We start from the raw sequence: 57671 nt of genomic DNA, 5'->3' as shown, positions 1-57671 counted from the left end.
AAAGAATTTGATGCTAACCTGTTGGCACCATGTAATCCAGTTCGAGTACATTCTCCACAGGCAAATAAATTATTAACCGAAGTTTTTCCATCCATATTTACCTCAATACCACCACATAAATAATGTGATGCTGGTACTACAGGAATCCAGTCGGTCTCAATAGCGATATGGTTTTCTTTACATTTTTGGTATATGTTTGGGAAATGCTTTTTAAAGGTATTAATATCTAAATGTGTACAATCTAAAAAAACATGTGTATCACCTGTTTTTTTAAGTTCATTATCAATACTTTGAGACACAATATCTCTTGATGCTAATTCGGCTCTGTCATCATAATCTAACATAAACCGATTTCCTTTTTTATTACGCAAATAAGCACCAAAACCTCTTACTGCTTCCGATATTAGAAATGATGATTCGCCTTCGGGCTCATATAATGCCGTGGGATGAAATTGAATAAATTCCATATCCTTAATTTTAGCTTTGGCTCTATATGCCATAGCAACTCCATCGCCTGTAGCAATAACTGGATTTGTAGTATGGCCATATACTCTGCCAATGCCTCCTGAAGCTAACAATGTACTATCAGCTTTTATAGTAAAGATTGTTTCTGTTTTTTGATTAAAAATATATGCCCCGTAGCATACATTTTCTTTAGGGTTTTTGTCTATTAAATGATGATTAGTAACTAAGTCTATTGCAAAATGATGAGGTAAAATGGTAATGTTTTTCAACTTATGTGCTCGAGCTAGTAAAGCGCGTTCAATTTCTGCTCCAGTAACATCTTTATGATGGGCTACACGGTATTCTGAATGCCCTCCTTCTTTACCTAAATCAAAGTTTCCGCTTGTGTCCAAATCAAAGTTTGCACCCCAAACTATTAATTCTTTAAAACGTTTTGGACCTTCCTTTATAACCATTTCAACAACTTCCTTATTACATAATCCATCGCCTGCAATTAAGGTGTCTTGAATGTGTTTTTTAAACGAATCCTTTTCATCGTTTAAAACAATTGCAACTCCACCTTGGGCATATTTAGTATTAGATTCGTCTTCACTAGTCTTAGTAATTATTACAATTTTTTTATTGGAGAATTTTTCGGCCATTTTTACCGAGAATGTTAATCCAGCAATTCCAGAGCCAATAACCAAATAATTTGTAGTAATCATTTTTATTTAGAAAGTTCTAACATTCGCTTAATTGGTAATAAAGCACGTTCTCTAATAGCTTCTGGAACATCAATTTGTGGAGCTTCAGTTAGCATACAATCATGAAGCTTTTGAAGTGTGTTCATTTTCATGAAATGACACTCGCTACAAGCACAAGTATTATTTTCTTTAGCAGGGGCTGGAATTAATTTTGTATTAGGCATTTCTTGCTGCATTTTATGAAGTATTCCTGCTTCAGTCGCCACTATAAATTTTTGATTCTGATGTTCCTTTACATAGTTTATCATTCCAGAAGTAGAGCCTATGTATGTTGCGGTATTTAAAATATGTGTTTCAGATTCTGGGTGTGCTATAATTTTATAATCAGGATGTTTTTTGTGCAGTTCTATTAACTTGTCCATAGAAAAAGCTTCGTGTACAATACAGCTACCATCCCATAATAACATGTTTCTTCCTGTTTTACTGATGATATATTTACCTAAATTTTTATCTGGAGCAAAAATAATTGGTGTTTCTTTTGGAACGGAATCAACAATTTTTAGTGCATTAGATGATGTGCATACAATATCACTTAACGCCTTAATTTCTGCAGAACAGTTTACATAAGTAATAGCCACATGGTCTGGATGAGCTTTGGTAAATTTCTCGAAATCTTCTGGCAGACAAGAATCAGCTAACGAACATCCTGCTTCTAAATCAGGTAACACAACTGTTTTATCTGGGCTTAAAATTTTAGCTGTTTCGGCCATAAAATGTACGCCTGCAAATACAATCATATCAGCATCTGTTTCGGCCGCTTTTTGTGATAACCCTAAGCTATCTCCAACATAATCTGCAATATCTTGTATTTCTGGAACTTGGTAATAATGTGCCAGAATAACAGCATTCTTTTCTTTTTTAAGTTGAGCTATTTTTTCTTTTAAATTCATTTTAAATATCTTGAAGAAATTAAAAAATGGAAAAGATTATTCCTTTAAAAGATGTTTGTATTGTAACAAAGCAATCTTAAAAATTATGATTTAACAGGAACTAAAATTAGACTTTCTATATCGGCATTTATTTGCTGTAAAATCTTAGCATTAATGGCTAATTCATTTAAAAGAGTTGTTTTTGTTCCTTCAAAACCATGTTTTAAATTACTAAACAAATGATGATAATATAAAATACCTTCTTTCATGTTTTTAGCAAATGTTAGTAAATATTTTTCATCTTTTTTAGTCATTGATACTTTAGCTTCTTCTAATTTGTTTTTAAGAAAATTGAGGTAAATCTGTAATTCTTTAATAAATAAATTAGGTCTATCTGATCGTGTTATTACATTGGTTCTCCCATAAATATGATCTGTTATGTTTTTTAAACTCATTACTTTGGAGTAGTACGCCATATTAGGTCCTGGGCAAATTGAAACACCTTTGCCTTCTGTTTTAGTATCTAAATTATAAGTTAATAATGCCGAAGTACCTAAGCCAACACAGGTACAAGATTTCTCTGTAATTTTATTAAACTCAGCTTGATATTGCTTTACTGGTAGCTCTTGATTTTTTAATTCTTTTATCTTTAAATGTTGGTATTCTCTTGAAGCGGTGCAAATTCCTTGTTCTTTGAATTCTTTATTTAAAGCTACAAACTTTTTTGGGCAAGAACTACCTGGTTTTCCTTTGTTAATTCGTGTTTCTTTTTCGACATCTTTAGTATTGTCTTTAAGGTTATTAAAAGGAATGCCTAATGGAGAAATATTGCTTAAATATAAATCGTCCTCTTTAGCTAATGCCAATTTATCTAAGGTTTTTTTGTCTACTGTAGTAGCTTCTGGCACTAATAAAAAAGGTGTCCCCCAGCCTACAGAATCTAGATTATAATGATTCATTAAAAACGCATGCTCTTCTTCTGTTCCAACACCTCCTTGAGCTGTAATCTCTATTTTTAATGCTATTTTTGGTACTGTTCTCTTTTGGCCTATAAGAGCATTATTTAATAAATCATAGATTACTGTTTCCAACTCATTACGCTTTTCTTTAAATTCTGCTAAAACAGGTCCTAAAAGATATCCGTCTGTAGCAAAAGCATGACCACCACAATTAAGTCCAGATTCTATTCTATATTCCGATACCCAAAGCCCCTTTTTTGCTAAAAACTTACCTTGAATTAGTGCCGATCTGTAATCGCTTACTTTTAAAATAATTTTCTTTTTTATTATGCCTTTTTCATTTGGATAAAAATCGTTAAACTGAGACATATATGCATATAACCTAGGGTTCATTCCTGCCGATAGAATTACCGATGAATTTAATTTACTGTTTGCAAAACCTCTAAGAGCAGCATGTGCATCGTTATATTCTACAGGAAGTTTTTCTTTTTTAACATAATTATCTTTATCAACTTTCGTCATAATATTAACATCAATACTTCCCATACTAAGATTTTTTGATGCCCAATTTTTAATTTCAGTAAAATTTAATCCATTATTAGTAAGTTTATTAAATTCTGCTTTTAATGACGACCCATTTGGAAGCATGCTAACGTATGTTTTAATTTCATCGCTTTTTTCGGCTGTGACATTTTTTAGAGTTTCAAATTTCTTGTCTGCCAAATCGCTAATCAAGTTTAAATAAGATGTAATTCTTTTTGCTCTAAAATCATCAATTTTTTCTGTGATTTCTTGATAGGGTATTTCAAATTTTTCGCTGTACATTTTTCGGAGTTTCTCCAATAAAATATCATCTACTAAAGATATTACTGAATCTATACCATACTGTGCAACTTTTAAAGGTGTATCTATTGTAAATCCAATACCCATAACAGGAATGTGAAATGAATGTATATTTTTCATCTACTAATATTTTCTATAATTAGAATAAAATTAATTGACCAAGATATTGGTTTTACAAAACATCTATTATGACTTTTATCATATCTATTATTAAATATGATAGTTTAAAAGGCTATATTAGAATTATTAAGATTTCTATTTAGGTTACATTTTTTTTAATTATTCACAATAAGATTTCGTCAAAGGCAAAAATTCAATAAAACTTTGGCTACTCTGCCATCATTAATTATAGCTTCACTATTTTTATGCTTAATTTTCAATAGAACTACACCATGTCAGTAGAGCCAAAGTTAACTAGATTTAATCAGAGTGTTTTATCAAAATATCAGATATACAATAGTATATTCATGACCCTGCCTTTTGATGCCGTCACCAAAACGGGAGTTTTATTGCCGCTTTTTCATGAAACTTGTGAAAAAGGATTTAAGAAAGGTGATGATCCTACTACCATAGTTGATACATTCTTTAAAAAATACCAAGCTAGACGAAATAAGCAAAGCCAAATAAACTTATTGTTTAGGTTTATTCAGTATATAGAACGACAAGTTGTTTTGTTTGATGCTATCGAGGATGCTGCTTTTCCAGTTGTTAATAACATGGATGGTGTTGGTACTCTTAGAAATTTAAAAGGGTCTGCAATTTCTGAGGGCAAACTAGAAGAATTGAAAAATTATCTAGATGAGTTTAAGGTTCGTATTGTATTAACAGCGCACCCAACACAATTTTATCCTGGATCGGTACTCGGGATTATAACAAATTTAACCGAGGCTATAAAACAAAATGATTTGTCTGAAATTAACAATTTGTTCGGACAATTAGGAAAGACACCTTTTTTTAAGCACAAAAAACCAACACCATATGACGAGGCAAAAAGTTTAATATGGTATTTGGAGAATGTGTTTTATAAGACGTTTGGAGAAATATACAATTACATTCAGACGAATATTTACGATGACGGGAAAAAACACAACGAGATTATAAATATTGGTTTTTGGCCTGGGGGCGACCGAGATGGAAACCCTTTTGTTAAGCCAGACACAACATTGAAAGTTGCTAGAAAATTAAAGCAAGCTATTCATAAAAAATACTATCAAGATTTAAAAGATTTAAGGAAGAAACTTACTTTTAGAGGGGTTGAAGAACGCATTATACGTTTAGAAACCATGTTCTATAATTATAGTACTAATCAAAAAAGTGTCGAGGAAGACACAATGTCTTCTAAAGAATTTATAAAAGAATTATTAAGTATTAGAAATATTATTGTTGACCAGCATCAATCATTATATGTAAGTGAAGTTAATAATTTAATAAACAGAGTGCACTTGTTTGGGTATAATTTTGCAACACTGGATATTCGACAAGACAGTAGAATCCATCATTCTGTTTTTACTACAGTAATAGATCATTTAATAGCGTCTGGAAGTTCTTCTTTCCCAAATAATTATCACGATTTATCTGAAGCTGAACAAATTAAAATCTTAGCTAAAGCCGAAGCAGATATTACTGATTTAGATGTATTTGAAGATGAAATGGTTTCCAATACATTGAAAACAATAGCTATAATTAAAGACATCCAAAAAAGTAATGGAGAAAGTGGTGCTAATAGATATATTATTAGCAATAACCAAACAGCATTAAATGTAATGCAGTTATTTGCTATGCTAAAAATAGTTGCTTTTAAAGATGAATTAACAGTTGATATAGCACCATTATTTGAAACCATTCCTGATTTAGAAAATGCGCCAGGAGTTATGGAGCAGTTGTATACCAATCCAGAATATATGGCTCATTTACGATCTAGAGGGAGTAAGCAAACTATTATGCTAGGTTTTTCAGATGGTACAAAAGATGGCGGCTATTTAATGGCAAATTGGGGTATTTATAAAGCTAAAGAATTACTTACCGAAATGTCCAGAAAATATGATGTTACCGCTATATTTTTTGATGGTCGTGGTGGACCACCAGCGCGTGGCGGAGGGAAAACACATCAGTTTTATTCATCGCTTGGGCCAGCTATTGAAGACAAGGAAGTTCAATTAACCATACAAGGGCAGACAATTAGTTCCAACTTTGGAACACCAGATTCTTCTCAATATAATTTAGAACAACTTATAAGCTCTGGGATAAAAAATAGAATTGATGGTGATAAAAACATCATGTCTAGTGAAGATAGATTAGTCATGACCGATTTAGCTGAAACCAGTTATCAAACATATAAAGACTTTAAGAGTCATACAATGTTTATTCCGTATTTGGAACGTATGAGTACTTTAAAATACTATGCTAAAACAAATATAGGAAGTAGACCATCTAAGCGTTCTAAATCTGATAAACTCATATTTTCAGACTTGAGAGCGATTCCTTTTGTTGGATCTTGGAGTCAGTTAAAACAAAATGTCCCTGGGTTTTATGGAGTAGGAACTGCACTAAAAAAATATGAAGATAGAGATGAGTTTGATAAGGTAGAACAGCTCTACCATAATTCTAAATTTTTTAGAACATTGTTAGAAAACAGTATGATGTCTTTAACAAAATCTTTTTTCGATTTAACAAAGTATATGTCGAAAGATGAAGAGTTTGGTGATTTTTGGAATATTATTTATGAAGAATACCTTACCACCAAGCGCCTTCTTTTAAAGCTTACGGGTTATGATGAATTGATGGAGAATGAACCATCTGGAAAAGCATCTATTGAAGTTAGAGAATCAATTGTATTGCCTTTGCTTACAATTCAGCAATACGCTCTTAAAAAGATTCAAGAATTTGATAAAGCGGGTATTTTAGCTGATGATGAAGATAGAATGATATTTGAAAAAATTGTTACACGTTCGTTGTTTGGTAATATTAATGCGAGCAGGAATTCTGCATAGTTAAAACCTAGGAAGATATACTATATTCAGCGCTTATTCCAAATTTGGAATAAGCGTTTTTTTATACCCTAAATCTAAATGATTAGTTAATTCAAAGTATCAGCACCTTTTTCTCCTGTTCTAATTCTGTAGGATTCTTTTATATCGGAAACAAAAATTTTACCATCGCCTACATTTCCTGTACCAGCAGAATTTATAATAGCCTTAATTGTAGCTTCTTCAAAACTATCGTTAACAACAATTGAGAGGTGTCTGCGCTGTATATCGCTAGTACTATAAGAAACACCTCTATACACATGACCTTCCTTTTCGTTTCCTATTCCAGTGACATCCCAATAGGAAAAAAAATTAACTCCAATCTCATGAAGCGCTTCTTTAACTACACGATATTTAGACTTTCTTATAATAGCTTCAATTTTCTTCATGATTTTTTTAATTGTTTATTGCTCTTTATAAAAGTAAAAAATATAAGGAACATATTAAAGCCTTTTTATCGATCAAGTGAATTAAATTCATAAAAAAAGGATGCCTTTACAGACATCCTTTTTTTTAAAAATTTATTTTTCTTAATTATTAGTGCTCATTCAATCTAAAGTCTGGATAAGCATCCATACCATGCTCATGTGCATCTAACCCTTCTAATTCTTCTTTTTCAGAAACTCTAATACCAATTGTTTTCTTAAGCGTGAAAATTATAAGGAAAGATGTTACAATACAGAATCCTGCATAACAAGCTACACCTATTAATTGAGCAACAAAAGTATGCTCTGGATTGGTAGAAAAGATACCAACTGCAAGTGTTCCCCATATACCACAAATTAAGTGAACGGCAATGGCACCAACAGGATCATCTAATTTAATAGCATCAACAAAGGCAACAGCAAATACAATTAAAGCTCCTGCAATAGCACCAATAATAATAGCGCTTTCAGGCGTCATTACATCAGCTCCAGCAGTAATACCTACTAAACCACCTAAAATACCATTTAAAAACATGGTTAGATCTAAATTCTTATATTTTACAAAAGAAACAAAAGCAGCAACTACACCACCTGATGCGGCAGCTAAACATGTTGTAACTAAAGTTAAAGACGTTAATTCTGGATCTGCCGAAAGTACAGAACCACCATTAAATCCAAACCATCCTAACCAAAGTATTAAAACACCAGCAGTTGCTAGAGGGATACTATGTCCTGGAATCGCTTGTGGCTTACCATCTTTAAATTTTCCAATTCTAGACCCTAATAACCAAACAGCTATTAAAGCAGCCCATCCACCTACAGAGTGTACTAATGTAGAACCTGCGAAATCATAAAAACCTAATTCGTCTAAGAATCCACCACCCCATTTCCATGAACCTGCAATTGGGTATACTAATCCTACATATATTACTGTAAAAATCATAAAAGCGCCTATCTTCATACGCTCTGCAACAGCTCCAGAAACAATAGTTGCTGCTGTAGCTGCAAACATACCTTGAAACAAGAAATCTGTCCACCAAGTATAACCACCATCTGCATATTCTGGAGTCATACCATTTTCAGGTGCACCTATACCAGGTACTATTGATCCCAAATAGCCATTAAATTCTCCTGGGTACATTAAGTTAAAACCAATTAAATAGTATAATAATAATCCAACGGTTATAATGAAAATATTTTTAAATAAAATATTAATTGTATTTTTTTGTCTTGTCAACCCAATTTCTAAAAATGCAAAACCTGTGTGCATGAAGAAAACGAGTGCTGTACAGACCATCATCCATACATTATTAGCTGTAAATAATCCTTCCATAATTAAATTATTTTAAATGTTATTATTTTAAAGTGTCTCCACCCTTTTCTCCTGTTCGTATTCTGTAGCATTCGTTTATATCTGAAACAAATATTTTTCCGTCTCCTACTTCTCCTGTTGCTGCAGATTTTAAAATTGCATCGATTGTTTTTTCTTCAAAATCATCATTAACGACAATAGACAAATGTCTTCGTTGAATATCACTTGTACTGTATGATACACCTCTGTATACATGTCCTTCTTTTTCATTCCCTAAACCAGTTACATCCCAGTATGAGAAAAAATTAACACCAACTTCATGCAATGCATCTCTAACGGTGCTGTATTTTGACTTTCTAATAATTGCTTCAATTTTCTTCATTATGTGCCTTATTTTGATTAGTAAGATTTCAAAAATAGAAAAATATTTAGGTGACTAAGAATATTATACCATTAATGAAAAACTATTATTACTTTTTTAAAAAACGTGTAAAAAGGATGCTTTTTTTATATTAAAAACATCCTTTTTTACTAAACTAACTAAACTAGAATTTTAAAAAAATCTATACATTCAAGTTTATTTATGTGAAATAGAAGTTATTATACTTCTCTTTGTCTCTTACCGGGATAAGCTAAAGCACCATGCTCTGAAAGGTCTAATCCTTCTATCTCTACTTTTTCGCTAACTCTTAATCCAAGAGTTTTCTTAAGTATTGTTAAGAATATAAAAGATGTTGCTACGGCCCATATAGCATAAGCTAAAGTACCTATTAATTGTGCTAAGAATTGATCTGCTCCACCGCCATTGAATAAACCAATACCAGCATCACCATCAATTCCCCAAAGACCTATAACTAAAGTACCCCAAGCACCTGCTACACCGTGTACTGAAAATGCACCAACTGCATCATCAATTTTAAGCTTTTGCTCTACAAACTCCATAGAGAATACTACAATAATACCTCCAATAAAACCAGCAGCAATAGCACCAAACTCAGTCATATTACCACAACCAGCAGTAATACTAACTAAACCAGCTAATGCGCCATTAAGCGTCATGTCTAAGTTAGGTTTTTTGTATTTTAACCAAGATAGGAATAAAGCACCTAATGCACCTGCAGAAGCAGCAAGGTTAGTAACAAGTACAACCATAGAAGCTCCAACGGCGTCATCGCCACCCCAAGCTAATTGAGAACCACCATTAAATCCGAACCATCCAAACCAAAGGATGAACACACCCAAAGTAGCTAATAATTTGTTATGACCAGGAATATTAACAGCTTTACCATCAATATATTTTCCTATTCTTGGACCTACTAGCATTGCAGCGATTAAAGCAGCCCAGCCACCAACAGCGTGTACAACAGAAGAACCTGCAAAATCGATAAACTCAGCTGGCATAATACCATCTGTATCGTTTAACCATCCACCATTCCATTCCCAACCACCTGCGATTGGATAAATAAATGCAGTTAAAACAACTGAAAATATGATATAAGTTGAATATTTAGTTCTACCAGCAATAGCTCCAGAAACTATAGTTGCAGCTGTAGCACAAAATACTGTTTGGAAGAATAAATCTGCTGGACCTTGGTTAAACATAAAACCACTCCATCCTATCCATCCACTAGCTGATTCACCATACATTAAAGAGTATCCAATAAACCAGAATACTAAAGAGCCTACTGCTATATCTAATACGTTTTTCATTGCAATGTTTACCACGTTTTTAGAACGTGTCATACCAGACTCCACTAAGGTGAATCCTGCTTGCATTAGGAATACTAGAATACCTGAAATAAGCATCCATAACATTCCCATATCGCCTTCAATTGCGGCGGTGTCTTGCATTATAAGGGGCATGTTTAATAATGACATAATTATTTATTTTTAATGGTTAGTAATTAATTTTAAGGAGAATAAAGCAAGTACTTATTTAGTAAAAAGGCACTTGCTTTTATTCTTTTTATAATATTATTTTAACAGTATTACTGTTTTTAGAATGCTAATATTGCAGCTAATGTGAAAGCTGCTAGGTTATCAGCAGGCATACCATCAGTATCAAGAACGTTTCCATAAAGACCACCATCAGCATCTGTTAAAGAATCCAATCTAATTTCTGGCTTAATAATTAAGTTATCAACTGTAAAACTACCTGTTAGTGTTAGTGCTAATACGCTTGGTTCAACATACATAGGTGCATCTGAATGTAAAGCAAAATATTCACCTCTTAGTCCTAAATCAAAAGAATCAGATAGACCTAATTGAGGATATAATGCAGCTCCGTAGAAACCAGAACCATCATTATCATTGTAAGCAGCATTGATACCTAAGAAAAAAGAATCAGATACATCGAAACCACCTGTATAGTCAATTTCAAAACCTAGACCACCAGCATTACCACTATCATAGTATAAGTTAAGATATTGGCCATGGAAACCTAGTTGAGCACCAAGTGCATATTCACCAGTCATAGAAATGTTGTTGGTGTCCCAAGGATTTGTAATTGCTAGCATTAAGCTAACATCATCAGATAAAGTAAAATCTGCCTTTAAACCAACATGAGAAAAAGGTCCGCTTGAGAATAAATAAGATGTACTGTAGTTAAAATTTGCTGCTGGAGAAATAACTTCATAGCCTAAAAAAGTATTAAATCTACCCATTGTTAAAGTAGTTCCTTCAGACACGTTCCAGTACACATATGCTTGATTTACGATACCATCAACAATATCATTGCTAAAAGTAGCTCCAGCACCTCTTGGTCCAGTAACTAAATCAAGAACAGCACCTACTTTTTCACCTTCGTAGCTAGCTATAATGTTTGCCATACCTACAGCAAAACCAGATTGGTCTGCAAAAGCAGTTCCAAAAGATGGAGCATCATTATCAGAAGCTGTTAAGTAAGTTTGATAATAAGCATCAACGCTACCACTAATAGTAAGTTTCTTTTCTGTTGTTTCTTCCTGAGCAAATAAAGCCGTTGCTACAAAAAGCATTGAAAGTGTAATAATTTTTTTCATAATTGTTTTCATTTTAAGTTGTTAATTTTATTTAGATCCGAAAAATTGATTAGTTTTTAGTTTTTAAGTTATTTTAAATCAGATCTAATTTTCTTAATGAATGAGACAAAACTATGTTAAAAAGAGTTAACCCCCATAAAAAGTAGGGTAGATTGAATAATTTTTATCAATATTTTAATATTTACCCCATTTTTTTAAAGGTATGTGTCAATTAGCTTAATATTTTGCTATTTCAACAAATAAGAAAATTGAATTATTGTCAGTATTTTCTAGTTATTAGTGTTATTTATTTCAATAAATTCAGATTTCATTAATATAAATTCAGATTTCTGTATTTACTAGTGTTTTTTAATCATTGAATATTTATTAATAAATCTTATTATTATTGATATATAATTACTTTAATAGATGCTTAGCTTCTAAAATCGAAATAATGAAATAGGCATTATTGTATTTTAAACCTTAGTGCATATCTTAGCTTTTCAACTCAAGTTTTTAAACCAAATTTTGTTGATTATGCTGAAGAAACAAGGACTGTATTTGCCTGAATTTGAACACGAAAATTGTGGGGCTGGATTTATTTGTAATCTCAAAGGAGAAAAAACAAATCAAATCATCCACGACGCATTAGAAATTTTAGTAAAATTAGAACATCGTGGCGGTGTTAGTGCCGATGGTAAAACTGGTGACGGTGCTGGATTATTAATTGATATTCCTCATGATTATTTTAAACGAGTAAGCGGTTTACCTATTCCTGCACCAAGAGAGTATGCTGTTGGTATGGTGTTTTTGCCTAAAGTAAGAAATCAATATAAATTTTGTAAAGATACTTTTGAGAGAGAAGTTAATGCGCAAGGACTATCTGTGATTGGCTGGAGAAAAGTTCCAGTAGATTCAACACAATTAGGTGAAATTGCAAAAGCTTCAGAACCAAATATCGAACAACTTTTTATTGGTAAAACAGAAGCTATTTCTGAAGCTAATTTTAAGGCTAAATTGTATGCAGCTCGTAAAATTACAGAGCATGAGATTAGCAATTCTAAAATTTCTGAAAGCAACTATTTTTATGTACCTAGTTTATCGACTACTACAATAATATATAAAGGTATTATTATGCCTGAAGATATTGGTCCTTATTACACCGATTTACAAGAAATAGATTTAGTAACTAGGTTAGCCTTAGTGCATCAGCGTTTTTCCACAAATACAATGCCTACATGGGAATTGGCGCAACCATTCCGTTTTATGTGTCAAAATGGTGAGATAAATACACTTCGTGGGAATGTAAGTAGAATGCGTGTGCGCGAAGAAATTATGAAAAGTGAAGTTTTTGGGCCACAAATAGAAAAGTTATTCCCAATTATTTTACCAGGAAAGTCAGATTCTGCATCTATGGATATGGTGGTTGAGCTATTAACACATTCTGGGCGATCACTACCAGAAATTATGATGATGATGATTCCTGAAGCATGGGAAAAGCATAAAACCATGTCTGAAGAGCGTAAAGCCTTTTATGAGTACAATGCTTGTATCATGGAACCATGGGATGGTCCTGCTTCAGTGCCGTTTACAGATGGCGATTATATAGGAGCGTTATTAGACAGAAATGGTTTAAGACCTTCAAGATATACAGTTACCAAAAGCGGTAAACTTATTATGTCTTCAGAAATTGGTGTAGTTGATATAGAACCAGAAGATGTTGAAAGTCATGGTCGTTTAGAACCAGGAAAGATGTTCTTGGTAGACATGAATGAAGGACGCATAATTGAGGATGAAGAAATTAAAAGTAAAATCGTTTCAGAAAGACCATATAAAGAGTGGTTAGACAAAACGCGTTTACATCTTAGGGATGTGCCTTATACCAATGAGACCTGCCCAATTGAAACTATAGATATAAAAACAAGACAACGTTTATTTAACTATACGTTTGAGGATATCCAAGAGGTTATCACGCCAATGGCAATTGTAGGTAAAGAAGCCTTAGGCTCTATGGGTATTGATACACCATTAGCGGTATTATCTGATAGGCCACAACTTATTTCGAATTATTTCAAACAATTATTCGCCCAAGTAACTAATCCCCCATTGGATGGTATTCGCGAAAAAATTGTTACCGATATTAGTTTAAATCTAGGTAAGGATAGAAACATCTTTAGCATTACAGAAAGACAGTGTAGAAAATTAAGAATTCAAAACCCTGTTATATCCAATGCCGATTTAGAAAAAATCAGATCTATTTCAATTGAAAGCTTTAAAGCTGAAACCATAGAAATATTATATCCTAAAGCAAAAGGACTTAACGGTCTTGAAGATGCATTAGATGATATTATAAAGCAAGTAGAGAAAGCTTTAGAAAGAAAAACAAATATTATTATTCTTTCAGATAGAGGGGTTAATCAAGATTTTGCTCCAATTCCAGCGCTATTAGCATGCTCTTATGTAAATCATCAATTAAACCGCTTACGTAAGCGTTCTTATTTCGATATTATTATTGAATCTGCTGAACCTCGCGAACCACATCATTTTGCAACACTATTTGGTTATGGTGCTAGTGCCATTAATCCATATATGGTTAACGAAATTATTAGAATGCAGGTGAAGGAAGGCTTCATTACAGGAATGGATGAACAAGAAGCAGTAGATAATTTCAATCAAGCCATAGGCAAGGGAATATTAAAAATTATGAATAAAATAGGAATCTCTACCTTGCATTCATACAGAGGTTCTCAAATTTTCGAAATAGTTGGTTTCAACTCACAGTTTGTTGAAAAATACTTCCCATATACAGCCTCAAGAATTGAAGGTATAGGGCTGTATGAAATTGAAAAAGAAATTAACGAACGTTACAAATATGCCTACCCAGATAATTTAATCGATAAGCGATTAGGTTTAAATATTGGAGGTGATTACAGATGGAGACGTAATGGAGAGCGCCACTTATTTAACCCAACAACGGTTGCAAAATTACAACAAGCGGTTAGGTTGAGTGATCAAGCGAGTTACGATGTTTATTCAAAAACTATTAACGAGCAGTCTGAAAATTTAATGACTATTCGTGGGTTGTTTGAATTTGATAATTTAGATCCAATTCCATTAGATGAAGTTGAGCCTTGGACAGAAATTGTTAAACGATTTAAAACAGGTGCGATGTCTTACGGATCTATTTCTCGCGAAGCGCATGAGAATTTAGCCATTGCCATGAACCGAATAGGGGGCAAATCTAATTCTGGTGAAGGAGGAGAAGATAGAAATCGTTTTCATCCAGACGTAAATGGAGATAGCAGAAATTCTGCAATTAAGCAAGTAGCTTCTGGTCGTTTTGGTGTTACCTCACATTATTTAACCAACGCCAAGGAGATACAAATTAAAATGGCTCAAGGAGCAAAACCTGGAGAAGGGGGGCAGTTGCCAGGTGAAAAAGTTTTACCATGGATTGCAGCGGCACGTAACTCAACACCATTTGTTGGATTAATTTCACCACCACCACATCACGATATTTATTCAATTGAAGATTTAGCACAGTTAATTTTCGATTTAAAAAATGCAAATCGAGATGCACGAGTTAATGTGAAACTAGTATCTGAAGTTGGTGTAGGAACTATTGCTGCGGGTGTTGCAAAAGCAAAAGCAGACGTCGTACTTATTTCTGGATACGATGGAGGAACAGGTGCATCACCTTTAACATCTTTAAAACATGCTGGATTACCATGGGAGCTTGGTCTTTCAGAAGCTCAACAAACCTTAGTCTTAAATAATTTAAGAAGTAGAATTGTTGTAGAATGCGATGGCCAATTAAAAACAGGGCGAGATGTTGCTATTGCGGCATTGTTAGGGGCAGAAGAATTTGGCTTTGCAACAGCACCACTTGTAGCTTCAGGATGTATCATGATGCGTAAATGTCACTTAAATACTTGTCCAGTTGGAGTAGCAACTCAAGACAAAGAGTTGCGTAAAAACTTTAAAGGAACACCAGAGCACGTTATTAATTTCTTCTTTTATATAGCAGAAGAGTTAAGAGGTATCATGGCACAATTAGGGTTTAGAACGCTTGGTGAAATGGTTGGTCAAACACATAAAATAAATGCTAATAAAGCTATAACACATTATAAAGCAAAAGGATTAGACTTATCAAGTATATTACATAGACCAAGTGCTTATAATAACTTAATAGTTAAGAATACCGAAAAGCAAGACCATAACTTAGAAAATGTTATTGACTTTACAATTTTAAAGGACTCGCATAGAGCTTTGTATAGAAAAGAAAAAATGACTTTAGAGTATCCTATAAAGAATGTAAATAGAACAGTAGGAGCTATAGTTAGTAATGAAATTTCCAAAATTTATGGGCATTTAGGCCTGCCAGAGGACACTTTAAATATAAACTTTAATGGGTCTGCAGGTCAAAGTTTTGGTGCATTTGGAGCACATGGGTTAACATTCACATTGGAAGGAAATACGAATGACTATTTGGGTAAAGGACTTTCTGGAGCAAAACTAATTGTTAAAAAACCAGTTAAAGCAGATTTTGTTGCTGAAGAAAATATTATAGTTGGTAACGTTTGCCTATTTGGAGCAGTTCAAGGTGAAGCTTATATTAATGGAATTGCGGGAGAACGGTTTGCCGTTCGTAATTCTGGAGCAACCGCTGTTGTAGAAGGTGTTGGAGATCATTGTTGTGAGTATATGACAGGCGGACGTATAGTAGTTCTTGGGAAAACAGGAAGAAATTTTGCGGCAGGCATGAGTGGTGGTATTGCTTATGTTTATGATCCAGCAAATAAATTTGTAAACGGATTATGTAATACAGAAACTATAGAGTTTGAAGATATTTTACCAGAAGATGCTGCCGATTTAAAAAACTTGATTGAGAAGCATAAGCTTTACACAGACAGTAAACTTGCAACTAGATTATTAGATAATTGGGATACCAGCATAAGCAACTTTGTAAGAGTAATGCCAATTGAATATAAGCGAGCTTTAAAGCGTATAGAGACTGAAGAACCAATGGTAGAAGAATTAACAACAACATAATGTCATGGGAAAAGTAACAGGATTTAAAGAGTTTGAAAGACAGGATGAAACATATGCACCTGTAGAAGAACGCGTAAAACATTATAAAGAGTTTACGGTTCCTTTAAGCGAAGAAGATTCAAAAAAACAAGGGTCACGTTGTATGGACTGTGGAATTCCCTTTTGCCATAGTGGGTGTCCACTTGGTAATTTAATACCAGATTTTAATCATATGGTACACCAAGGCGAATGGAAAAAAGCCTCTTGGATATTACACTCAACAAATAATTTTCCAGAATTCACAGGACGTTTATGTCCAGCACCTTGTGAACAATCCTGCGTTTTAGGTATTATAGAGGATCCTGTTTCGATTGAAAATATTGAAAAAAATATTGTTGAACGCGCTTTTAAAGAAGGATGGATTAAGCCACAACCTCCAAAAACCCGTACAGGTAAAACAATTGCCATTGTTGGTTCTGGACCTGCTGGTTTAGCAGCAGCGCAACAGTTAAATAGAGCAGGACATACGGTTACTGTTTTTGAACGCGATGACGAAATTGGAGGCTTATTACGTTACGGGATTCCAAATTTTAAAATGGAAAAAGAAATTATAGACCGTCGTTTAGCAATTTTAGAAGCAGAAGGTATTACTTTTAAAACCAATGTTAATGTTGGTGTTAATTACGATGTTGAAGAACTAAAAGCTTTTGATTCAGTTGTACTTTGTGGAGGTGCAACCGAAAGACGTAGTTTGCCAACCCCAGGAATTGATGCCGATGGTGTTGTACAAGCTATGGATTTTTTAACTCAACAAACAAAAGTGTTGTTTGGAAAAGAGGTTAAGAATCAAGTGATGGCTACCGATAAAAATGTGATTGTTATTGGTGGTGGAGACACTGGCTCAGATTGTATAGGAACATCTAACCGTCACGGCGCAAAATCAGTAGTGAATTTTGAAATTATGCCGAAACCTCCTGGGCATCGTTCGCCTACTACTCCATGGCCTTTTTGGCCTTTAAAGTTAAAAACATCAACTTCTCATCAAGAAGGGGTTGAAAGAAACTGGTTGATTAACACTAAAGAGTTTGTTAAAGATAAAAATGGAAAGTTAACAGCATTAAAAACTGTTAATGTTGAATGGAAAATGGTTCCAGGTGAACGACCACAACTTATAGAAATTGAAGGCACAGAAAAAACTTGGCCATGTGATTTAGCGTTATTAGCTCTCGGTTTTACTGGTCCAGAAAGCACATTAGCAGATAAGCTAGGAATTAAAAAGGACGCTCGCTCTAATTATAAAGCAGAGTATGGAAAATACCAGACCAATATCCCTAATATATTTGCAGCTGGAGATATGCGTCGTGGTCAATCTTTAATTGTTTGGGCAATATCTGAAGGTAGAGAAGCAGCAAGACAAGTCGATCTTTATTTAATGGGTAAATCTAATTTACCTTCTAAAGATATTTCTGGCGATTTGGTAGCTATGTAAAAATTGTTTTTACTTTAAGAAAACAAAATTTTGTTGAATATTTTTTAAAAATAATAAAACACTATTTAATTAAAACACTATATTTGTGTTCACTCATTTAAAAAAATAAATGACAAGAAACTTTATATCATTACTTTTATCAACAATATTTTTGGTGTTTTTAGTAGCGCCAACAGTTTTAGTTGCTGTTGATGATTCGATTGATGTTTCTATATTTTATGCTTCTTCAGAAGAAGAAGAAAAAGGAAGTGAAAAAAATAAAGATAAAGAAATTTTATTTTTTGAATTTAATATAAGTGAGCCAGATTTTGATTTAAACGAAACCAATAATAGCTTAGGGTATTACTTCAAAAATTATCCTAAACCGCACCTAAATTTAATTTCACCACCTCCGGAATTAAGCATATTATCATAATGTTTTTCAGGCTTCATTGTTAAGCCACTCAAGTATTAATTTAGTTTAGGTTTTTTAAACTTAGACTATAAATTCATTTTTTAATATGTTTAAAACTTTAAAAAACGACTTGCCTGCAAGTATCGTTGTATTTTTTGTTGCACTACCTTTATGTTTAGGTATTGCATTAGCCAGCGGCGCACCACTATTTTCTGGTTTAATTGCTGGTATTGTTGGAGGAATTGTGGTAGGGAGTCTTAGTGGCTCTAATATTGGTGTTAGTGGTCCTGCGGCTGGTTTGGCTGCGATCGTTTTATCTGCTATAGGTGCGTTAGGGGGGTATCAAAACTTCTTAGTTGCCGTAGTTTTAGGCGGTGTAATTCAACTTCTTTTTGGTGTTCTTAAGGCTGGTGTAATTGGTTATTACTTTCCGTCGTCTGTTATTAAAGGGATGTTAACCGGAATAGGAATTATTATTATACTAAAACAAATACCACATTTTTTCGGTTACGATGCCGAACCAGAAGGAGCAGATAGCTTTTTTAGCTCATCAAGCGAAAATACGCTTACAAATATCTTTAATGTTTTTGACAATATCATACTAGGATCTATGATTGTTGGCTTTGCTGGTTTAGGTATACTAATACTTTGGGAAAAAGTATTGTCCAAAAAACACAAGATATTCAAACTTGTTCAAGGGCCTTTGGTAGCTGTGGTTGTTGGCATCATATTCTTTGCCGTTACAAGATCCCATGAAACGTTATCTATTTCTCAATCTCATTTGGTAAGTGTTCCTGTACCAGAGGATACAGCTTCTTTCTTAGCGCAATTTAGTTTTCCTAATTTTAGTATGATTACAAACTCCGAAGTTTGGATTGTTGCTTTCACGATAGCTTTAGTGGCGAGTTTAGAAACTTTACTTTGTGTAGAGGCAACGGATAGATTAGATCCTCACAAGAATGTAACACCTACCAATAGAGAATTATTAGCTCAAGGGACGGGTAATATCCTTTCAGGACTTATTGGAGGTTTACCTATTACACAAGTAATTGTTAGAAGTTCTGCTAATATACAGTCAGGGGGTGTTTCGAAAATGTCTGCCATAATCCACGGATTTTTCTTATTGATTTCAATTATTATAATTCCAACCTTACTTAATATGATTCCTTTATCTGTTTTAGCGGCTATTTTATTAGTAGTTGGATACAAATTGGCGAAACCTCAATTATTTAAAAAAATGTATGAATTGGGATGGAAACAGTTTATTCCCTTTGTTGTTACTGTATTAGGGATTGTATTCATTGATCTGCTCTATGGTATTGGACTCGGGTTAGCCGTTGGAATAGTTGTTATCTTACTTAAAAGCTATCAGAACTCTCATTTCTTGCATATCGAAGATAAGAGTAATGGAAAACACAGGATAAAAATGTCTTTAGCAGAAGAAGTAACCTTCTTTAATAAAGGAGCTATTTTAAAAGAATTGGACAACTTACCAAGAGACACCTATTTGGAAATAGACCTTATGAAAACCCGTTATCTCGATAACGACATTATAGAAATATTAGAAGACTTTTTATTTAAGGCTAAAGAGAGAGATATAGACATAAAACTTGTTTCAAAGCGAGGAACTATAGAAAACCCCGAGAGTTTTATCAATTTTTTCAACGAAAGACCACAATCGAATTTAAGTTTAAATTAAAAAAAATTATGAAGACCAATAAATATAAAATATTAGTGCTTTCAGATAATAATAACGCAACAAGCACGACGTTAGAAAACACAATAAGTTTAGCCAAAATGATTGATGGAGAAATAATGCTTTTTGGGGTTAAGGATCCTTTGAAAGTTGTTAAAGAAACCAATCAACTTTCGGCAATGAGAGAAATAAATCATCAATTCACTTTTACAAATAATAGCCTAAAAAGATTGGCAAAATCTGCATCGGAAAAGTTTGGTGTAAATATTAACTCTACATTTGTAATCGGACGAGTAAATGATGAAATAAGTACTTACATTAAAGATTATCAACCAGACGTTATTGTTGTTAAAAGAAGAAAACAAAGAATATTAAACTTAGTTGGTGATACACTTACCGATTTTGTTTTAAATACCTTTTCTGGTCCTATTTTAGTTACAGATGAGGAAAGCACATTCAAGCATGATAAATCATTAACACTTGGGGTTCTAAATGGTATTGATAAAACCTCTTCCAGAAGTATTTTTGGAGACTTATTACCACACACCAATAATCCTATTAAAATGTTTAAAATAATAGACTCGAAAAATAGTGAAGAAGATAATACTCAATCTGATATTAAGGACGCTGTAGAATTTGTTTTCGAACAGAATGATTCTTCAGTAAAGAACCTTTCTAAATACTTAGAAAAGAATGGTATTAATTTATTGTACCTTAATAGGGGTAATTTCAAAAGTAAAAAGAGAAGAAAATTAAATAGTTATATTAGTAAACTGAAAGTTCCTATGCTTTTATCTGCTCAACAAGCAATATAATTCCTAAAATCATTAATTAAAATATCATAATATATGAAAGCACATACTAAAGAAACGCAAGCTGCAATGACGCCTAATTCTGCATTAGATGAATTGAAAGCTGGTAATAAGAGATTTCAAAAAAGCCTTAAAGTAGATAGAAATCTTCTTGGGCAGGTTACAGATACAAGCACAGGGCAATATCCTTTTGCGACAATTTTAAGTTGTATAGATTCTAGAGTGTCTTCTGAGTTAATTTTTGATCAGGGTATAGGTGACATTTTCAGTGTACGTATAGCTGGAAATTTTGTTAACCAGGACATTTTAGGCAGTATGGAATTCGCGTGTAAACTGGCAGGAACAAAATTGATAGTTGTTTTAGGTCATACCAGTTGTGGTGCTGTTAAAGGAGCATGTGATAATGCCGAACTTGGTAACTTAACTTCAATGTTGTCTAAAATTAAACCAGCAGTTAAAGCAATAAAGGAACCCGAAGATGTTAGTCTTAGAAATTCTTCTAATATTGAATTTGTTAATAATGTTGCAGAGAAAAATGTAAACTTAACTATTCAAAAAATCTTGGAAGATAGTAGTGTGCTAGCAGAAATGCACAAAAATGGTGAGATTGACATAATTGGTGGCATGTACGATATCAAAACTGGTGCTGTAACATTTTATGAATAAGGTATGACGAACCTTAAAATAATATTTTCACTTTTTCTACTTGTTCTGTTAACACCTTATAAGGGTACTTCACAGGATAGTAATTTTGGTAATTGGTTGATTTACATAGGAAATGTAAAGCTAAAGAATAATTGGGATTTTCATAATGAAGTTCAATATAGAAACTATGATGCTGCAGGCGATTTAGAACAGCTATTACTACGTACTGGTTTGGGATATAGTTTTAATGAAGGTAGAAATAATATTTTATTTGGCTACGGCTATATTCTTTCTGAAAACTATGTTGATGACAGCGATGATAAAATATCTGTTAATGAACACAGAATATTCCAACAATTTATTTCAAAGCAAAAAATTGGTCGCATTAAATTGACGCATAGGTATCGATTTGAACAACGGTTTGTAGAAGAAGATTTTAAAATGCGTTTCAGGTATTTTTTGGCAATCAATATCCCTTTTTTCAAATCGAAAAAATTGTATTTTTCGGTCTATGATGAGGTTTTTTTAAACACAGAAAGTGCTGTGTTTGATAGAAATAGACTTTATACAGGCTTAGGTTATCATCTAACTAGTAAAATACGTTTAGAAGCAGGTTATATGAATCAATTTTTTGAAACCTCTGGTAGAGATCAATTAAATATTATTGCTTTTGTGAATCTTTGAAAACACAAGAAAATGTTAAATTGAAAAGTCTATTAGTTATAATAGGCTTTTTTATTTGATATTTATCGACTAAATTAGACTCATAAATAAGAATCTCGATGAAAAATTTGTTTGTAAACATAAAAGGAGATGCTTTTGGAGGTATCACAGCAGGAATTGTAGCATTACCATTAGCACTTGCTTTTGGGGTGTCTTCTGGCTTAGGCCCAACAGCCGGATTGTACGGAGCAATATTTATTAGTTTTTTTGCAGCACTTTTTGGAGGGACAAGCACTCAAATTTCTGGTCCTACGGCACCAATGACGGCTGTAAGTATGGTAATAATCGCAGGAATTATTGCCACTAATGATGGCGATATTGAAAAGGCACTTCCAGTTATTCTTACAGTTTTTTTGTTGGCAGGTCTCATGCAAATTGGCTTAGGTATTTTAGGGTTAGGAAAGTATATAAGATACATACCCTATCCTGTGGTATCAGGTTTTATGACTGCAATTGGGGTTATTATTCTATTAACTCAAATATTACCGTCTTTAGGATATTATCCAAAGGAAGATGAGGCTTTTGTTGAACAGTTTAAACCTCAAGCCGAAGAAGTAATTCTTGATAATATTTTAAAAGATGAAGCTGGCGAAGGGATATTAGTACTCGAGGATTTTAAAGAAACAATACGACGCGCAGAGGCGATTTCGCAAGAAGATATTTTAAAAGAGTCACAGACATTAGCAGCAAAAGATGCATCTGGGGCTTATGGCGCAATTAAAGTACTACCAAGAGCGTTGAAACATATTAATTGGTTAGAGTTAATTTTAGCATTAGGAACAATTTTTATTATTTATGGGTTCAAAAGAATTACAAAAGCAGTTCCTAGTACATTGGTCGCGCTTATTGTTATGTCTGGTATTGCAGTTGGTTTCGGATTAAATTATAGGCCAATTGAAGAAATCCCAAGCGGACTTCCAATACCTAATTTGGAAATATTTACAAGCTTCAAGCTAAGCAGCGTTACACCATATATTTTTACGGCATTAACGTTATCTCTTCTAGGAGCTATTGATTCGTTACTAACGAGTGTAGTTGCTGATAATATGACTAAAACAAAACATAAACCCAATAAAGAATTAGTTGGTCAAGGTATAGGTAATAGTATCGCTGCTGTTTTTGGGGGTATACCTGGAGCCGGTGCAACTATTAGAACTGTTGTAAATATTACTTCTGGAGGAAAAACAAAACTTTCTGGAATGATTGCGGGAATTATGCTTTTAATTATCTTATTAGGTTTAGGCCCTATTGCATCACAAATTCCAGCAGCAGTTTTGGCAGGAATATTAATAACTGTTGGTATTGGTGTTATGGATTATAAAGGTTTAAAGGCTATACCAAGTTTGCCAAAAGATGTAAAATTTGGACCTATTAAGTTTAGCATGGAAGTATTAATAATGCTTGTTGTGCTATTTTTATCTACGTTTTGGAATTTAGTATATGCGGTTGGTATTGGATTGGTTATTGCCTCTCTTATGTTTATGAAGAAAATAGGCGACTTAACTGCAGAACGATCCGACGTAAAATCATTGCTAAAAGAAAAAGCATGGGCAGATGAGTTGAACTTTCCAGCAAATTTAAAAGAAGAAGTTTTTATTAAGCATATAAAAGGACCTTTGTTTTTTGGATCTACGAGCGAATTTCAACAATTAGCAAAACAAATTCCAGATACAGCCAAGGCAGTAATTATAAGAACAGGCAGAATGCAATATATGGATCAATCTGGATTATATGCAATGGAAGATGTTTTAGTAGATTTAGAAAAAAATGGTATCTCAGTGTTGTTAGTTGGGCTTTTAAAACAACCACGTTATATGATGGAACGAATCGATATTATTCCTGACTTAATTCCTAAGGAGCACCTTTTTGATAATTTTAAAGATTGTATCAAATGGATTAAGGCTAATATCCAAGATGACCAACAATAGTAAAAAAAGCGAACATAAAAGTTCGCTTTTTTTATCTAGGATATTTATTATTAAACAATTTAAAAAAGAAGATATTTTTAAAAGTAATTAGTTTCTTTTATCTTAAGAAACTGTAAGCATAAAAAACAATCTAGGTTTTATATGATTAGAAAGGTTTTTTTCTTTTTTCTTTTAATTTGTTTAGGTGTCGTACTATTCTTAAATCCTAATTTTAAAACAATCGCTGCTGGTGTAGCTATTTTGCTTTTTGGCATGATTATGCTTGAAGAGGGCTTTAAAGTTTTTACTAAAGGACCTTTGCAAAATATTTTAAAAAAAGCAACAGACAAGCTTTACAAAAGTATCACTGCTGGTGCTTTTGTAACAGCCTTAATTCAGTCCAGTTCTTTAGTTTCAGTTATTACTATTTCGTTTATTAGTGCAGGACTAATCTCTTTGGCAGGAGGTTTAGGATTAATTTTTGGAGCTAATATAGGCACAACAGCAACAGCTTGGTTAGTTGCTGGATTCGGATTAAAAATTAAGATATCTGCATTAGCAATGCCCATGCTGGTTTTCGGTATTATTTTTTCTTTTCAAAAAAAGATGTCATTTAAAGGCATTGGAAATGTTTTAGCTGGGTTAGGTTTTTTCTTTCTAGGGATACATTATATGAAAGAAGGTTTTGATGTATTTAAAGAATACATCGATTTATCTCAATATGCCATTTCAGGATATTTAGGCGTAATTATTTATGCTGGCCTTGGAATTATTATAACAACAATTTTGCAGTCTAGTAGTGCTACATTAGCACTAATATTAACAGCATTAGCAGCAGGCCAGATAGAATATGAAAATGCTTTAGCGTTAGCTATTGGAGCAAATGTTGGCACCACCATAACAGCAGTTTTAGGAGCTCTTGGCTCAAATAACGCAGGAAAAAGACTAGCAACGGCACATTTTATATTCAATATAATTACTGGCTTAGTAGCTATAGGTTTCATTTTTCCTTTAGCAAGATTAGTTAATAATTTATCTGAGTTTTTAAATATTGCAGCTACAAATTATACATTAAAACTAGCCTTATTTCACACAATTTTTAATGTATTGGGAGTTGTTATAATGATTCCGTTTATTAAAAAACTAGAACGCTTTTTATTGCGTTTTTTTAAGGAAAATTTACAAAAGGATGTGCATGAACCTAAATACCTTAATAAAGCAGTATTAGAGTTTCCAGATTCGGTAATTTCAGCTTTGTTTAAAGAATCAAAGTATTTATTTAAGAAAAGTGTATTTGAAATAGTTGCTCATTCTGTAAACATGCATAGGGTAGATATAAAATCTGATGAAAAATTAAAACACATAGTCAAGAAATCTAATGTAGATTTAGAAACAGATATTGAAGACTTATACTATAGAAAAGTAAAAAGCATTTATGGAGAAATTATAAAATATGTATCAATTGCTCAAAGTAAATTAAGCTTGAATGCAAGACAAATTAAAACAATAACAGATATACAAATTGCTAACAGAAAAATGGTTGAAATTATTAAAGATGCCAGAGAATTAAATAAAAATATATCCTTAGTTTTAAATTTGGATAATGCCCATTTAAAGAATGAATATGATAGCTATAGAAAGAAGATAACCAAAGTTTTAAGAATTATACATTTATTTAGAACCGAAAAAGATGCTGAAAAACATTTGTTAAAACTAAAGGAGTTAAAAAGTGAAGCAAAAACTAGTGTTAGGCTTAGTAATAAATCTATAGATAAATTAATTCGGAAAAATTTAATTACTGTAGAGATGGCATCATCATTATTTAACGATTATACCAATGTTAACGATATGATTAAAAAGTTAATAGATGTTGCCGAACTTCTTTATGGAGAAAAAGATACCTTGCTTGATGATAATGGCAATAGCAAGAAAAAAAATAAATGAGGCTGTCTAAAAAGTCTTTATAATTTGATTTGTTAGGTTGAGCTTGTTGAAACCGATATTGATTATCAGTAAGTTAAAAATATTTCGACAAGCTCAATATGACATCGAACTTACTTTTTAGACAACCTCAATAATTGGGTAAATTTCTAATTATTAGTTATCTGCCATTAAAGCAAAAAACTTATCGATGTTTGGTAAAATTATAATACGTGTTCTTCTATTTCTTGCTCTGTTTTCTCTAGAATCATTTTCAACAAGTGGTTGGTAGCTACTTCTACCAGCAGCAATCATTTTTTCTGGAGCCACATTAAATTTATCTTGTAATTTGCGTACTACAGATGTTGCTCTTAAAACACTTAAGTCCCAGTTGTCTGTAATATTTGCTGTATTAATAGTTCTAGAATCTGTATGCCCTTCAACCATAACATCTAAACTAGGTTCAGAATTAATTACGTCTGCTAATTTTTGTAAAACAGGGTTTGCTTTAGAACTTAATCTATAGCTTCCAGTATTAAAAAGCATATTATCTGCAATAGAAATCATTACAACAGTTTCGTTAATATTAACTGAAAAATCTTCGTCTTCATTCATATTACTTGTGTTAATGGTCTTTTCAAGATTATATGCTACGGCTAAATTCATAGAATCTTTAAGCGTTTTTGCCTGACTTAATTTTTCAGAATCTACATTTTTTAATGTTTTACGCATATTAGCTTTAGCATTGTTTGAAATTACGCCGCCTTCTTTAAGAACTTCCAATTTCGAATTGTTTTCTTCTGTAAGTGTCCCTACGTCTTCTTTTAAAGACAGTATTTTAGTGTTGTAAGCGTCAACTCTTGCTTGAATTTTATCAAATTTGGCTTCTAAATCTTCCTTTTCAACGCGCGTTTTTTGTAATTCACTTTTAATTTGCCCATTTTCATGCTCCAATGCTAAGTATTTTTTCTTTGAAACACATGAAAGGGTAATTGCTGTAAATAATAGTAAAACTGAAATTTTCTTCATAATATTAACTTTAGGTTTATGCTATTTACGTTTGAAACCTCTTAATAGATTTTTTATGATTTACTTTTTTAAAAGAAAAAAATGCAGATAAACGGTTAGTTTATATGATTTTGTCAAATAAATACTTGAAAGGCTTAATTAATTACTAGAGAAGGCAAATAACAATTCTATTGTTATAATTTTGCGTGGGAAAATTTAATATTTAAATTGATTAAAGTCATGTTAAGTAAGATAAAATATGTGTTATTTATTATAATCTGTTTTGTAAGCAGTCATCAAGCATTTTCTCAAGTAACTGGGAAGGTGGTTGACGAACAAAATGCACTTTTAGAGTATGCAACTGCAGCTTTGTATGCGCAAAAGAACAACTCTTTAATTGCTGGTGTGGTTTCGGGCGATAATGGAATATTCACTATTGAAAATGTTAAAATAGGCGCGTACTATATTGAAGTGTCGTTTTTAGGTTACGAAAAAAAGCGAATCGAAAATATAGTGGTTAATAGTTCTAACAAAAAAACTGATTTGGGAACAATACAACTCACTTTAGGGACACAACTTAATGAAGTAGTTATTGATGCAGAACGAAATACGGTTATAAACAAAATTGACCGTCAGGTTTTTGAAGCTTCAAAATTTAAAAGTGCTCAAGGTGGATCGGGAGTAGATGTTATTAGAAATTTACCATCAGTTAGTATTGATAGCCAAGGAGAGATAAGTGTTAGAGGAAGTTCTGGATTTGTTGTCTTATTAAACGGGAAACCTATTCAAGGGAATGCTAGTTCTCTTATAGCACAATTACCAGCAAACGCCATACAAACTGTTGAAGTTATTACAGCACCTTCTTCTAAATATGATCCTGAAGGTAAAGCAGGAATAATTAATATATTGACAAAAAAAGGAGCTGCAAATGGCGCTTTTGGTCAAATAAATATTAGTGGAGGGTTCCCTTCAATTGAAACTTATAATAATGCTAAATCACATAAGCGTTATGGTATTGATGGCACCTATAATATTAGAAACGATAAATGGAATATTTCTTTAGGAGCGAGTTATCAAAGAAATGACTTAGGCGGAAGACGTGAAGGCGATGTTTTTACAATTATTAATGATAGAAAAACGCAATTCCCATCTACTGGCGAGCGTAGTTTTGACGAAGAGAATTATAGTGGACGTTTTACCCTAGATTACACACCTAATGAGTCGAATAGTTTTTCTCTGGGATTTTTTGCTGGAAAACGCAGTAAAGCACGTTTAGCTGATATTGTATATTTTGATAATCATGCAGTAATACCTGTAAACAGTAATAACAGAGAATATACTTTTCAATACTTTAACCATAATTTAAGAGAACGCAAGAGTGATTTTGCTTTAGGAAGTTTAGACTGGATTCATAGTTTTACTAATACTTCTGAATTGTCAGCATCATTTCTTTATGAATACACTTTATTAGGTGGGCCAACAGTAAACCAAAATTTAGGAGAACCAGATAGATCTATTTTATATCAAGATGAATTTAATACGAACGACAATCCTTTAAATGGTGTGCGTTTTCAACTGGATTATAAATTAAAACCATTTGATTTTGGAACATTAGAAACAGGGTATCAATTTCGAAATTTATCACATACAGGTGATTTTGTGTATGAAAGACGTATAGATTTTAATGATGATTTTCAATTAGTTCCAGAATTTTCTAGCGAGGTAGATTTAGAAAGAACCATTCATTCGGGTTATTTACAACTAACAGGGAAAAAAGGAAAATGGGAATATGCTGCAGGCACTCGACTAGAGATTATGGATAGAGAATTTAGATTAAAAGATAAAAGTAACACCGTTGACGAAACACTTTTTTACGATTTTGTAAAACTATATCCTTCAACTTCAGTTCAATATGCTGTAAATGAAACAACCAAAATTAAAGCAGCTTATAGCAAGCGTGTAGAACGAACCACGACTTTTAAAATGAATCCGTTTGCCGAACGAGAACATTCTGAAACATTAGAACAAGGAGATAAAAATTTAAGACCAGAATTTATTGATTTGGTTGAGCTAGGTGTTACAAAGAAATTAAAGGGCGGAAACTCTATTTTTGTAACTGGCTATTTTAGACATGTAGATAATGTTATTAATAGGGTTAATACAGTTTATAATGACACAATTCTAAATAGAATTTATTCGAATGTTGGAAGCGCAAAAGCTATTGGTGTTGAAGTAGGCACAGAATTAAAACCAACTAAGAGTTGGACAACTTTTATAGGAGCCAACATTTATAATTATAATATTGATGGAACTTTCGACAGTAAACCCGTTAATTCAGATGCAACTGTTTACTCTGTTAATTTTAATTCAACAGTCAAGTTTTGGAAAAATGCTTCGTTGCAATTTACTTTTAATTATCTATCTGATAGAAATACAGCGCAAGGTGAAGACTCTAGGTTTTATGCACCAAATTTAACTTTTCAGAAGTCATTTTTAAACAATAGGCTTATGGCAACTTTGCAATGGAAAAATATTGATATGGGTTTACTCGATACGAATGAACAACGCATAACTACCTTTAGGCCTAATGAGTTTTTTACAACTACTAACTATATTTATGAAGTGGATATAGTTATACTTAATCTTTCTTATACATTTAAAAAAGGAAGTAATAAGTCTAAGTTTATAGATAGTGAATTTGGAAAACGAGAATTCTAGAACCTAAGTATTAGTTCAATTAAATAAAAGAGGCTGTCTAAAAAGTCTTTATAATTTAATTTGTCAGGTTGGCCTGTCGAAACCGATATTGATTATCAGTAAGTTAAAAATATTTCGACAAGCTCAATATGACATCGAACTTACTTTTCAGATAGCCTCTTTTTTGTTATTAAAATTCTATTTATTCTTCTTCTGTATTATTTATTGTTGCAGGTTCAACAGAGGCATCATGTGCATTATGGTATTCTTGTAAAAGATTCATAGTTGCTGTAAGCAAATCTTTGGTTTCTAGCAGAACACTAAAATATAAGGTGGTATTTTTAGGGCTAGATTCTTCAGTACGCGTTCGCTCAACTTGCTTCTGAATTTTTTCTGAAACAACACCATACACATCTTCTTTACTGCTAAGAATGCTGCCAATTTGCTCAAAAGAACGCGAGTCAAAAGCTGCTTTTGTGTTATTAAATAACACTTCTAACGAACCATCAACTTCTTTTAGTTCTTTAATTTGATTAAATTTTAGTTTTTTATGATTGTTGTTAACGTGCTTAAAACTAACATTAGAAATATAATCTAAAGACTGGGTCATATCTTGTAAATACCCCAAAATATTAATATAAAAACTACTTGCTCTTAAACTAGTCTCGTCTAAATTTTTAATGAAATAGAAAATATTATCACGAAGACTATCCACTTCTTCAGATAACTTATCTACTTGTTTTTTATTCTTTTTAAGTAATTTTAAATCTTGTTTAGCTAAACCGTTTACTGCATTAGAATAAATTTTGTTTCCACGTTTTATAACATTCGAAATATTGTTGGCACTTTCATGTATAATACCTTGTACAGACCTACTACCAGTTTCTTTAAGGCTATCTTCATCAATATTTTTAGTTTCTTTATTTTTATGAGATTTATAGTTTCTGTATAGTAAGAAAGCGGTAATTAATAATAGTATTGGAGTCATTACTTTAGGATTCCAATTAATTAAGAAAACAACTGTACCAGCGGCAATAAAAGCTCCAAGAGCAGTTCCAAACCAACCACCAATAACATTAAGTACACCAGCAACTCTATAAACAGCACTTTCTCTTCCCCAAGCACGATCTGCAAGAGATGTTCCCATTGCTACCATAAATGTTACGTAAGTAGTTGATAATGGCAATTTCATAGACGTTGCAATGGCAATTAATACACCAGCAACCATTAAGTTTACCGAAGCTCTAATCATGTCAAATGCAGGAGCGTCAATACTTTGGTCCTTAGTTAAGGCTATTGTATCTGGTTTTTCAAAACTTTTATTTATTTTTTCTTTAATTGATTTTGGAAGAATAGCTCCAAAATAATTAGATAAGGTTGTTGAACCTTTAACAACAGCTCTAGAAAGCGCATTAGGTTGAAACTTCTCATGTGTATCGCCTTGTCTAGATAAACTTATTTCAGTTTCTGCAACTGTTTTAGCTTTTTTTGAAAACCAAAGAGTTAATACCATAATTGCGCCTGCTATGAAGAGCAATAAAGGTTCAGCTGGTACTTTTTTGTCCAATACAGCCATTGACATTGTAGTATCCATTCCACCGTCTATCCACGCTACATAAGAATGATAAGCAGCCATTGGTACCCCGATAAAATTTACTAAATCGTTTCCAGAAAACGCTAATGCTAATCCAAATGTTCCTATAGCGATAACAACTAGCAAAACGGTTTTTTTGGTTATTTTTTCGAATATGTATGAGAATAATGTCCAGAAAACAAAACTTACAAGGATGATGTAAATCTCGTTGCCTTCTAATAAGCCTTTCAATTCTTTATAGTATGGCGTTCCTTTTAATCCTTTTAAGAAAATAAAATATGTAATTGCTGTTAATGCTACACCACCAAAAAGAATTCCAAAATTCTTTATCTTTTTTTCATAATTAAATGTGAATATGGCACGAGATATCCATTGTACAATAGCACCCACAGTGAATGCTATAAAAACAGACAATAAAATTCCGCTAATAATGGTTAGTGCTTTTTCTTTGTTAATGTAAGTTCCTAAATCTGCAAAAGTTTGAGAATCTGTAGCACTAATTTTAATTAACGCCATAACAACTGCAGCTCCCAATAAATTAAAAACTATGGAAACGGTTGTAGATGTTGGTAAGCCAAGTGTGTTAAAGAAATCAAGTAACAGTATATCTGTTATCATTACTGCCATAAAAATGAGCATGATTTCGCTAAACTCAAACTGAGCTGGTACAAAAATACCTTTACGAGCAACTTCCATCATACCGCTAGAAAATACGGCTCCAATAAAAATACCTAAACTAGCTACTATCATTATAGTTCTTAAAGAAATAGCTTTAGACCCAATTGCAGAATTTAAGAAGTTAATAGCATCATTACTAACACCAACTACAATATCAGCAACTGCTAAAACGGTAATGGCAATTAACATAAATAAATAAATATTATCCATAATCTTTAATTAAATTAAGTTTGCAAATATCTCTAGACTTATCAAATATAGTGTTATCTTAATGTTATTTCTCTAGAAGTGAATATCAAATTGTAGCCTGTACATAAGTTGGTTATTTCCGCCTTTAACTTCTAAGTGACTAATGTCGGTTTGTACTTTTAGACTATGACCAGCAATGTATTTTGAAAGCCCAAGTGTGTATTGAGTTTCTGGGTTTTTACCTGTAATCATTTGGTCTAAATTTATATCTGTATAACGACCAGAAATTTCCCAATCATTTTTTAACAAGTATCCTGCCTGTAAGTTTAAACCATTACCAACTTGAACCTCGTCGCCAGTTAATGTTCCATCAGAATTTTTTGCGAAAGCATCATCAGCGGTTCTATCAGCATATTCAGCCATTAAAGAAAATCCTTGATATTTAAACATAGCATCAATAAAGAGTGTATTGATATTGGTTTCAAAAAAACCAGTGCCACCATCAATGCTCATGTAAGACCCTTGATTACTTCTTGTTTTTACAGCGTTGTTATTATGGTCGTAATTAAATGCCAAAGATAATTTAGGTGTTTTTTCTCGTTTTAAATCAGAACCTTTGTAATCGCCTTTGCCTTCAAAATCTCCAAAGGGGAATAATTCAATACGCCCTGTGTATTGGTATCCGCCAAGGTTACCAGTAGTTATATTTCTTCCTTCACCTTGAGCAAGCGAAAATATTTCTTTCACTAAAAATTTATCCGAAATATTAAAATGATGCCTTAGTTGAAAACCAAAATCACGGTCAATAGTAAAACGACTATTCAATAACGATCGGTCAACTTGTTGAAGGTTTGCCGATGATATAACACGTTCTCTATTCCCAGGTAGTTTGGTTTGTCCAAACCAAAGTACAAAGTTTTCGTGGAAGTTCCACATTAATACAGCATCCAGAATATATCTTGGTGCATTGCTAGTGAATGGAGAAGCTCCAGATTGATCTCTATTTGATAGACCTAACTCAATTTTGTATTTTAATTTTGGGCTATAAGCATAACCATCAAATTTTAGTCGAGATCTTCTAACTAAAACACTTGTTTCAGCGCTTTCGCCTTGTTCCCAAGTTGAAGTTCCTAATAATTGTGCTCTTAAACCAATTTTCATGGTCCATGAACTGTCTTTACCTACAATGTTGAAAAGACCTTTTCCGAATTTACCTGATTTTACTTCTTGTGCGTTTAAAAAAGAAACAGCGAGTAGAAATATCCCTAAAAGGATAGATTTAGTATTCATTATAATTTTAGTTTTTGTCGAGTGCAAAGAACTAAAACCAATGTTAACTTAATGTTTCCAAATGATTAATTTTAAATCAAAAAAAGACTGCCTTGGCCAAAGGCAGTCTATTAGAAATCATGATAATGTAGTCGACAAAAACTAATTGATTATATGAAATACTAATTGTTAGTCTTAAGACTGTCGCAAATATCAACGTTGTAGTTAACCTTAATGTAATCCTAATATTAATTAATCATTAATTTTTCAATGTTAAATCTTTAACTGTAAACATCTTATAATAAGATATATACGAAGCTTATGTTAATTTAATGTTATGTAAATGTTGCTAGAATATTATGTATTTACTATCTTTGAGGTATAATGTTAAAACCCCCATAATTATGAAGAAATCATTTTTATTATTTTTTGCCTTCTTAATTACTGTGGTATCTTTTGCTCAGCAAAAGAGAGATTTAAAACTTAACAAGGACACGAATCTAATTGACGTTGTTTATTATCATGACAATGGTGTTGTAAGCCAAACTGGATCTTACACAGCGGATGGTAAACTACAAGGTAAGTGGTTAAGTTTCGACACAGAAGGCAAAAAAATCGTTTCTGCAAATTATGATAATGGTAAAAAAGTCGGCAAATGGATTCATTGGATAGATGGAATCCCAAAAGAAGTTGATTATTCTAAAAACGTTGCTTCTCTTTAGTTAAGGAAGCCGTTTTGTTTTCAATATAAAAAGCATCCTAAAATATTTAGGATGCTTTTTTATGAATTAAATGTGTTTGTTTAATTAGTTTCCAACAGTCCAACCTGCTCCCCAAGTTGCAAAATCAGTACCAGTACCACTACCTTCACCTGAAATAAAATCAGCTTCAGTTAATGTATCAACACCTGTATCATTTTTAAACTTAGTAGTAACATCTGTAAAGGTTACATTGTTAACTTGTAATTTATCATCAACTACAGCTTGTCCAGTTGGGTCTGAAGTGTCATTTCCATCTAAATCAAAGGCTTCACCAAAACCAGTAATATTTATATTAGTAAATATTGCAGCAGTTCCTCTTCTAAGGCGAACAGCTTCATATTTTCCAGCATCTATAATTTTTCCATCTTGAAATGTATTATCAGAACCTACACCAACAATTGTTACGTTAGTTACTGTTGGGTTTGAGAAAAATATAGGGTTTGAGTTATTACCGAAATCATCATTGTAACCATCACATTCAAAAGCTTTATCAGAGTTGAAAGTTTCAGTTGGGTTTTGGATATGCTGAATATAAGCATCAGTGATTGTTCCAGAGTATCCTTCTGTCCAATCAATTGAATCGTCTTGTAAATTCATTACTGCTACATGGCTTACATTTACAGTTCCACCAAAGAACTCTACACCATCATCTTTACCTTCATAAATTTGAATGTAATCTACAGTAGTGCCATTTCCAACACCATAGAAAGATAAACCATTGTTTTCTGATTGACCATCAGCAGAACCACCAGAATATTCAATTCTTACGTATTTTAAAGAACCAGAATTATCATCAGCAACATTACCACCATAAGGTAAACCAGCAATTTCTGAAGTTGAAGTAGCAGTTCCTATTACAGAATTAATAGGTGCTTTTCCTAAAAGAATTAAACCTCCCCAGTCTCCAGCTTCAGGATTAGAAGCGTCAGAAGTAAATACGATAGGGCTGTCAACTGTCCCTTCAGCAATAATTTGAGCGCCTTGAGATATAGCAACATAAACGTCTGATCCAGCAGCTAAGGCTTCAATAGTCATTCCAGCAGGAATAGTTAACGTAGCACCATCAGCAATTACTAGAGAGCCATTTATTTTATAGTTTATGTTTGCATCTAATGTTAAATCTTCTGTATAAGTTCCAGATAAAAATACATCTGTGTCAACTGGAGTACTACCGCCACCACCATTGTTGTTTGTAATGTTAAGAACAATGTCAGCTGTATCATCGTTAGCGCATGACGTAAAGATTAAGGTCAATGCCACTAAGCTTAGTAAAAAATTATTTTTCATTTTCATTTTGATTTAGATATTAAAATTTTGTGTTCGTTTTTGATTATTTATTGTTAAAAGTTATATTTAAATTGAAGCCCAACAGTAATGCCTCTTTGAAAGCTTGATAGCAATACATCACCATCACCTGTGTTTTCTCGAATCATTTCTACTTTTGGATCTAATAAGTTTTTAGTACTAAAATTGATTTCAGTATTTTCTCCAAGTTTGTTTTTCAAAACAAAGTCTAAGGTTGGTACTGCTTTTTCAATCACATTACCTACATCTCCAGAGCCTAAAGAGAAGATTCTATCAGAAGAATAGTTGAATACTAAGTTTGCAGCAGGTTTAAAGTTCTCGCTAATTGTAGGTTTAAAACTTAAATCGGCATTTACAATTATTGGAGATGCCCCTTCTAGTTCATCTGTTGCTCTGTTAAATGATGTACCGTAAGAGCCTTCGATAGAATTGTAAAGATCTTGCTTTGTATGCATATAAGTGAAGTTAAATCCTGATGAAAGGATAGTGTCTTCATCTTCATTTAAAATTAAATTCTTTCTTAATTCTATTTCAGCTCCTAAAATTTCAGCTTGCTCACCTGTTCTAAAATAACGTTGCGTTCCAGTAGCATCTGCTGCAAGTACTAAGTTTATAGGATCGTTAATTTGTTTTGCAAAAACACCTACAGAGAATACTTCGCTTTTACTAATAAACCATTCGTATTTTAAATCAAGGTTATAAATATCTGAATAAGACTTGTCGGTTAAGTTTACACCTGTTCTAGTGCCTAATAAATCTTGGTTACCACCAATTCGGTAACTAATACCTTCATATACAAAAGGCGCAATTTCTTTAAACTCAGGAACCGATACTGTTTTACTAACGGCAAAGCGAAGGTTTTGGTCATCACTAATCGCATACTTTATGTTTAAGCTGGGTAACACAAAGTTTTCGTTAGATTCTGAGAAACCTGGGTCGTTAGGGCGTAAGTTAATCGCATTGTATTCTATGCGTTGGTTAAAGTTTTCAACTCTAACCCCTGGAATCACTAACCATTTCTCACTTAGATTTATTTCTGCAGAAAAATAACCAGCATATATGTTTAAAGAACCTTTATATGTGTTTTCTAAAAGGCCAGGAAAGTTGGTTTGCGTAATACCATTTTCTGAATCAATAGGATTAAATACGTGGGTTTGATACACACCATCAACAAAGTTTTGAAGATTAAAAATGTTACTTAAATTTCTAATATCGGTAATACCAAATGTTGATGTATTTATGTTTTTATAACCATAACGAATATTGTCAAAATGCCTTTCTCTCGTTTTCCCATCGTACCCCACAATTAATTTTATAGCCTCAGAAGGTTTGTATGAAAGTGATAATCTACTATTCAACTCTTCATCTTCAATATTTTGAAAATAACGTTGGTTGTTAAAGTTATTATTTTGGTCAAAACTTGCTACACTATTTGGGTCGTTATCTAAAAGATTGTCATATCCTAATAAAGAAAAACGTTTTCTGTCAGGTTCGTGAGCAAATACGCGGTTATGTCCAACACCCCAATTTAATTCAATCTTATTATCAAATTTGTGCTCACCAATTAATTGATTAACTAGCACGATATCTTGATTAAACTGTAAGTTAGTTTGGAAGTATCCACTTGGTTCGTCAGAGAAATCATATAAGATACCATTACCTCCTGTACCATAAAATCCAACCTGATCGGATGAGCTATTAATTAATAAGGAAGAGAACTTTAATTTGTTGTCACTATTTATTCTGTACAATGCAGTTGCCATTGCAGTTGCTGTAGTAGAGTAGTTGTACTGCTCAGTCTCTGGGAACAGTTTGTTGTATCCTGCAGTATAATCTGCTACTAAACCTTCTCTATATTCAAAACTGTTATCAAAAGATGCTGTAACGAATAAGCTTAAACGAGAATCATCTTTAAAAGTGAAAGATTTACCGCCTGAAAGACTTATACCCATATTTATAGCAGGTGTTTCGGCCTCAATTGGGTCTACGCCATGAGATAGGATGACTGCGAACGGATTGTGATTATATCTTGCATAATCACCAAAATATCCTGGACCTTCATTTCTTAAAAATGTTTTACCAACTGCTCTGGAGTTTACAGCAGCTCCTATAGATACATCGAAAAACCCTTGACCTGTATACTCTTTAGAAGTAATATCAATATTACCAGCAGAGAAATCACCATAAAATCTAGAAGAATAGGCTTTACTCACTCCAACGTTTTCAATAACATCTGAAGAGAATAAATTCAAATCGATATTTTTCTTATTAACATCGTTTGAAGGCAATGCTAAACCGTTCATAGTACTGTTTAAGTAGCGGTCTCCTAAGCCACGTAGATAAACACTGTTAGAGCCTTCTTGTTTAGAAACCCCAGAAATTTTAGCAACTGCTCCAGCTGCATCACTTACACCTTTTCTCGATAATTCTTGAGCGCCTATGCTTTGTTTCATTTCAACCGCTTTCTTTTGTTCTAATAAAAGGGCGGTTTCACTCTCTCTTTTAGTGGTAGTTGTAATAACAACTTCATCTAAAGAAGCGGCACTTGCGCTCATAATGACATTAAGTTCAATAATTTCTCCAGCAACCACATTTATACTAATTTCTTGAGTTTCATAACCAACGAAACTAAACATTAATATGTGTGTTCCTGGTTCCACGTTTTCAAAAGTGTATAAGCCATCAAAGTCTGATGTGGTGCCTATGGTAGTTCCTTTAATTAATACGTTTGCGAACGCTAAAGGCTCATTATTATATTCTTTATCGGTAAGCTTACCTGTTATAGATCCAGTTCCTTGAGAAAAGGAAAGAGCCGTAGAAAAGAGTATAAATAATAATATAAATTTTTTCATTAGTTTTTATCTAAATTTCTTGCGGCAAAGAAACCACTGCATTGTAAATTTGGTGTTACCCGTAGGTTAAAGAACTGTGATAAAAGCGTTAGTTTAATGTTATGTAATTCTTGGAAATAGCTGTGGTTTGGTTACAATTAGTTAACATTAAAAATGGAATGTCTAGAGGAAAAAGATAAAGGGTTTAGTACTAAAAAGAGCTTTCATAATAAATGAAAGCTCTTTTAGTATTTTAAAGTATAATTTAAACGCTACTATTTACTTGAAGTAGAATGAGAATGGTCGTCGATTTTATCGACACTTGCTAAAGTTAGCATTAATTCGTCTAAAGATATTGAGCTAGCTGCTAAGGCTTGCTTAATATTTGTTGTTTCACCAGAGATTACTTGAACTTTTTTTTCTTCAGTCTTATATCCAACAAAACTATAAACTAAAGTATATGTGCCATTTTCCAAGTTTTTAAACTGAAACGACCCGTTTTCATCAGATAATGTTTCAACACCAGTTTCTTTTATTTGAACTTTTGCAAACATTAAAGGGTCGTTATTAGATTCAAGATCTACTAAGTTTCCTTTAATTATGCCATCTTTTTGAGCAAAAGAAATTACTGTGAATAAAAAGGCGGTTAAAAGTAATAAATTCTTCATTTGATAGTAATGATTAATTACAGTACAAAGAAAATGGTTGTCTGTAATTATAATGTTATGTAAATATTAAAGAACGGTCAATAAAATGTTACCATAATGTTATGTGATTTGAGTGTTTTAATTATTAACTTCTTCAAATGAAATTAATTATCTTGCCCAAGCTTTAAAATGATATTATGAACTGGGAACAATTACTATCCTTAAAACGTTTTGGCGATACCAATAAACGATTAAGAAAAGAACAAGATGAAACACGTTTGGGTTTTGAAGTAGATTATGATCGCGTGATATTTTCTTCGGAATTTAGAAGTCTACAGGATAAAACACAAGTTATCCCTTTGTCTAAAACAGATTTTGTCCACACACGTTTAACCCACAGTTTAGAAGTTAGTGTAGTTGGACGCTCATTAGGGCGTCGTGTAGGACAGAAATTATTAGAAAAACACCCACATTTACAAAATGTGCATGGGTATCAATCAAACGATTTTGGAGCTATAGTAGCAGCGGCGGCTTTGGCTCATGATATAGGAAATCCACCTTTTGGACATTCAGGAGAAAAAGCAATAGGGGAGTTTTTTAAAAATGGTAAGGGTGCTGAATTTAAAAATAAGTTGACTGAAAAAGAATATCAAGATTTATGCGATTTTGAAGGGAATGCTAACGGATTTAAAATTTTAACTGAAAGTAGAGAAGGTAGAGAAGGCGGATTGCGCCTTAGTTATGCAACGCTTGGGGCATTTATGAAGTATCCAAAAGAATCTTTACCAAAAAAGCCAACAAATCACATAGCAGATAAAAAATATGGATTTTTTCAAAATGATAAAAATGCTTTTGTTGAAGCGGCAGAAGAGTTAGGTTTATTGAAGCGTAACGACAAACATTTAAGCTTCTCTAGACACCCTTTAGCGTTTTTAGTTGAAGCAGCCGATGATATTTGTTATACTATAATAGATTTTGAAGATGGTATTAACTTAGGTTTAATACAAGAAGAATTTGCACTAGAATATCTTATTAATTTAGTTCGCGACTCAATAAATACTAGTAAATATCATGAGTTAAAAACCACCAAAGATCGGGTTAGTTATTTAAGAGCTTTAGCTATTAATACGCTTATTAATGAAGTGGTTAATATTTTTATTAATAATGAAGAAGCTATTTTAAATGGTGAATTTAGTACAGCCTTATTAGAAAAAAGCAAGTACGAGGCGCAAATAAACGATATTATTAAAATAAGTATAGAAAAGGTTTATCAAAGTAAAGAAGTTATAGAAAAGGAAATTGCAGGATATCGTGTGCTGTCAGATTTGTTAGAGGTTTTTATTACGGCTATTAATAATTCATTTGAAAATAAGGCGTCTAATTATGATAAGATGATTATGCATTTACTGCCAGAGAATCAAAAACAAATAAAGAATTCTCTTTATCAAAGAATATTCTTAGCCTGTAGTTTTGTTTCTGGTATGTCTGATGGTTATGCTATTATGTTATTTAATAAAATTAAGGGAATTGATATAATTCGTTGAGAATTTTTAAAAAAAAGACCTTTAAAATGTATATTTGAAAAAAATTGAAGAGAAAGAATGAAAAAAATAGCTTTTTCTTTAGTTAGTATTGCACTTGTAATAATAAGTGCTTTATTGGTTAAAGAGCAACAGGATTCATCCGTTAACCAAATCTTAGATTTAAAAAACAGCCATAAAGAGTATTTAAAGAATTCGCCTTATAAAGAAACACTCAAGCTTTCAAAACAAGAAAGAAAAGAAAGCAGATTACCTCCTAATAAATATTTTGAGGAACAATGGGAACTTACCATGAATCCAGCTTTAGGAAGGCCACAGCCTGAAAATTTGCTTTTGTTGCAAGAACAATTAAAAAACAATAAGATATTTAGTAAAGTCCCAGGAGAAAAGGATAATGATTGGATAGAAAGAGGGCCAAATAATGTTGGAGGTAGAACTAGAGCAGTTATGTTCGATCCAAATGATGACACTAATAATAGAGTCTTTGCAGGTGGTGTTAGCGGAGGTTTATGGGTAAATAATAATATTTCCAATACCGCATCTCAATGGGCAGAAGTTGGGATCCCAAAGAATTTAGCTATTTCATGCATAACATACGACCCTAATGATACAATGACTTTTTATGTTGGAACAGGAGAGTCATATGTAACAGGAAGTGTTAATGGAAGTGGTGTTTGGAAGTCAATTGACGGAGGAGCAACTTGGTCAAATGTCTTTGGAGGTATTTCTGGAGACGCCAATATAATCTCAGGAAGTATAGACTCAAGAAATTTTGACACCCGAGTTATTGTAAATACGCCTATAGGAATTGCAGGAGATTATTTTGGTTTAAAAGCTAATTTTGGAACAAGTATCACTCCAATTTCAGGGAGCTTAGTACTTGCAGATGACGGCGCTACTATGCCAAACGAAGCTTGTTCTGTGCTAACAAATGCTGGAGAAATAGCTGGCAATATTGCAGTATTATATAGGGGGAATTGTGAATTTGGAAAAAAGGTTCTAAATGCTCAGGAAGCAGGAGCTATTGCGGTTATAGTAGTCAATAATGTTTCTGATGATATTATTCCTATGGGAGGTGGAGTAGATGGTGATTCGGTTACTATCCCTTCACTAATGCTTTCAATGGAAGATGGGCAAACTTTAATTGACGAATTAAGTAACGGAGTAAACGTATCTATAAATGGCTATGTAAATTATTCTGGTTATACAGCTAAACCAGGAGTTCAACATATAAACGATATAAAAGTAAGAGATATAGGAAATGGTAATAGTGAAGTGTATGTAGCAGCTGGATCTACTTTTTATGCAAATGCAATACCAAGTACACTTTTGGGTCCTGAGGATTTTGGACTATATAAATCATCTGATGCTGGTTCAAATTGGTCTAAAATAGATTTATTACCTGTTTCTAATGAAAACGACTATCAGTTACAACCAAACGATATTGAGATAAGTGTAGACAATACCATTTGGGTTTCTACAACTAATGACCTTTTTAGAAATGGAGGCGGCGAAATCCTTTCATCAACAGATGGTCTTAGCTTTATTTTAAGACATAAAGTACCAAGTGGGCAACGCACACAAATTGAAGTGTCAAATACAAGTCCGTCTGTATTATATGTTTTAGCCGAATTATCATCCGATACAGATCCTGTTAAAATTTTTCATACCAACGATGCTTTTACAACCGTTACTACTCTAGCTTTGCCAAATGATGCCGATGCAGGGATACCTGCAAACGACTTTACTAGAAACCAAGCTTATTACAACTTACTTTTATCTGTAGATCCAGTTGATGATAACGTTGTATATGTTGGAGGTATAGATTTATTTAAATCTATTAATGGTGGAACTAGTTGGGATCAAATCTCTAAATGGATTGAGGGACAGGATGGCAACCCAATACAAGATTTAAATGTTCCATTAGTCCATGCAGACCAACATGGAATAGCATATGGTAAAGACGATAATAATAAAATGTTATTTGTGAACGACGGAGGAGTATATTTTTCAAATAATGCAGGAAATTCAATAAACTCGCGTAATTCAGGATTTGTTACCACACAGTTTTATAGTATGGGTGTTGGACCTTTTAGTGTTTTTGGTTCTGACTTTTTTATGGGAGGAACACAAGATAACGGAACACAAATCTTACAACAAGCTAATGTTAATGGAACAGACGAATCCATTCAAGTAGTAGGTGGAGATGGTGGTTACAGTTTTTTCGACCAAGATGGAGAAGATGCCTATTTTGTGGGTAATGTTTTTTATAATAATTTAATCTTTTTGTTTGATTTTTTGACAGAGGAATTTGTAATAATCAATGACGAAGAAGAAGAAAATGGGTCTTTTATTACACCTCAAGCTTTAGATTCAAATTTAGATATCTTATATTCAAATTATTCAGCAGACGAGAATTTCATAATTAAGAAATATTCAGGAATAAAATCGGAAAGCACACTCAATAAAGAGGATTTAACCGACCCATTGCTTAGTTCAACACCAACAGCATTTGCGGTGTCTCCCTATACTTCGTTATCAACTAAGTTATACGTTGGAACCAGGTTTGGCGATTTATTAAGGGTTGATAAAGCTAATACAGAATCTCCTGATTGGACTGTTATATCTGGAGTAAATTTTGTTGGTAGTATTTCCGATGTTGAATTGGGGCGTAATGAGGATGAAATATTTTTAACCATGTATAATTACGGTGTAAATAATATTTGGTTTACTAACGATGGTGGTGCTACTTGGGAACCTAAAGATGGTGATTTGCCAGATATACCTGTTAGAGCCATTTTACAAAACCCATTAAATTACGAAGAAGTAATTATAGGAACCGATCTTGGTGTATGGTTTACAACTAATTTTTCCGATGCAAGTCCAACCTGGAATCAAGCAAATAATGGGATGAAAGATGTTATTATAACAGACATGGATTTAAGAGATGATAATGCAGTCTATGTAGCTACTTATGGTAGAGGTATTTTTTCAGGAAGCTTTTCAATTGTTCCTGATGGCGATATAGATGGCGATGGTGTTTTAAATGATGTTGACAATTGTCCACAGGTTGCAAATGCAGACCAAGCAGATTTGGATGCTAATGGTATTGGAGATGTTTGTCAAGACTTGGATAATGATACTATATTAGATATAAATGATAATTGTCCAGAGAATTCAAATATAGACCAAGTAGATACTGATGGGAATGGTATAGGAGATGTGTGTCAAGATTTTGATAATGATGGTGTTATTGATATAGGAGATAATTGTCCAAATACTGCTAATTCTAATCAAGAAGACACCAATGGTAATGGAACAGGCGATGTTTGCGATACCAGCTTTCAAAATCCTGATAATATTTCTGTAGAAATAGTTTCAGAAGCTTGTGAAGGGTTAGATAACGGTAAAATAATTATTACTACAAAAGAGTCTTATTTAGCGTACACGGCAACAGTAGTTGGTGCTGGATTAAATTTAAGTCAAGGATTTACAAACGGCAGTCATACATTTGAAAACATAGCCATTGGGCCTTATACAGTATGTGTTTCTGTAGATGATAAAATGTTCGAGCAATGTTTTGAAATTAATATTGGTGCTGCTGAAGTTTTAGATGTAGTTTTCCAAACTAGTTTTAATAATAACGATGTCAATAATGGAGATTTCACATCGGTAACTATTAATAGTGGAACGCCTCCATTTAAGGTAACATTTAATGGAGAACAAATTGTAACCACAAGTCAATTCTCTTTTGAAGTTGAAGCATCAGGTTCTGGAATTTTGGAAATTTCGACTTCTAAAGCCTGCGAAGGAACTGCCAAAAAAGCTATTTCTAAGATTGATTTTAGCAGAATTACAGTGAGCCCTAATCCTGTTTTTGACCACTTAAAAGTGACTTTTCCAAACGATACTCAAGAGCAAGTTGAGGTGCAAGTTTTTAGTCTTGGAGGGAAACTTCTATTTAATCAACTAATAAATAAAGGAAAATCTGATTTCATTGAGATTCCTTTTCAAGCATTTAAAAGAGGTGTTTATTTTGTTAAGATTAACATCAGCAACCCGAAAACGTTTAAGATAATCAAGAAATAACGTGATTACCATGAGAATTAAAAACCAAATATTTATAATCATAGCACTAAGTATAATTGTTTTTTCTTGCGGTGGTGGCGAAGATAGTCCTGGTGAAATTACACCACCAACAAACACAAAGCCATCTGCAGTTAGCTTAATTTACCCATCTGAAAATTTATTATGTATAGACAATACTATTGCTTTTAATTGGACTCAGGCAACAGACCCAGATAATGATCAAGTACGTTATAAAATAACAATTTCTAAAAGTAGAGATTTAACAAATCCTATTGAGAATAGGACAGTTTCTGGTACTTTATTAAATATATCGTTAGAAAAAGCGATAGCATATTATTGGAGAATAATTTCGGTAGATAGTAAAGGGAATGAGGGAGATCCAAGTCCAATTTTAGCATTTTACACTTCTGGTGAAGGCGTGTCTAATTACGCACCTTTTACAGCAGAGTTGGTTAGTCCGCAGGGTGATAGCAATATAGATGCTGGTACTGTAACTTTGAACTGGAAAGGAGCCGATACAAACGAAAGCGATACATTAACATACGAATTGTTTTTTGGTGAGTCTACAGATCCGGCATTAGTATCTAGTGAACTATCTGCGGAAATCACAGACGTAATAGTTGAAGCTGGAAAAACCTATTATTGGAAAGTCAATACTTCAGATGATGCTGGTGCAAAAAGCATTGGTCAAATATGGAGTTTTAACGTTAATTAGTAATTGTTTTAATTACATTTTTATGAAGAAAAAAGTACTAGTTTACTTAATCCTTTTGGTGGCGATTGGATTTGGGTGTTTCGAGATTTTCACTTTGCAATCTGAAAGTGATAAAATAACAGATTTAAGAAAACAACATGAATACTTTTTAAGTAATAGTCCATTTTCGGAAACACTTAAATTAACAAAAGAAGATCGTAAACAAAAAGGGATTCCTCCAAATAAATATTTAGAAAGAGAATGGGAATTAACAATGAATCCTTTGACTGGAAAACCAGAATATGAAAAGCTGTTAAAACTTCAAGAACAATTAAGAAATAATAAGGTATTTAGTAAAGTTCCTGGTGAAAAGGATAACGATTGGTATGAAAGAGGCCCAAATAATGTTGGCGGAAGAACGAGAGCTATTATGTTCGATCCTAATGACAATACTAATAATAGAGTATTTGCAGGAGGCGTAAGTGGTGGCTTATGGGTAAATAATGATATTACCAATGCAAGTTCAGATTGGGCAGAAGTTAATATTCCACAAAACTTATCTATAACTTGTATTACTTACGATCCAAATGCCTTGAATACGTTTTATCTAGGTACTGGAGAGTCTTATGTAGGTGGAGATGTTCAAGGAAATGGTGTTTGGAGGTCTACAGATGGTGGCGCAAATTGGACTCGTGTATTTGGTGGAGTTTCTGGTGAAACTACTTTTGAATCTAGTGCCAAACTTACAGTAAATTCTCCACTATCTATTGCTGGAGAATATCAAGTTACAACTGCTGCATTTGGGCCTGCTTTAACTATGATTTCTGGAGATTTGGTGCTTGTAGATGATGGTTCTGGTGCGCCAGAAAGAGGTTGTAATCCATTGGTTAATGGAGGCGCTGCGAGCGGTAAAATTGCTGTAGTTGAAAGAGGTGATTGTAATTTTACAATAAAAGTAAAGAATGCTCAAGATGAAGGAGCGATAGCAGTTTTAGTTGTAAATAATAATGCAGGAACACCTATAGCTTTAGGAGGAGAAGATGCAACTATAATTATTCCTTCTGTTATGATTTCACGAGATGAAGGACAAGCAATTATTGCTCAATTAGGTGCAGGAGCTAATGTTACCATAGAGCCTGTGTCTTCACCAGTTTTAGGAAATCACGTAACTCCTGGTATTCAACATATAAATGATATTAAAATAAGAGATTTAGGAGCTACAAGTGAAGTCTATGTAGCCGCTGGAGCAAATTTCTATGCAGACGCTAATCCATTATCTTTTTTTGGAATAGAAGATTTCGGACTTTATAAATCTACCAATAGTGGAACTAGTTGGTCTCAAGTAAGTTTGCCAACACCTCCTGGAGGAGCTTTTTATGAACCAAATGACATAGAAATAGCATCAGATAATATCATTTGGCTAGCAACCAAAGGGAATTTATATGGAACAGGAGGAGGCGCGATATTGTCCTCAAGTGATGGTATAAGTTTTAGTTTAGAAAAGACAATTACAAATGGTGAACGAACCCAAATTGCAGTATCATCAGCCAATGCAAATACAGTTTATGTTTTAGGTGAGGTCACTATTGTTGATGAGGGGACGGGACAACTTATTGCACCATTCTTATATATGTCTAAAACAACAGATGGATTTACTAACGAAACCAGTTTAACGCTTCCTGATGATGCAGATACAGGGATATCTGCTGATGATTTTACAAGAGGTCAAGCATTTTATGATTTAATGCTAGAAGTCGATCCTACCAATGATGCTATTTTATATGTTGGGGGAATCGATTTATTCAGAAGTAGTGATTCTGGTGCTAATTGGAGTCAGATTTCTAAATGGTCTAATAACAATAATTTAGCAGCACTTACAGTTCCAGAGGTTCATGCGGACCAGCATGCATTTGTTTTTCATCCAACCGATAAAACAAAAGCTGTGGTTGGTAACGATGGTGGTGTTTATTATGCTACAGGGCTCTCATCTTCACCTCCAGTTCTTGATTCAAGAAATGTAAATTATAATACAGTACAATTTTATAAAGGAGGAATTGGGCAAGATGTAAATAATATAAAGATTTTAGGAGGCTCTCAAGATAATGGTGTTTTGTATGAAGAAGCTGCTACTAATGGCTTAAATAGTTTTGATGATATTAATAATGGCGGAGACGGAGCATACGTTTTTGTAGATGAGGATGATGATTTTGTAATTGCATCATTTGTATACAATACTTATACAAGAAGAAGTTATGCAGATGGAAGTCTTGAATATAATATAGATTCAGATCAAACTTCAGGCAATTTTATCAATCCTTCAGCTTTGGATAGTGACACGAACTACCTTTATTCTAATGGAACACTAATAAATACAGCAACCTATCAGATTAACAGGTATAAACTAGGAATGGCAAATGCTACTAGTCAACAAATTAGTGTTGCAATTATGGACGGAGAGCCTACAGCATTTAAAACTTCCGATTTTTCAGGGACATTATTTGTTGGGACAGATAATAGTAAACTATTTAAATTAACAAATCCAACGAGTAATTCTAATCAAGGATGGACAGAAATAACAGGAGATGATTTTTTTGGTAGTATTTCATGTATTGAATTAGGCGAAACAGAAGACGATATTTACGTGTCATTTCATAACTATGGAGTAACCAATGTGTTTTACTCACCTGATGGAGGTTTAAATTGGGAGAATAAAGAAGGTAATTTACCAGATTTACCTGTTAAGGCTATAATGCCAAATCCTTTAAATTATAATGAAGTTATCTTGGGTACAGAATTAGGTGTTTGGGGAACAGCAGATTTTAGTACGACAAGTCCAAATTGGGTACAAGCTCAGAATGGTATGAAAGACGTAAAAGTGACTAGTTTCGATTTACGAACTGCAGATAATACGGTTCTTGCTTCCACTTACGGAAGAGGTATGTTTACTGGGCAGTTTACTGCAGATCCAAGCACGTTATCGACATTAGAAAGTAATATTGAAGATTTAATAAAAGTTTATCCTACGGTATCTAATGGTAGTTTTAAGATTAAGGCAAGTAAGCAAGTTTCTGATGGAATTTTAAATGTTTATAGTATTAATGGGCGAAAGGTTCATAATACAATACTTAATTTTTCGAATAATCGAGTTCAAGATATTACTCTTAATGTTTCAAGTGGACTTTATATTATTGAGGTTAATTCAAAAGGTTTAAAAAGTACCAAAAAAATTATTATCAAATAAACATGAACAATTGTTTTGACGATTTAGTGCTTAAAATTGTTTATAAGTCATTTAATAAATTTGCGCAGTTCATCGAAAAATAATTGTTTTTTGTCGACAATCATATTATATTTAATCCCAAATTAATAGTAACCTACTAAAAATGAAAAAGAACCTACTTGGTGCACTTGTTGTATTTTTTGTAACATGTGCTTGCCTATTAGCAATTAATGAGGTTTCAAGTTCATCACCAGATGATGAATTGCAGGAGTATTATTCTGCTAAGAAATAATTGTTTTAGTATTTTTTTAAATACGCATTAAGACTTTCTGAGTCTAATCCAATTGAGCTCTGCAATTCGGAAATACTTCCATGTTCTATAAACGAATCTGGAACACCCAATGTTTTAATTGTAGCATGATAGTTGTTTTGCGAAGCAAATTCTAAAATAGCACTACCAAACCCGCACATTATTGAATTGTCTTCAATGGTTATGATGGTGTTATATTCTTTAAATATTTTGTGCAATAAAATTTCATCTAAAGGTTTTACAAAGCGCATATCGTAATGAGAAATATTTAAGTTCGAAATAGCTTGTGTAATATTTTTAGCAATGCTTCCAATACTCAGTACCGCTAGGTTATTTCCTTTTTTTAATTCAACTCCTGTTCCAATTTCAATTTTAGAAAAAGGTTGTTTCCAATCTATGGTTACACCTCGCCCTCTTGGGTAACGAATAGCAATAGGCTGCTCTAAACCTAATTGTGCAGTGTACATGATGTTGCGTAAATCTATTTCGTTTCTAGGTGAAAATATGATGAGGTTTGGAATGCAACGTAAATAACTCAAATCGAAAACCCCGTGGTGTGTTGCGCCGTCTTCTCCAACCAAACCAGCACGATCCAAACAAAAAATAACAGCTAAGTTTTGTAAAGCTACATCATGAATAATCTGATCGTAAGCGCGTTGCAAAAACGTAGAGTAGATGTTACAAAACGGAATTAAACCTTGAGTTGCCATACCAGCTGCTAATGTAACGGCGTGTTGTTCGGCAATCCCAACATCAAAGGCACGGTCTGGAATTTCGTCCATCATATATTTTAAGGAACATCCCGTTGGCATTGCAGGTGTAATACCCACAATATTTTTATTCTGTTTTGCTAATTCAACAATTGTATAGCCAAAAACATCTTGATATTTAGGAGGTTGCACCTTGTTTGATTTTACAGCTAAATCCCCTGTTTTAGCATCAAACTTTCCTGGTGCGTGGTATTTTACTTGGTCAGCTTCAGCTTGTTTTAAGCCTTTGCCTTTAGTCGTTATAATGTGTAAAAGTTTTGGGCCTTTTACAGTTTTTAAACGCTCTAATTCTGAAATTACTTTATCAACATTGTGTCCATCAATAGGGCCAGAATAATCAAAATTCAATGCTTCAATGATGTTATTCCGTTTTTGAGTACCCTTTTTAACGTTGGTTAAGTATTGTTTTAAAGCCCCTACACTCGGGTCTATGCCAATAGCATTGTCATTTAAAATAACAAGTAAATTTGCATCGGTTACACCAGCATGGTTTAAGCCTTCAAAAGCCATTCCGCTAGCAATGGAGGCATCCCCAATTACGGCAATATGCTGTTTGTCTTCGCCTTTTAATTTTGATGCAATAGCCATTCCTAATGCTGCTGATATTGATGTTGAAGAATGTCCAACACCAAAAGCATCAAACTCACTCTCGCTTCGTTTTGGAAAACCGCTAATACCATTTAATTGTCTGTTGGTGTGAAAATCATTTTTCCGTCCAGTTAGTATTTTATGTCCGTAAGCTTGATGACCAACATCCCAAATTAATTGGTCTATTGGCGTATTGAAAACATAATGTAACGCAATAGTGAGTTCTATAACACCTAAACTGGCTCCTAAATGGCCTTCTTTGGTGGCGACAATATTGATGATAAATTCACGTAATTCTTTTGCAAGTTGAGGTAAGTCTTTTTGGTTTAAAAGACGTAGCTCTTTTGGTGAGTTTATATGTTGTAGTAGATTGTTTTGCACGAGACAAAAGTACAAGAATGAATTTGTATTTTTGCTATCATGATAGAACCTTTTGATGATACTTATTTTATGAAGAAAGCCCTCCAAGAAGCTGAAGCTGCTTTTGAAAAGGGTGAAATACCAGTAGGGGCTGTTGTTGTTATTAATAACAGAATAATTGCTCGAGGCCATAATTTAACCGAAACCTTAACAGATGTTACAGCTCATGCTGAAATGCAAGCCATAACTGCTGCGGCTAATTTTTTAGGAGGGAAATATCTTCAAAAATGCACCTTGTATGTAACTTTGGAACCGTGCCAAATGTGTGCTGGTGCTTTGTATTGGAGTCAGATTTCTAAAATTGTATATGGCGCTAGAGATGAGGAAAGAGGTTGTATTAATTTGAAAACGAAATTACACCCTAAAACTACAATTTCTGGTGGGGTTCTTGAAGAAGAGGCTTCTTCTTTATTGAAACGGTTTTTTGTTGAGAAACGTAATTTGAATTGAAAACGTAAACTTTTGCATTAGGATTTAACGGTTTGTTTGAAATCCTTTTTTGCTTTTCGCAAAAAGATTGAGTAGTAAAATATTAATATTTTTTACGTTTTTGATTTTCGCGCATTTTATCTAAATTTTCTTTGGTGAGCATATAATCTTTGATATCTTTTCCTTTCCAATGCTGGTATGAAAAAAGTGGAAATACAACAAAAAATATGGCAACAACACCAAAACCGATGAGTTTTTGGGAATAATGGACGTTTAAACTAAAGCCTAAGATGATACTTGTAATGGCTGCTATGGTTAGAAAAAGGATGAGATACTTCATTGTTTTTGCTACTCTACTGGGTGAAATTTATTAATTGCTGCCTGTAAGCAGTTAGTAATTTGGATCTGGATATGTAGCCAAAGTATTTTCCGTTTTTTATAACAGGTAAATTCCATGCACCACTGGATTTGAATTTATCCATGATATCGTTCATATTATCCGCATCATAATCAATTATGCCTGCATCGGCATGCATAAGACTGGAGGCTTGAACTTTTTCATAGAGGTCTGAGTCAAACATCATGTGTCGGATATCGTCTAAACGAATAACGCCTAAAAATTCGTGCTTATCGTTTACCACAGGGAAATGGTTTCTAGAGGATTTTGCTACGGCATTTTTTAAGATATCTCCCAATTTCATTTCGGGTTTTAGAATGATGAAATTGGTTTCGATCACTTTATCGATGTCTAAGACCATGAGTACATTTTGGTCTTTATCATGTGTCATTAATTCGCCACGTTCAGCGAGTTTTAGAGTGTATATAGAGTGAGATACATAATATTTTGTCATGGCAAATGAAATAGCTGAAACTATCATTAAAGGAACAAAAAGCTCGTAACCACCTGTGATTTCAGCAATTAAGAAAATAGCGGTTAATGGAGCATGCAGAACACCTGCCATTAAACCCGTCATACCTATTAATGTGAAATTAGATTCAGATACATGAAAATCTAACCCAATGTTGTTTATAATTTTAGCAAAGGCATTGCCTATGGCACTCCCCATAACTAATGTTGGGATAAAAACACCACCTACACCACCAGCACCAAAAGTTGTAGTCATGGCTATAGCTTTAAAAATAGCGATGCCTAGTAATAAGGCGATAACAATCCAGATGTTTGACAAATCTAAATTAAAAGGAGTATTACCAATGGCAGCTAGATGATCGCCTTTTAATAGATTGTTCATAATACCATAACCTTCACCATAAAGTGGCGGAATAAAAAATAGCATAGTGCCTATGGCTAAACCACCTATTAAAAGCCGTAATGCTCTACTTTCAAATTTTTTAAAGAAATTAGTTATAGAAAAAAATACTTTTGAAAAGTAAACAGATGCAAATGCAGTTACTAACCCTAGTACAGCGTAAAAAGCTATATCGTTGACTTCAAATTTATCAGTAAGTTCAAATCTTAGTAAAACATCGGTTCCTAAGAACAAATAAGAAGTAACAACAGCGGAAACGGATGCTAATAATAATGGTACCAAAGACGTAAATGCAATATCTAAGCTGAAAATTTCTATAGCGAATATGATAGCTGCAATAGGTGCTTTAAACATAGATGCCATAGCACCTGCTGCTGCACAACCTATAAGCAACATTCGGGTTTTGGTATTCATATGAAATAAACGTGCTGCATTTGAACCTAATGCTGACCCAACACTTACAGCTGGACCTTGCAACCCTACAGACCCACCAAAACCTGCGGTTAATGGAGCAGTAATTAATGCGGCATAGATATTATACCTTGGAATGATTCCACTTAATTTTGAAATGGCATATAAGGTTGATGATATACCATGACCTATATGTTTTTTTAACCATGTTTGTTTTATAATATAAACCAATAGTAAGCCTATTATTGGTAAAATAAAGTAAAGCGTGCTTTGGTAATCGTGAAATACATATTGGCTAAAGAAATACCCAATGTAATGCGTAAGGTTTTTAAGAATAACAGTGCCCATACCAGCTAAAAACCCAACTAAAATACTGAGCATATAAATAAACTGGCGTTCCGAAATATGCTTGTATTTCCAGATTAAAAATTTACGTAATAGTTTATTGCTAGAAGGCATGTATAAAGCTAATAAAAAATCCTGCAAAAGCAGGATTTAATGTTATGATTTTAAATTAAGTTTTAAACTTAATTCTGTTAATTGTTCCTCATCAATTGGTGCTGGTGCATCTATCATGACATCGCGACCCGAATTGTTTTTCGGGAATGCAATAAAGTCTCTTATCGTTTCCTGTCCGCCTAATATGGCTACCAACCTGTCTAATCCGAATGCTAAACCACCGTGTGGTGGTGCTCCGTATTGAAAAGCATCCATTAAAAACCCAAATTGTGCTTCAGCTTCTTCTGGAGTAAACCCTAAATAATCAAACATTAAAGATTGAGTTTTTTTATCATGAATTCTGATAGAACCTCCTCCAATTTCATTACCATTTAAAACTAAATCATAGGCATTAGCTTTTACATCACCTGGATTGGTTTTTAGTAATTCTAATTGGCCTGGTTTTGGTGATGTAAATGGATGATGCATCGCATGATAACGCTCGGTGTCTTCATCCCATTCTAATAACGGGAAATCCATAACCCATAATGGTGCAAACTCTTTAGGATTTCGTAACCCTAAACGTTCTGCTAATTCCATACGTAAGGCACTTAGTTGTGTGCGTACTTTATTTTTGTCGCCAGAAAGCACACAAATTAAATCGCCTGCTTTAGCTCCAGTAACTTCAGCCCATTTTGCTAAATCGTCTTGATTGTAGAATTTATCAACTGAAGATTTAAAACTGCCGTCATCATTACAGCGCGAATATACCATCCCTAAGGCTCCAACTTGCGGACGCTTTACCCATGAAATTAATTTATCGATTTCTTTTCTTGTGAACGCGTTTCCGCCTGGTACAGCAATTCCAATTACTAATTCAGCAGCATTAAATACATTAAAATCTTTATGTTGTGCTACAGCGTTTAACTCCCCAAACTCCATCCCAAAGCGAATATCTGGTTTGTCGTTTCCATACAAACGCATCGCATCATCGTAAAGGATTCTTGGAAATTTTTCAACGTCAACACCATTAACTTCTTTTAATAAATGACGTGTTAAACCTTCAAAAGCATTTAAAATATCTTCTTGCTCGATAAAAGCCATTTCACAATCTATTTGTGTGAACTCTGGTTGTCTATCGGCGCGTAGATCTTCATCTCTAAAACATTTTACAATTTGGAAGTATTTATCCATACCGCCAACCATCAATAGTTGCTTGAAGGTTTGAGGTGATTGTGGAAGTGCGTAAAATTGCCCCTCGTTCATTCTAGAAGGCACTACAAAATCGCGAGCACCTTCAGGAGTTGACTTTATCAAATAGGGCGTTTCAACTTCTATAAACCCTTCTTTGGATAAATAATTTCTAACTTCTTGAGTGACTTTATGTCTAAAAATTAAACTCTCTTTTACCGGATTACGACGAATATCTAAATAACGATACTTCATCCTTAAATCTTCGCCACCATCTGTTTTATCCTCAATTGTAAAAGGTGGTAATTTAGCTTCGTTTAGAATGGTTAACTCAGATACTAAAATTTCAATATCACCAGTAGAGATATTTGGGTTTTTTGAGGCACGTTCTATTACAGTACCTTTAATTTGAATGACAAATTCGCGACCTAAGTCTTGAGCTTGTTTAATTAAATCTTTAGATGTACGCTCTTCATCAAACACTAATTGTGTAATGCCGTATCGATCGCGTAAATCTACCCAAACGATAAACCCTTTGTCTCTAGATTTTTGAACCCAACCTGCTAGGGTAACCTCTGTATTTATATTTGTGGCTCTTAACTCACCACAATTATGACTTCTGTACATGTTCTAATTTTAGATGTGCAAATTTAAGGAAATAGGATAGAGTATGAATTTTTATCCTTCTTTTTTTGACTGAAAAGGTTTTGCTTATAGTTGAAAACTAACAGCATAGTATAAAACCAAAATATGATAAATTCGTAAATAAATAGGCATAAAATTATTAAAATAATTATTTTTTTATTGTTTTTTTGATAAAAATTTATATGCAAGCATAATATTTTGTAAAATGTTTGTTAAAAAAGGCGATAATATATATATATTAGCAATACTAACTCAAAATAATTTTATTATGATTAAATTATTACCTATCAAATTTTTTACACTTTTGATGTTTTTTGGAATGTCAAATTTTATCTTAGGCCAAGAGGTTTCTGGAACTGTTTTAGACGACACTTCGCAACCACTTCCTGGAGTTTCTGTTATATTAAAAGGCACCTCGACAGGTACAACAACAGATTTTGATGGAAACTATTCAATTTCTGCAAACAACGGAGATGTACTTGTATTTTCTTATGTTGGCTACGATTCTCAAGAAATCATAGTAAGCGGGAGTACTGTAAATGTAACTATGAAATCTGGAGTTGCTCTCGATCAAATAGTCCTTGTTGGTTCCAGAAATCCAAGCAGAACAGCCATTGAATCTGCAGTTGCTATTGATGTTATTGATGTTACTGAGCTGGCTAATAAAGCACCTCAAACCTCTGTTAACGAGATATTAAATTATGTAGCACCGTCTTTTACGTCTCAAACTCAAACAGTATCTGATGGAACGGATCATATAGATCCTGCCTCTTTAAGGGGATTAGGACCAGATCAAGTATTGGTTTTAATCAATGGAAAAAGAAGACATAATACTGCTTTAATAAATACTAATGGTACAGTTGGAGCTGGTAGTGTTGGTACAGATATGAATGCAATTCCTACGGCTTCAATACAAAGAATTGAAGTATTACGTGATGGAGCTGCAGCACAATATGGGTCTGATGCTATTGCTGGTGTTATAAACATTGTCCTCAAGGAAGCTACGGGAAAATTAGATTTAACCATTACTTCTGGAGCTAATTTTAGTGAAAATTCAAATCAATTTGAAGGTGGAAGCGATGGAGAAAAATTTAAACTTGATGCAAACTATGGCGTCCCTTTAGGTGACAAAGGGGGTTTTATTAATTTTACAGGAACTTTATCTACAAGAGAACCTGCACTTAGAAATAAAGATTATGCAGGTGATATATTTAGAGGCTTCCATGGAGCAGAAAGAGAATTTGCGGCTAGTGGTGGTAATGTTGCAAATATGACACTTTTTGATTATCAAGCTGCTGCTGCTGATATTTCATATTTAGATACGACGATTAAAGCTCAAATAGCAGGGTTAGATTTAAACCAACAAACAGATATAGATACATTTAGAGGGCTTTTAGATTTTGATGCAGATGAAGCTGAGCTAGCAGAAAGGGGTCAAACAAGAGAAGATTATAGATTTAAAGTAGGAACTTCTAAATTAAGAGAAGGAAAGTTTTTCTTTAATTCAAGTATTCCTGTTAGTGAAAATGCTGAACTATACTCATTTGGAGGAGTATCTTATCGAAGCGGTTTAGCTTCTGGGTTTTATAGAAGACCAGCTCAAGGTGATGGTAGAGCAAATACACCAGCATTTCCTAATGGGTTTTTGCCAAGTATTGGTAGTGATATTGTAGATAAATCTTTATCTGTTGGTATTAAAGGAAAAGTAAACGAACATTGGGATGTAGATTTTTCTAACACTTATGGAGAAAACACATTTGCATTTACTGTTGGTAACTCTAGTAATGGTACTTTAGGGACAGGTACTCAAAGATCTTTTGATGCTGGATTAATTGGGTTTTCTCAAAACACAACAAATTTAGATGCAACCCGTTTTTATGATGATATTTTTGAAGGATTTAATGTTGCAATTGGCGCTGAATATAAAGTAGAAAACTATTTTATTGAAGAAGGAGAACTTAACTCATATGCCAGTTATGATATTAATGGAGATATAGTTACAGCATCAACAACTGATGATTTGCTAGTTAGAAATAATTTTACAGGAGCTCCATTAGGTGGAGGTGCTCAAGTTTTTAGAGGCTTTGACCCGAATAACGCAACTGATAAAACAAGAAACAGTATTGCTGCTTATGTTGATTTAGAAGCAGATTTTACAGAAAGCTTTCTAGTAAGTTTAGCTGCACGTTATGAAAATTTCTCGGATTTTGGAGGGACAATTAATGCTAAGTTAGCAGCACGTTATAAGATTACTGATAATTTAAATATTAGATCGGCTGTTAATACTGGTTTTAGAGCACCATCACTACATCAACAATTTTTTAGTAGAACAAGTACTATTTTTCAAAATAATGTACCATTAGAACAAGGGACGTTTACTAACGATAGCAGATTAGCAGACTTATTAGATATTGATGAAT

At 33.2% G+C, this 57671-nt stretch carries 37 protein-coding genes (2 of these 37 only partly in view); 19 read left to right on the top strand and 18 right to left on the bottom strand.

The window, feature by feature from the left end; all coding sequences use genetic code 11:
* From nadB to Q0739_RS05380, 3 genes are all read right to left on the bottom strand, one after another.
* On the bottom strand, positions 1–1169 hold the 5' portion of the coding sequence (gene nadB / locus Q0739_RS05390; RefSeq protein WP_298237679.1) for an L-aspartate oxidase. 391 nt of this gene lie to the left of the window's left edge; the window shows 1169 of its 1560 coding nt (coding positions 1–1169); the start codon lies at positions 1167–1169; its stop codon lies off the left edge, out of view.
* A 2-nt stretch (positions 1170–1171) separates the two neighbouring features.
* Positions 1172–2098: a quinolinate synthase NadA gene (gene nadA, locus Q0739_RS05385; RefSeq protein WP_298237678.1), complete on the bottom strand. Its 927-nt coding sequence runs from the start codon at positions 2096–2098 to the stop codon at positions 1172–1174.
* Between the two features lie 83 nt (positions 2099–2181).
* Entirely contained in the window at positions 2182–3999 is a 1818-nt protein-coding gene (locus Q0739_RS05380) for a hypothetical protein (RefSeq protein ID WP_298237677.1), read from the bottom strand.
* A gap of 272 nt (positions 4000–4271) precedes the next feature.
* Between Q0739_RS05380 and Q0739_RS05375 the strand changes: the two genes are divergently transcribed.
* Positions 4272–6869, top strand: a complete 2598-nt coding sequence (locus Q0739_RS05375) for a phosphoenolpyruvate carboxylase (protein ID WP_298237676.1) — start codon at positions 4272–4274, stop codon at positions 6867–6869.
* 86 nt (positions 6870–6955) lie between these two features.
* Here Q0739_RS05375 and Q0739_RS05370 read toward each other — a convergent pair whose 3' ends face one another.
* The 5 genes from Q0739_RS05370 to Q0739_RS05350 form a co-directional block, all read right to left on the bottom strand.
* Complete coding sequence (locus Q0739_RS05370) at positions 6956–7294, bottom strand: P-II family nitrogen regulator (protein ID WP_298237675.1); 339 nt, start codon at positions 7292–7294, stop codon at positions 6956–6958.
* Positions 7295–7442: 148 nt separating this feature from the next.
* Positions 7443–8663: an ammonium transporter gene (amt, locus tag Q0739_RS05365; protein WP_298237674.1), complete on the bottom strand. Its 1221-nt coding sequence runs from the start codon at positions 8661–8663 to the stop codon at positions 7443–7445.
* Positions 8664–8685: 22 nt separating this feature from the next.
* On the bottom strand, positions 8686–9024 hold the full coding sequence (locus Q0739_RS05360) for a P-II family nitrogen regulator (RefSeq protein ID WP_298237673.1): 339 nt from the start codon (positions 9022–9024) through the stop codon (positions 8686–8688).
* A 218-nt stretch (positions 9025–9242) separates the two neighbouring features.
* Entirely contained in the window at positions 9243–10520 is a 1278-nt protein-coding gene (locus Q0739_RS05355; RefSeq protein WP_298237672.1) for an ammonium transporter, read from the bottom strand.
* 119 nt (positions 10521–10639) lie between these two features.
* Positions 10640–11662: an outer membrane beta-barrel protein gene (locus Q0739_RS05350; protein ID WP_298237671.1), complete on the bottom strand. Its 1023-nt coding sequence runs from the start codon at positions 11660–11662 to the stop codon at positions 10640–10642.
* Positions 11663–12178: 516 nt separating this feature from the next.
* Here Q0739_RS05350 and gltB point away from each other — a divergent pair.
* From gltB to Q0739_RS05305, 9 genes are all read left to right on the top strand, one after another.
* Positions 12179–16693 carry a glutamate synthase large subunit gene (gene gltB, locus Q0739_RS05345; protein ID WP_298237670.1) on the top strand — a complete coding sequence of 1505 codons (4515 nt, stop codon included), beginning with the start codon at positions 12179–12181 and terminating at the stop codon, positions 16691–16693.
* Positions 16694–16697: 4 nt separating this feature from the next.
* A complete protein-coding gene (locus tag Q0739_RS05340) occupies positions 16698–18161 on the top strand; it encodes a glutamate synthase subunit beta (RefSeq protein WP_298237669.1) in 1464 nt (487 codons plus the stop codon).
* A 109-nt stretch (positions 18162–18270) separates the two neighbouring features.
* On the top strand, positions 18271–18576 hold the full coding sequence (locus tag Q0739_RS05335; protein ID WP_298237668.1) for a hypothetical protein: 306 nt from the start codon (positions 18271–18273) through the stop codon (positions 18574–18576).
* Positions 18577–18661: 85 nt separating this feature from the next.
* Positions 18662–20254, top strand: coding sequence for a SulP family inorganic anion transporter (locus Q0739_RS05330; protein WP_298237667.1), 1593 nt, complete (start codon positions 18662–18664; stop codon positions 20252–20254).
* Positions 20255–20262: 8 nt separating this feature from the next.
* Positions 20263–21066, top strand: a complete 804-nt coding sequence (locus Q0739_RS05325) for a universal stress protein (protein WP_298237666.1) — start codon at positions 20263–20265, stop codon at positions 21064–21066.
* 33 nt (positions 21067–21099) lie between these two features.
* The gene (locus Q0739_RS05320) at positions 21100–21729 is read left to right on the top strand and encodes a carbonic anhydrase family protein (RefSeq protein WP_298237665.1); all 630 of its coding nucleotides are present in this window, start codon (positions 21100–21102) and stop codon (positions 21727–21729) included.
* A 3-nt stretch (positions 21730–21732) separates the two neighbouring features.
* A complete protein-coding gene (locus Q0739_RS05315) occupies positions 21733–22392 on the top strand; it encodes a DUF2490 domain-containing protein (RefSeq protein ID WP_298237664.1) in 660 nt (219 codons plus the stop codon).
* 98 nt (positions 22393–22490) lie between these two features.
* A complete protein-coding gene (locus Q0739_RS05310; RefSeq protein ID WP_298237663.1) occupies positions 22491–24359 on the top strand; it encodes a SulP family inorganic anion transporter in 1869 nt (622 codons plus the stop codon).
* 141 nt (positions 24360–24500) lie between these two features.
* On the top strand, positions 24501–26282 hold the full coding sequence (locus tag Q0739_RS05305; RefSeq protein ID WP_298237662.1) for a Na/Pi symporter: 1782 nt from the start codon (positions 24501–24503) through the stop codon (positions 26280–26282).
* A gap of 153 nt (positions 26283–26435) precedes the next feature.
* On the opposite strand, the gene Q0739_RS05300 is transcribed toward Q0739_RS05305, so the two are convergent.
* Positions 26436–27287 (bottom strand): OmpA family protein, encoded by an 852-nt coding sequence (locus Q0739_RS05300; RefSeq protein ID WP_298237661.1) that lies wholly within the window; start codon positions 27285–27287, stop codon positions 26436–26438.
* A gap of 219 nt (positions 27288–27506) precedes the next feature.
* Here Q0739_RS05300 and Q0739_RS05295 point away from each other — a divergent pair, with 219 nt between their 5' ends.
* Positions 27507–29984 carry an outer membrane beta-barrel protein gene (locus tag Q0739_RS05295; protein ID WP_298237660.1) on the top strand — a complete coding sequence of 826 codons (2478 nt, stop codon included), beginning with the start codon at positions 27507–27509 and terminating at the stop codon, positions 29982–29984.
* A gap of 181 nt (positions 29985–30165) precedes the next feature.
* On the opposite strand, the gene Q0739_RS05290 is transcribed toward Q0739_RS05295, so the two are convergent.
* Positions 30166–32445, bottom strand: a complete 2280-nt coding sequence (locus Q0739_RS05290) for an inorganic phosphate transporter (protein WP_298237659.1) — start codon at positions 32443–32445, stop codon at positions 30166–30168.
* A 72-nt stretch (positions 32446–32517) separates the two neighbouring features.
* Entirely contained in the window at positions 32518–33714 is a 1197-nt protein-coding gene (locus tag Q0739_RS05285) for a porin (RefSeq protein ID WP_298237658.1), read from the bottom strand.
* A 383-nt stretch (positions 33715–34097) separates the two neighbouring features.
* On the opposite strand from Q0739_RS05285, the gene Q0739_RS05280 reads away from it, so the two are divergent.
* A complete protein-coding gene (locus tag Q0739_RS05280; protein ID WP_298237657.1) occupies positions 34098–34415 on the top strand; it encodes a nicotinic acid mononucleotide adenyltransferase in 318 nt (105 codons plus the stop codon).
* 84 nt (positions 34416–34499) lie between these two features.
* Here the strand turns inward: Q0739_RS05280 and Q0739_RS05275 are convergent, their stop codons facing one another.
* The 3 genes from Q0739_RS05275 to Q0739_RS05265 all read right to left on the bottom strand — a co-directional run bounded on the left by Q0739_RS05275 (position 34500) and on the right by Q0739_RS05265 (position 39258).
* Positions 34500–35741: a multidrug transporter gene (locus Q0739_RS05275; protein WP_298237656.1), complete on the bottom strand. Its 1242-nt coding sequence runs from the start codon at positions 35739–35741 to the stop codon at positions 34500–34502.
* Positions 35742–35794: 53 nt separating this feature from the next.
* Complete coding sequence (locus Q0739_RS05270; RefSeq protein WP_298237655.1) at positions 35795–38611, bottom strand: TonB-dependent receptor; 2817 nt, start codon at positions 38609–38611, stop codon at positions 35795–35797.
* A 254-nt stretch (positions 38612–38865) separates the two neighbouring features.
* Entirely contained in the window at positions 38866–39258 is a 393-nt protein-coding gene (locus tag Q0739_RS05265; RefSeq protein ID WP_298237654.1) for a carboxypeptidase-like regulatory domain-containing protein, read from the bottom strand.
* Positions 39259–39434: 176 nt separating this feature from the next.
* Between Q0739_RS05265 and Q0739_RS05260 the strand changes: the two genes are divergently transcribed.
* From Q0739_RS05260 to Q0739_RS05240, 5 genes are all read left to right on the top strand, one after another.
* Positions 39435–40781, top strand: a complete 1347-nt coding sequence (locus Q0739_RS05260; RefSeq protein ID WP_298237653.1) for a deoxyguanosinetriphosphate triphosphohydrolase — start codon at positions 39435–39437, stop codon at positions 40779–40781.
* Between the two features lie 57 nt (positions 40782–40838).
* Complete coding sequence (locus tag Q0739_RS05255) at positions 40839–44867, top strand: thrombospondin type 3 repeat-containing protein (protein ID WP_298237652.1); 4029 nt, start codon at positions 40839–40841, stop codon at positions 44865–44867.
* 10 nt (positions 44868–44877) lie between these two features.
* Positions 44878–45582, top strand: a complete 705-nt coding sequence (locus Q0739_RS05250; RefSeq protein ID WP_298237651.1) for a hypothetical protein — start codon at positions 44878–44880, stop codon at positions 45580–45582.
* 22 nt (positions 45583–45604) lie between these two features.
* Positions 45605–48802, top strand: coding sequence for a PA domain-containing protein (locus Q0739_RS05245; protein ID WP_298237650.1), 3198 nt, complete (start codon positions 45605–45607; stop codon positions 48800–48802).
* 142 nt (positions 48803–48944) lie between these two features.
* Positions 48945–49073: a hypothetical protein gene (locus tag Q0739_RS05240; RefSeq protein WP_298237649.1), complete on the top strand. Its 129-nt coding sequence runs from the start codon at positions 48945–48947 to the stop codon at positions 49071–49073.
* A gap of 5 nt (positions 49074–49078) precedes the next feature.
* Here the strand turns inward: Q0739_RS05240 and dxs are convergent, their stop codons facing one another.
* Positions 49079–50830, bottom strand: a complete 1752-nt coding sequence (gene dxs, locus Q0739_RS05235; RefSeq protein ID WP_298237648.1) for a 1-deoxy-D-xylulose-5-phosphate synthase — start codon at positions 50828–50830, stop codon at positions 49079–49081.
* 39 nt (positions 50831–50869) lie between these two features.
* Between dxs and Q0739_RS05230 the strand changes: the two genes are divergently transcribed.
* On the top strand, positions 50870–51319 hold the full coding sequence (locus tag Q0739_RS05230) for a nucleoside deaminase (RefSeq protein ID WP_298237647.1): 450 nt from the start codon (positions 50870–50872) through the stop codon (positions 51317–51319).
* 82 nt (positions 51320–51401) lie between these two features.
* Here Q0739_RS05230 and Q0739_RS05225 read toward each other — a convergent pair whose 3' ends face one another.
* The 3 genes from Q0739_RS05225 to aspS are packed head-to-tail and all read right to left on the bottom strand — an operon-like array spanning position 51402 to position 55233.
* Entirely contained in the window at positions 51402–51638 is a 237-nt protein-coding gene (locus Q0739_RS05225; RefSeq protein ID WP_298237646.1) for a hypothetical protein, read from the bottom strand.
* 13 nt (positions 51639–51651) lie between these two features.
* A complete protein-coding gene (locus Q0739_RS05220) occupies positions 51652–53436 on the bottom strand; it encodes a chloride channel protein (protein WP_298237692.1) in 1785 nt (594 codons plus the stop codon).
* A 42-nt stretch (positions 53437–53478) separates the two neighbouring features.
* Positions 53479–55233: an aspartate--tRNA ligase gene (aspS, locus tag Q0739_RS05215; RefSeq protein WP_298237645.1), complete on the bottom strand. Its 1755-nt coding sequence runs from the start codon at positions 55231–55233 to the stop codon at positions 53479–53481.
* A gap of 286 nt (positions 55234–55519) precedes the next feature.
* On the opposite strand from aspS, the gene Q0739_RS05210 reads away from it, so the two are divergent.
* A protein-coding gene (locus tag Q0739_RS05210; protein WP_298237644.1) for a TonB-dependent receptor crosses the window boundary here: on the top strand, positions 55520–57671 show its 5' portion. The gene runs 773 nt beyond the window's last position; the window shows 2152 of its 2925 coding nt (coding positions 1–2152); its start codon is at positions 55520–55522; its stop codon lies off the right edge, out of view.

Source organism: uncultured Algibacter sp. (assembly GCF_947487605.1).
Lineage (GTDB): Bacteria > Bacteroidota > Bacteroidia > Flavobacteriales > Flavobacteriaceae > Algibacter_D.
The sequence above is the reverse complement of the archived record's forward strand: the minus strand, read 5'-3'. Positions and strand labels throughout refer to the sequence as shown.

Excerpts from the sequence above, each read along its gene's own strand:
- nadA (WP_298237678.1), bottom strand. The coding sequence starts at position 2,098 with ATGAATTTAAAAGAAAAAATAGCTCAACTTAAAAAAGAAAAGAATGCT.
- Q0739_RS05380 (WP_298237677.1), bottom strand. The coding sequence starts at position 3,999 with ATGAAAAATATACATTCATTTCACATTCCTGTTATGGGTATTGGATTT.
- Q0739_RS05375 (WP_298237676.1), top strand. The coding sequence starts at position 4,272 with ATGTCAGTAGAGCCAAAGTTAACTAGATTTAATCAGAGTGTTTTATCA.
- Q0739_RS05370 (WP_298237675.1), bottom strand. The coding sequence starts at position 7,294 with ATGAAGAAAATTGAAGCTATTATAAGAAAGTCTAAATATCGTGTAGTT.
- amt (WP_298237674.1), bottom strand. The coding sequence starts at position 8,663 with ATGGAAGGATTATTTACAGCTAATAATGTATGGATGATGGTCTGTACA.
- Q0739_RS05360 (WP_298237673.1), bottom strand. The coding sequence starts at position 9,024 with ATGAAGAAAATTGAAGCAATTATTAGAAAGTCAAAATACAGCACCGTT.
- Q0739_RS05355 (WP_298237672.1), bottom strand. The coding sequence starts at position 10,520 with ATGTCATTATTAAACATGCCCCTTATAATGCAAGACACCGCCGCAATT.
- Q0739_RS05350 (WP_298237671.1), bottom strand. The coding sequence starts at position 11,662 with ATGAAAAAAATTATTACACTTTCAATGCTTTTTGTAGCAACGGCTTTA.
- gltB (WP_298237670.1), top strand. The coding sequence starts at position 12,179 with ATGCTGAAGAAACAAGGACTGTATTTGCCTGAATTTGAACACGAAAAT.
- Q0739_RS05340 (WP_298237669.1), top strand. The coding sequence starts at position 16,698 with ATGGGAAAAGTAACAGGATTTAAAGAGTTTGAAAGACAGGATGAAACA.
- Q0739_RS05335 (WP_298237668.1), top strand. The coding sequence starts at position 18,271 with ATGACAAGAAACTTTATATCATTACTTTTATCAACAATATTTTTGGTG.
- Q0739_RS05330 (WP_298237667.1), top strand. The coding sequence starts at position 18,662 with ATGTTTAAAACTTTAAAAAACGACTTGCCTGCAAGTATCGTTGTATTT.
- Q0739_RS05325 (WP_298237666.1), top strand. The coding sequence starts at position 20,263 with ATGAAGACCAATAAATATAAAATATTAGTGCTTTCAGATAATAATAAC.
- Q0739_RS05320 (WP_298237665.1), top strand. The coding sequence starts at position 21,100 with ATGAAAGCACATACTAAAGAAACGCAAGCTGCAATGACGCCTAATTCT.
- Q0739_RS05315 (WP_298237664.1), top strand. The coding sequence starts at position 21,733 with ATGACGAACCTTAAAATAATATTTTCACTTTTTCTACTTGTTCTGTTA.
- Q0739_RS05310 (WP_298237663.1), top strand. The coding sequence starts at position 22,491 with ATGAAAAATTTGTTTGTAAACATAAAAGGAGATGCTTTTGGAGGTATC.
- Q0739_RS05305 (WP_298237662.1), top strand. The coding sequence starts at position 24,501 with ATGATTAGAAAGGTTTTTTTCTTTTTTCTTTTAATTTGTTTAGGTGTC.
- Q0739_RS05300 (WP_298237661.1), bottom strand. The coding sequence starts at position 27,287 with ATGAAGAAAATTTCAGTTTTACTATTATTTACAGCAATTACCCTTTCA.
- Q0739_RS05295 (WP_298237660.1), top strand. The coding sequence starts at position 27,507 with ATGTTAAGTAAGATAAAATATGTGTTATTTATTATAATCTGTTTTGTA.
- Q0739_RS05290 (WP_298237659.1), bottom strand. The coding sequence starts at position 32,445 with ATGGATAATATTTATTTATTTATGTTAATTGCCATTACCGTTTTAGCA.
- Q0739_RS05285 (WP_298237658.1), bottom strand. The coding sequence starts at position 33,714 with ATGAATACTAAATCTATCCTTTTAGGGATATTTCTACTCGCTGTTTCT.
- Q0739_RS05280 (WP_298237657.1), top strand. The coding sequence starts at position 34,098 with ATGAAGAAATCATTTTTATTATTTTTTGCCTTCTTAATTACTGTGGTA.
- Q0739_RS05275 (WP_298237656.1), bottom strand. The coding sequence starts at position 35,741 with ATGAAAAATAATTTTTTACTAAGCTTAGTGGCATTGACCTTAATCTTT.
- Q0739_RS05270 (WP_298237655.1), bottom strand. The coding sequence starts at position 38,611 with ATGAAAAAATTTATATTATTATTTATACTCTTTTCTACGGCTCTTTCC.
- Q0739_RS05265 (WP_298237654.1), bottom strand. The coding sequence starts at position 39,258 with ATGAAGAATTTATTACTTTTAACCGCCTTTTTATTCACAGTAATTTCT.
- Q0739_RS05260 (WP_298237653.1), top strand. The coding sequence starts at position 39,435 with ATGAACTGGGAACAATTACTATCCTTAAAACGTTTTGGCGATACCAAT.
- Q0739_RS05255 (WP_298237652.1), top strand. The coding sequence starts at position 40,839 with ATGAAAAAAATAGCTTTTTCTTTAGTTAGTATTGCACTTGTAATAATA.
- Q0739_RS05250 (WP_298237651.1), top strand. The coding sequence starts at position 44,878 with ATGAGAATTAAAAACCAAATATTTATAATCATAGCACTAAGTATAATT.
- Q0739_RS05245 (WP_298237650.1), top strand. The coding sequence starts at position 45,605 with ATGAAGAAAAAAGTACTAGTTTACTTAATCCTTTTGGTGGCGATTGGA.
- Q0739_RS05240 (WP_298237649.1), top strand. The coding sequence starts at position 48,945 with ATGAAAAAGAACCTACTTGGTGCACTTGTTGTATTTTTTGTAACATGT.
- Q0739_RS05230 (WP_298237647.1), top strand. The coding sequence starts at position 50,870 with ATGATAGAACCTTTTGATGATACTTATTTTATGAAGAAAGCCCTCCAA.
- Q0739_RS05225 (WP_298237646.1), bottom strand. The coding sequence starts at position 51,638 with ATGAAGTATCTCATCCTTTTTCTAACCATAGCAGCCATTACAAGTATC.
- Q0739_RS05220 (WP_298237692.1), bottom strand. The coding sequence starts at position 53,436 with ATGCCTTCTAGCAATAAACTATTACGTAAATTTTTAATCTGGAAATAC.
- aspS (WP_298237645.1), bottom strand. The coding sequence starts at position 55,233 with ATGTACAGAAGTCATAATTGTGGTGAGTTAAGAGCCACAAATATAAAT.